Origin of the sequence: Adhaeribacter rhizoryzae, from assembly GCF_008629685.1 — a bacterium.
Taxonomy (GTDB): domain Bacteria; phylum Bacteroidota; class Bacteroidia; order Cytophagales; family Hymenobacteraceae; genus Adhaeribacter; species Adhaeribacter rhizoryzae.
In genome coordinates, this window is record NZ_VWSF01000018.1 from 57672 (window position 1) to 115342 (window position 57671).

The 57671-nt window shown below is 45.6% G+C and carries 39 protein-coding genes (2 of these 39 cut by a window edge); 27 read left to right on the top strand and 12 right to left on the bottom strand.

The window, feature by feature from the left end:
- The 7 genes from F0145_RS19185 to tnpA form a co-directional block, all read left to right on the top strand.
- Nucleotides 1-1068: the 3' portion of a RagB/SusD family nutrient uptake outer membrane protein gene (locus F0145_RS19185; RefSeq protein ID WP_150090962.1), read on the top strand. 447 nt of this gene lie to the left of the window's left edge; only the last 1068 of its 1515 coding nucleotides appear in the window; the start codon falls outside the window, past its left edge; the stop codon is at nt 1066-1068.
- Nucleotides 1069-1343: 275 nt separating this feature from the next.
- Nucleotides 1344-2411: an aldose 1-epimerase family protein gene (locus F0145_RS19190; protein WP_150090964.1), complete on the top strand. Its 1068-nt coding sequence runs from the start codon at nt 1344-1346 to the stop codon at nt 2409-2411.
- A gap of 14 nt (nt 2412-2425) precedes the next feature.
- Nucleotides 2426-3649: a cupin domain-containing protein gene (locus F0145_RS19195; protein WP_150090966.1), complete on the top strand. Its 1224-nt coding sequence runs from the start codon at nt 2426-2428 to the stop codon at nt 3647-3649.
- A gap of 189 nt (nt 3650-3838) precedes the next feature.
- Nucleotides 3839-4903 carry a sugar phosphate isomerase/epimerase family protein gene (locus F0145_RS19200; protein ID WP_150090968.1) on the top strand — a complete coding sequence of 355 codons (1065 nt, stop codon included), beginning with the start codon at nt 3839-3841 and terminating at the stop codon, nt 4901-4903.
- Nucleotides 4904-4909: 6 nt separating this feature from the next.
- A complete protein-coding gene (locus F0145_RS19205) occupies nt 4910-6106 on the top strand; it encodes a Gfo/Idh/MocA family protein (RefSeq protein ID WP_146901306.1) in 1197 nt (398 codons plus the stop codon).
- A 154-nt stretch (nt 6107-6260) separates the two neighbouring features.
- Nucleotides 6261-7403: an FG-GAP repeat domain-containing protein gene (locus F0145_RS19210; RefSeq protein ID WP_150090970.1), complete on the top strand. Its 1143-nt coding sequence runs from the start codon at nt 6261-6263 to the stop codon at nt 7401-7403.
- A gap of 273 nt (nt 7404-7676) precedes the next feature.
- Entirely contained in the window at nt 7677-8129 is a 453-nt protein-coding gene (gene tnpA / locus F0145_RS19215) for an IS200/IS605 family transposase (protein ID WP_150090972.1), read from the top strand.
- A gap of 193 nt (nt 8130-8322) precedes the next feature.
- Here the strand turns inward: tnpA and F0145_RS19220 are convergent, their stop codons facing one another.
- Nucleotides 8323-11106, bottom strand: coding sequence for a c-type cytochrome (locus F0145_RS19220; protein ID WP_150090974.1), 2784 nt, complete (start codon nt 11104-11106; stop codon nt 8323-8325).
- A gap of 502 nt (nt 11107-11608) precedes the next feature.
- On the opposite strand from F0145_RS19220, the gene F0145_RS19225 reads away from it, so the two are divergent.
- The 11 genes from F0145_RS19225 (at nt 11609) to F0145_RS19275 (ending at nt 33064) form a co-directional block, all read left to right on the top strand.
- A complete protein-coding gene (locus F0145_RS19225; protein ID WP_150090976.1) occupies nt 11609-13108 on the top strand; it encodes a sugar ABC transporter ATP-binding protein in 1500 nt (499 codons plus the stop codon).
- A 25-nt stretch (nt 13109-13133) separates the two neighbouring features.
- Nucleotides 13134-14108 carry an ABC transporter permease gene (locus F0145_RS19230; protein WP_150090978.1) on the top strand — a complete coding sequence of 325 codons (975 nt, stop codon included), beginning with the start codon at nt 13134-13136 and terminating at the stop codon, nt 14106-14108.
- A 341-nt stretch (nt 14109-14449) separates the two neighbouring features.
- Nucleotides 14450-15394: a sugar ABC transporter substrate-binding protein gene (locus F0145_RS19235; RefSeq protein ID WP_150090980.1), complete on the top strand. Its 945-nt coding sequence runs from the start codon at nt 14450-14452 to the stop codon at nt 15392-15394.
- A 552-nt stretch (nt 15395-15946) separates the two neighbouring features.
- Nucleotides 15947-18262, top strand: coding sequence for a PSD1 and planctomycete cytochrome C domain-containing protein (locus F0145_RS19240; RefSeq protein WP_150090982.1), 2316 nt, complete (start codon nt 15947-15949; stop codon nt 18260-18262).
- A 3-nt stretch (nt 18263-18265) separates the two neighbouring features.
- The gene (locus F0145_RS19245; RefSeq protein WP_150090984.1) at nt 18266-19720 is read left to right on the top strand and encodes a DUF1501 domain-containing protein; all 1455 of its coding nucleotides are present in this window, start codon (nt 18266-18268) and stop codon (nt 19718-19720) included.
- Nucleotides 19721-20026: 306 nt separating this feature from the next.
- Nucleotides 20027-22198, top strand: a complete 2172-nt coding sequence (locus F0145_RS19250) for a c-type cytochrome domain-containing protein (protein ID WP_150090986.1) — start codon at nt 20027-20029, stop codon at nt 22196-22198.
- A 451-nt stretch (nt 22199-22649) separates the two neighbouring features.
- A complete protein-coding gene (locus F0145_RS19255) occupies nt 22650-25742 on the top strand; it encodes a SusC/RagA family TonB-linked outer membrane protein (RefSeq protein ID WP_150090998.1) in 3093 nt (1030 codons plus the stop codon).
- A 12-nt stretch (nt 25743-25754) separates the two neighbouring features.
- Nucleotides 25755-27260 carry a RagB/SusD family nutrient uptake outer membrane protein gene (locus F0145_RS19260; protein WP_150091000.1) on the top strand — a complete coding sequence of 502 codons (1506 nt, stop codon included), beginning with the start codon at nt 25755-25757 and terminating at the stop codon, nt 27258-27260.
- Nucleotides 27261-27666: 406 nt separating this feature from the next.
- Nucleotides 27667-30174 carry a DUF1549 domain-containing protein gene (locus tag F0145_RS19265; protein WP_150091002.1) on the top strand — a complete coding sequence of 836 codons (2508 nt, stop codon included), beginning with the start codon at nt 27667-27669 and terminating at the stop codon, nt 30172-30174.
- 83 nt (nt 30175-30257) lie between these two features.
- Nucleotides 30258-31775 carry a DUF1501 domain-containing protein gene (locus tag F0145_RS19270; protein WP_150091004.1) on the top strand — a complete coding sequence of 506 codons (1518 nt, stop codon included), beginning with the start codon at nt 30258-30260 and terminating at the stop codon, nt 31773-31775.
- A gap of 218 nt (nt 31776-31993) precedes the next feature.
- Nucleotides 31994-33064 (top strand): NHL repeat-containing protein, encoded by a 1071-nt coding sequence (locus F0145_RS19275; protein WP_150091006.1) that lies wholly within the window; start codon nt 31994-31996, stop codon nt 33062-33064.
- Nucleotides 33065-33371: 307 nt separating this feature from the next.
- Here the strand turns inward: F0145_RS19275 and F0145_RS19280 are convergent, their stop codons facing one another.
- Nucleotides 33372-33920 carry a DUF4468 domain-containing protein gene (locus tag F0145_RS19280; protein ID WP_150091008.1) on the bottom strand — a complete coding sequence of 183 codons (549 nt, stop codon included), beginning with the start codon at nt 33918-33920 and terminating at the stop codon, nt 33372-33374.
- A 522-nt stretch (nt 33921-34442) separates the two neighbouring features.
- On the opposite strand from F0145_RS19280, the gene F0145_RS19285 reads away from it, so the two are divergent.
- The 5 genes from F0145_RS19285 to F0145_RS19305 all read left to right on the top strand — a co-directional run bounded on the left by F0145_RS19285 (nt 34443) and on the right by F0145_RS19305 (nt 44422).
- On the top strand, nt 34443-37532 hold the full coding sequence (locus tag F0145_RS19285) for a SusC/RagA family TonB-linked outer membrane protein (RefSeq protein WP_150091010.1): 3090 nt from the start codon (nt 34443-34445) through the stop codon (nt 37530-37532).
- A gap of 27 nt (nt 37533-37559) precedes the next feature.
- Nucleotides 37560-39065: a RagB/SusD family nutrient uptake outer membrane protein gene (locus F0145_RS19290; protein ID WP_150091012.1), complete on the top strand. Its 1506-nt coding sequence runs from the start codon at nt 37560-37562 to the stop codon at nt 39063-39065.
- Nucleotides 39066-39283: 218 nt separating this feature from the next.
- A complete protein-coding gene (locus tag F0145_RS19295; protein ID WP_150091014.1) occupies nt 39284-42454 on the top strand; it encodes a PVC-type heme-binding CxxCH protein in 3171 nt (1056 codons plus the stop codon).
- A 45-nt stretch (nt 42455-42499) separates the two neighbouring features.
- Complete coding sequence (locus F0145_RS19300; RefSeq protein WP_150091016.1) at nt 42500-43399, top strand: ThuA domain-containing protein; 900 nt, start codon at nt 42500-42502, stop codon at nt 43397-43399.
- Nucleotides 43400-43570: 171 nt separating this feature from the next.
- On the top strand, nt 43571-44422 hold the full coding sequence (locus F0145_RS19305) for a sugar phosphate isomerase/epimerase family protein (protein ID WP_150091018.1): 852 nt from the start codon (nt 43571-43573) through the stop codon (nt 44420-44422).
- Nucleotides 44423-44600: 178 nt separating this feature from the next.
- Here F0145_RS19305 and F0145_RS19310 read toward each other — a convergent pair whose 3' ends face one another.
- The 4 genes from F0145_RS19310 to F0145_RS19325 all read right to left on the bottom strand — a co-directional run bounded on the left by F0145_RS19310 (nt 44601) and on the right by F0145_RS19325 (nt 48877).
- Nucleotides 44601-44960: a hypothetical protein gene (locus F0145_RS19310; RefSeq protein ID WP_150091020.1), complete on the bottom strand. Its 360-nt coding sequence runs from the start codon at nt 44958-44960 to the stop codon at nt 44601-44603.
- Between the two features lie 248 nt (nt 44961-45208).
- A complete protein-coding gene (locus tag F0145_RS19315; RefSeq protein ID WP_150091022.1) occupies nt 45209-45439 on the bottom strand; it encodes a hypothetical protein in 231 nt (76 codons plus the stop codon).
- 137 nt (nt 45440-45576) lie between these two features.
- The gene (locus tag F0145_RS19320; RefSeq protein ID WP_150091024.1) at nt 45577-46386 is read right to left on the bottom strand and encodes a cyclase family protein; all 810 of its coding nucleotides are present in this window, start codon (nt 46384-46386) and stop codon (nt 45577-45579) included.
- Between the two features lie 178 nt (nt 46387-46564).
- On the bottom strand, nt 46565-48877 hold the full coding sequence (locus F0145_RS19325) for a glycosyl hydrolase family 28-related protein (protein WP_150091026.1): 2313 nt from the start codon (nt 48875-48877) through the stop codon (nt 46565-46567).
- 292 nt (nt 48878-49169) lie between these two features.
- Here F0145_RS19325 and F0145_RS19330 point away from each other — a divergent pair, with 292 nt between their 5' ends.
- Complete coding sequence (locus F0145_RS19330; RefSeq protein WP_150091028.1) at nt 49170-50084, top strand: isoaspartyl peptidase/L-asparaginase family protein; 915 nt, start codon at nt 49170-49172, stop codon at nt 50082-50084.
- On the opposite strand, the gene F0145_RS26945 is transcribed toward F0145_RS19330, so the two are convergent.
- On the bottom strand, nt 50062-51189 hold the full coding sequence (locus tag F0145_RS26945; protein WP_150091030.1) for a tetratricopeptide repeat protein: 1128 nt from the start codon (nt 51187-51189) through the stop codon (nt 50062-50064). The genes F0145_RS19330 and F0145_RS26945 overlap by 23 nt on opposite strands.
- Before the next feature lie 195 nt (nt 51190-51384).
- Between F0145_RS26945 and F0145_RS19340 the strand changes: the two genes are divergently transcribed.
- The 3 genes from F0145_RS19340 to F0145_RS19350 are packed head-to-tail and all read left to right on the top strand — an operon-like array spanning nt 51385 to nt 53097.
- Nucleotides 51385-51759: a phage holin family protein gene (locus F0145_RS19340; protein WP_223816155.1), complete on the top strand. Its 375-nt coding sequence runs from the start codon at nt 51385-51387 to the stop codon at nt 51757-51759.
- On the top strand, nt 51756-52343 hold the full coding sequence (locus tag F0145_RS19345; protein ID WP_150091032.1) for a hypothetical protein: 588 nt from the start codon (nt 51756-51758) through the stop codon (nt 52341-52343). Before F0145_RS19340 ends, F0145_RS19345 begins: the two co-directional genes overlap by 4 nt.
- A complete protein-coding gene (locus F0145_RS19350; protein ID WP_150091034.1) occupies nt 52333-53097 on the top strand; it encodes a geranylgeranylglyceryl/heptaprenylglyceryl phosphate synthase in 765 nt (254 codons plus the stop codon). Before F0145_RS19345 ends, F0145_RS19350 begins: the two co-directional genes overlap by 11 nt.
- A 241-nt stretch (nt 53098-53338) precedes the next feature.
- Here F0145_RS19350 and F0145_RS19355 read toward each other — a convergent pair whose 3' ends face one another.
- From F0145_RS19355 to F0145_RS19375, 5 genes are all read right to left on the bottom strand, one after another.
- Nucleotides 53339-54262 (bottom strand): AraC family transcriptional regulator, encoded by a 924-nt coding sequence (locus tag F0145_RS19355; protein ID WP_146895734.1) that lies wholly within the window; start codon nt 54260-54262, stop codon nt 53339-53341.
- Between the two features lie 160 nt (nt 54263-54422).
- The gene (locus tag F0145_RS19360) at nt 54423-55562 is read right to left on the bottom strand and encodes an acyl-CoA dehydrogenase (RefSeq protein WP_150091036.1); all 1140 of its coding nucleotides are present in this window, start codon (nt 55560-55562) and stop codon (nt 54423-54425) included.
- Between the two features lie 189 nt (nt 55563-55751).
- Nucleotides 55752-56417 (bottom strand): zinc metallopeptidase, encoded by a 666-nt coding sequence (locus tag F0145_RS19365; protein ID WP_150091038.1) that lies wholly within the window; start codon nt 56415-56417, stop codon nt 55752-55754.
- Between the two features lie 27 nt (nt 56418-56444).
- Nucleotides 56445-56933 (bottom strand): D-glycero-beta-D-manno-heptose 1-phosphate adenylyltransferase, encoded by a 489-nt coding sequence (gene rfaE2 / locus F0145_RS19370; RefSeq protein WP_150091040.1) that lies wholly within the window; start codon nt 56931-56933, stop codon nt 56445-56447.
- Nucleotides 56917-57671: the 3' portion of a lysylphosphatidylglycerol synthase transmembrane domain-containing protein gene (locus tag F0145_RS19375; protein ID WP_150091042.1), read on the bottom strand. Its footprint extends 298 nt past the window's final position; the window shows 755 of its 1053 coding nt (coding positions 299-1053); its start codon lies beyond the right edge, outside the window; the stop codon is at nt 56917-56919. Before F0145_RS19375 ends, rfaE2 begins: the two co-directional genes overlap by 17 nt.

A 57671-nucleotide genomic window follows, 5' to 3' on the forward strand; every position in this document is an offset into this window, starting at 1 on the left:
CAAGCTTTGTTTCTGCGGGCTTACGCTTATTTTGAGTTGGTTCGTTATTTTGGCAAAGTTCCGTTACACTTAACGCCGGTTACCAATCGTTCCGAAGCCGCTTTACCTTTATCTGAGGAAGCGGACATCTACAATCAAATAATAAAGGATGTATCAGAAGCGATTCCGTTGTTGCCGCTAAAATCTAAACAAGAAGCCGGCCGCGTTACTTCCGGAGCCGCCAGAATGTTACTGGCCAATGTGTATATTGTACAGAAAAAATGGGCCGAAGCCGAGAAACTGCTGAAAGAAATTGTAGCCAGCAACGAGTATAGTTTAATTCAGAACTATGAAAACGTTTTCTCTACTTCTACCGGCAACAAAAATAACCAAGAGTCAGTTTTCGAAGTGCAGTTCCTGGAAGGTTCAGCAGGCTTAAGTGGTAACTTCCTGTATCATTTTATTCCGCGCGATATTACAGCGGCCGAAATTGTAACCATTACGGGTACCACTAATCCGCAACCGCTTAGCGGCGAAGGTTATAATATTCCTACGCCAGATATTATTGCGGCCTACGAACCCGGCGACCTCCGGAAAGATGCTTCTATTGCTTATATTACCTTAAGCAACAGCTCCCGTCTAAATAAAACCTATCCGTACATTAAGAAATATGCCAAACCGCATGCGCTTAATAACAACCATGGCATGAACTGGCCGGTTTACCGTTATTCCGAAGTATTATTATTTTTAGCCGAAGCCCTGAACGAACAAGGTAAATCTGGTGAAGCAGCCACCTTCCTGAACCAAGTGCGTAAACGGGCTGGCTTGGGAGAGGCATCCGGCGACTTGCGCGAAGCTATTTACAAAGAAAGACGCGTAGAACTAGCCTTCGAAAACAAACGCTGGTTTGACTTAGTACGCACCGGCCGGGCCATAGACGTAATTACGGCTTACGGCAACCGCATAAAAGCTAACCCACAGGCTTATTATTACCCAGAAGGTAGAACGCCACGTCCTCACGCTTTTAGTAATATTAAGGTGTTTTATCCGCTGCCAGCCGATGAAGCTGCTTTAAGTCCACATTTCTAATATTTTAATCAGCCGTTTTCTGATAAAACAGAAGTGGTAAAGCACGCCAACAGAAAGGTAATAATCCTGTCTGTTGGTGTGCTTACTTAATGTTTAAACAGGTACCAAAGTATTTCATTACTGCTTCCAGGGTAAAAATTTTGTATTTATTAGCAAAAACAGGTTTTATTTATTTACTTACTTTGGCCTAAATAATAGCAGGCAGCAGGGCAGGTAACAGTTTTTTAGATTAATATTTATTTTCTTAAACATTTAATTAAGCACAAACAACAGTTTTGACACCACCAAACTGGCAACATAAAATATCAAACCCAGCCCAACTCGGCGGCATCGAAACCTCGGTGCTCGACAACGGCGCTGGCCGCGGCACCCGCATTGCTTGGATAAACACCGGCACCGGCTTACGCTACAAAGTAGTACTGGATAGAGCCATGGATATTGCCGATGCCTTTTATAACCAGCACAGTTTAGCCTGGCTCAGCCACGGCGGCGTAACCCCACCGCAACCTTTATCAGACAAAGGCATTGCCTGGCTCCGCACCTTTAGCGGCGGCCTAATTACCACCTGCGGGCTTTCGCACGTGGGCGGCCCCGAAACCGATGGATTTGGCGAACGCGGCCTGCACGGGCAAATCAGTAATATTCCGGCCGAAATAGAATCAATTATCCAACCCGACCCACTTACGGGCAATCTGGCCATGAGCATTACCGGGCGCATGCGCGAAACGCAGGTACTCGGCCCCAGCTTAGAACTAAAACGTACCATATCCGGCACCCTCGGCCAACCAATAATAAAAATTCAGGACGAAGTAATAAACCGCGGCAATACGCCTGCACCGCACATGCTGCTGTACCATTGCAATTTTGGCTGGCCCTTGGTTGATGAAAACACCCAAATAATCTGGCAAGGCAACTGGATTTCGCGCGACGCGCCCAACAACAAAATATTCCGCGAAGGCAATAATTTTAAGCAATGCCTCGCCCCCACCGACGAACACAACGGCTCCGGCGAAGAAGCCGCTTTTATAGATATTACCCCCGATGCCAATGGCAACTGCACCTGCGGTTTGTACAACGCCCAACTTGGTTTTGCCTTAGCCTTGCGGTTCCCGAAGTCGCAATTGCCCTGGCTTACCAACTGGCAGCACTTTGGTAAAAACGAATACGTAACCGGCCTGGAACCCGGCACCAACACGCCCATTGGTCAGGCCAAAGCCCGGGCGCAAAACCAGTTGATAATGCTGGCACCCGGCGAAACCCGAAAATATAACCTGGAGATAGAAATATTAACCGAAGAATTATCCATCAGCAATTTTTTAAATAACACCACAATAGAGAACTAAGAAGTATATTTTTTATGGAAACAATGGAAAAAGTAAGTTTAGCGGGGAAGGCTTTAGAGCAGGGAAAAGGCATTTTGCGTTTGGCACCAACCTGGGTACCCCGCTCTTTTTGTGTGCCTGGTCGCAGAATAAAATTACACCCGGATGATTATTATGTACTGGGCGGCGAGCGCGGCGGCATAGATGAGCGTTGGTTATCTTCTACCACCCCGGCTAAAAATGGCCCCTTAACCGGCGAAAACGAAGGTTTAAGCGCAGTGGTATTTAACGATGGCAACTCGGAGCAGCAATTCTTACTAAAAGATGCCATAGACGAATTAAAAGGCGAAATAATCGGCGACCGCTTGTGGAACGAATACGGCGCCTGGCCCATGTATTCCAAGTTCTTCGACAACATGGGGCCGCTGCCGCACCACATTCACCACAGCGATGAATACGCCGCCATGGTGGGCCAGTTAGGCAAACCCGAAGCTTATTATTTTCCGCCGCAATTAAATAACCACGGCGGCGACTTCCCTTATACTTTCTTCGGCATTGCGCCCGGTACCACCAAAGAGCAGATTAAAGAATGCTTGCAAAACTTTACCAAAGGCGATAATAAAATAACTAATTTTTCTTCGGCTTACCGCCTGGAGCCGGGCACCGGTTGGGATGTGCCCCCCGGAATATTGCATGCTCCCGGCAGCTTGTGTACTTACGAGCCCCAGAAAGCTTCCGATATATTTGCTATGTACCAATCGTTGGTAAACGAAGCCATTATTCCGGAAGAATTATTGTGGAACGGTACGCCCGAAGACCGCAAAGGCGATTACGACCTGTTGGTAGAAGTAATTGACTGGGAAGCGAACGTTGACCCGCATTTTATGCAAAATCATTTTATGCGGCCTAAACCGGTAAAGGCATTAGAAGAAATGCAAGCCGAAGGCTACATTGAAAACTGGATTTGCTACAAGAACGAGGCTTACAGCGCCAAAGAATTAACCGTACTGCCGGGCCAAACGGTAACCATAAAGGACGGTGGTGCTTACGGTTTAATTATGATGCAGGGTCACGGCAAAATGGGCGTTTGGGATATTGAAACCCCAGCCTTAATCCGTTACGGCCAATTAACCAACGACGAGTTTTTTGTAAGCGAGAAAGCGGCCATGGAAGGCGTTACCATTGTAAATTATTCCACTACCGACCCCATTGTAATGCTGAAACACTTTGGCCCGAACAACCCGGATTTGGTTCTGTAATCTAATAAACCTTTGCTTTGATAAAATGATTATTTTAGATTAAAGCAGCCCACACCTGTCATTCAGGAGGAACCTATTTAGCAGGTTGCCAAAAAGTTTTCTCCTGAATGACAGGTGTGGGTTCCAAAAACCTAATCTTGTCTTATAACTTTAAACTTATAACTTTTAACTCAATAAAATCCACCGCATATGACCAATAATAATTATCCAAAATTGCACAATGCCACCTGGCCGGGCCTGGTAGGCAAAGGCGATGGCTCTGAGCCCGTAATTCCGTTTGACACCATGCTGGAAATGACCGCTGCTGCCGAAGTAGACGGTATAAAGTTCGATGGCATTGATATTGGCCTGATGGACCCGCACATTAATATTGACAGCAGCGACGATGATATTAAGCGCCTGGCCGATAAAGTAGGCAACCTGAATCTGAATATTGGCAGCATGGTAGCGCCTATTTGGGGCGGTCCGGCTATGGGCAGCCAGGCAGAACGCGCTAGTTTCGTAGAAATGGTGCGTAAATCCTGCCATTTCGGTCAGAAATTACGCGACCTGGGCGTGCGGCCTTACGGTGTTATCCGCATCGATTCGGCCAGTTCGCCGCAAAGCTGGGCCGTTGACCCGGTTAATAACTCAAAACTCATTGTCCAAACTTTTCAGGAAGCCTGCGATGTAGCCGCCGATTTTGGCGAGAAATTAGCCGCCGAAGGCGAAATCTGCTGGGCCGGCATGCACAGTTGGCGGGCCATGATTCAAACCTTAGAAGCCGTAGACCGGCCTAACATGGGTTTCCAGGCCGATATGGCGCATACCCTGTTGTACCTGATGGGTTACAACAGCCCCGAAGACCGGATATTACCCGAAAACTACGACTGGAGCGACCGGGCACCTTTAACCGCCGGTCTGAAGCAACTTACCGCTGCCTTGCGCCCCTGGACTATCGACTTCCACGTAGCCCAGAACGATGGCACCGTATTCGGCTCCGGCTCACACGATAAAACTGGTCGCCATTGCCAAGCCCTCGACCCGAACGGTAAATTAAATATTGTAGAAGATGCCGGCCACTGGCTGCGCGACGAAAACGGCGAACTGACCAAAGCTTTCCAGCATATTTGCTGGGATGGCTGTATGTTCCCGAACCAGGTAATGAATAACCAGCAAACCTGGAACGATATTCTGGCTACCATGATAAAAGTACGGGAAGCGCACGGCTGGCAAGCACCGGTAAATGTAAATGCAGAATCTTTAATAAGATAATTAAGTATGACCGCAAAAAAAGAATTAAGAATAGGATTAATTGGCGGCGGTTTCATGGGCCGCACCCACTCTAATGGTTACAAGCGCGTAAGCGATTTTTTTCCGGAACTAGCTTATAAGCCCGTATTAAAAGCCGTTTGTACGCGCAACGCCGATAAAGTACGGGCTTTTGCCGAGCAATGGGGCTACGAGTCTTACGAAACCGACTGGCGCGCCGTTATTGCCCGCGACGATATTGATGCGATTGATATTTGTACACCCAACGATACCCACGCCGAGATTGCCATTGCGGCAGCCGCAGCCGGTAAAATGATTCTGTGCGAAAAGCCTTTGTCCAGGACTTTGGCCGAAGGTCAGCAAATGGTGGATGCCATTGAAAAAGCCGGCGTTCCTAATACCGTTTGGTATAACTATCGTCGTTTGCCGGCGGTTTCTTTAGCCAAGCAAATTATTGATTCGGGTAAACTGGGCCGGATTTTCCATTACCGGGCTAACTTTTTGCAGGACTGGACCATTAGCGCCGAAGTACCACAGGGTGGCGCCGGCACCTGGCGTTTGGACGTTGAAGCCGCTGGTTCAGGTGTTACCGGTGATTTATTGGCGCATTGCATCGATACGGCCATGTGGCTGAACGGCGGCATTACCGATGTCTCGGCGATGACCGAAACTTTTGTAAAAGAACGTACCCACGCGGTTACCGGTCAGAAACAAAAAGTAGGCATCGATGATGCCTGTATTTTCCATTGCCATTTCGAGAACGGCTCGTTGGGCCTTTTTGAATCTACCCGTTATGCCCGCGGCCACAAAGCACTGTATACTTTTGAAATTAACGGCGAACATGCTTCCATCCGTTGGGATTTGCACGACTTAAACCGCCTGGAATATTTCGATCACCGCGACGAATCGATTGTACGCGGCTGGCGCTCTATCCACGTTACCGACGGCGACCAACCTTACATGGATAAATGGTGGGTACCCGGTTTGGGTATTGGTTACGAACACAGCTTCGTGCACCAGGTAGCCGACTTCCTGAAGAGTTTAGAAACCGGCGAGCCTTGCTCGCCTACTTTCCAGGAATCTTTAGAAACCCAGAAAGTTTGCGAAGCCGTGTTGGAATCGGCTGCTACCAGAAGCTGGAAAGATACCGGCGTAACCAGCCAGGCTAACCTGCAAAATCAGGAAGTGGGCGCTGCCGCTGTGTAATCAGTTTAACTAAAAGTAAAAAATAGCAGCTTGGCTAAGCTGAACTGCTATTACCAATTAACGGGGCTGTTGAATACAGGAGGACCAAAAGGCTTTTCCTTTTTCAACAGCCCTTTTTACAAATATTGTTTATTCCTACTTATTCCACCACGCTATGCTATCCTTCTTACAACCGCTATTTCTATTACCGCTAGTTTTTTTATCGGCAAACCCACCGGAAGAAAAACCAGGAGCCGTTAAATTCCGGAAACAATTTATTTCGGCCGAAAGCTTTGAATCGGTGGGGGTATTTGATGTAAACGGCGATAAAGTACCGGATTTGGTTTCGGGTTGCTTTTGGTACGAAGGACCGGGCTACAGCAAACGCCATTTCATTACCGATGCAAAACGATTCGGTGAATATTACGACGATTTTGCGACCATACCCATGGATTTAAACGGCGACGGCAAGCTGGACTTTGTAACCGGCGGCTGGTTTGGCGAATCGCTTCGGTGGTACCAAAACTCCGGCAACGATAAACCCTGGCCCGAACAAATAATTGCCAAAACCGGCAATATTGAAACCGTACGGGCCTGGGATGTAGACGGCGATGGCAACTTAGAGCTAGTACCTAACACGCCCGGCAAACCGCTGGCCTTTTTTAAGGTTAAACCCGGCACCAACAGCGAACCTGTTTTTACCCGCACCGAAGTAGCTAAAACCCACGAACACGGTTTAGGCTTTGGCGACATTAATGACGATGGCCGCGGCGATTTTATTATCACTAATGGCTGGCTCGAAGGGCCTAAAAATCCGCTAACTGACTCCTGGATTATGCACTCGGAATTCTCCATCAGCCACGCCAGCGTGCCAATTATAGTAACTGATGTAAATAAAGACGGGCTCCCCGATCTGATTGCCGGCAAAGGCCACGATTACGGTTTATTTTGGTTTGAGCAACGCAAAGACCGTAAAGGCAAACGTACCTGGCACCAACACCCCATCGACCTGAACAACTCACAATTTCACGAAATGCAATGGGTAGATATTACCGGCGACGGCCAACCCGAACTTATTACCGGCAAGCGTTACCGCGCCCACAACGGCAAAGACCCCGGTGCCGATGATAATCTGGGCTTGTATTACTATACCTGGAACGGCGAAAGCTTCACCAAAAATGTAATCAGCTACGGCCCACTGGGTGAAGGTGTAGGCACCGGCATATTTTTCAGCATAGCCGATTTACGCGGTACCGGTCGCAAAGACATTATTGTAGCCGGCAAGCAGGGGTTGTATGTTTTTTATAATGAGGGGTAAATAGAATTCATAGGGCTACACCCTATGCTAAGATATTTCGCCCTTTCAGGGCTAGCATGGCAATCAACAAGAGCAATATTTAAAATATTTGTTATTTACAGTAATGAACATTCCTGCTATTGGCTACAGTAGCTTACCGCAATCTAGTATATTCCGCACAGCCCTGAAAGGGCGAAATATCCTAGCGTAGGGTGTAGCCCTATGACTACGACAAAAATTAAGCATTGTAAAAGCCCTGAATGGGCGAAATATTCTGGTTAGAACTAATCAAGTATGGGGCAATCACTGGTAAAGAACTACATTCATCTAGTATTCAGTACCAAGCACCGGGAACCGCTTATACACCCACCTGTAGAAGCAGAACTGCATCAATACTTAGGCGGCATCTGTAACAATTTAGAATGCCTACTCATTAAGGTAGGCGGTTATACCGACCATATTCATATTTTGTGCTTGCTCTCGAAGAAAATAGCTTTGGTTAAGTTGGTGGAAGAAGTAAAGTCGCATTCTTCTAAATGGATAAAAGCTAAAGGAGAGGATTATGCAAATTTTTACTGGCAGGATGGTTATGGTGCTTTCTCTATTAATCCCAGCGAAGTTGATGCGGTAGCGACATATATTTCTAACCAAAAAGAACATCACCAAAATAAAACTTTTCAGGAAGAGTATCGAGCATTCCTAAGGAAATACCAGGTTGCGTACGACGAGCGTTATGTGTGGGATTAAATATTTCGCCCTTTCCATAACACAGGGCTGCACCCTGTGCTGGTGTATACCGCCCATTCAGGGCTACAGAGGCACAAAGCCAATTGCTACTTACTTCAACAAGCCTAAACAAAAGAACGCTAACCGGGTAACCAGTTAGCGTTCTTTTGTTTAAATATTCTTAATCAGTTTTAATCTGATTGGTGGTACGAACTTACTTTTTAGTGGTGTTCGTCGTGTTGGTTGAACCAGTTGAATTTTGTGCCAGGAACACTTTATGCTCTTTGTTACCGCCAGCCATCAGGTAAGCCATTAAATCTTTCAGTTCTTCTTCGTTTAACCGGTTAATCATGCCCGGCATCATAATAGAAACGTTAGAGATTTTGGTATTTACTACGTCTTTTTTCGGAACCTCGCGAAGTTGTTCTGGGGCAAATGGGTTCTGCGATACCATATACTTATCGTTATCTTCATTAATGAGGCGACCTACTACCGAGCTGCCGTCTTTTAAAGTAAAGATAGTAGCAGCATACTGATCCGAAACAACTTTGCTTGGGTGAATAATGGATTCGAGCATGTCTTTGGCCGAGAAGCGGGTACCTAACTGGGTTAAATCCGGGCCAACATTGCTGCCTTCGCCGCGCATATTGTGGCAGGAAATACAACGAGTGGCCGCAAACATGGCTTTACCCTGCTCAAAATTACGGTTAGCTAATCCGGATTCTACCAAAGGTAAGGCAGCTTCCATGGTCCACTGGCGGCCGGGGCCTTTGGGGTTAGGGGCGTTATTAGCCAGGTCATTACCATTACTGCTCAGCATTCCTTCACCCGACAGGGTTTTATAATATTCCAGTTTATCCTGGGGTACATTGGCCAGCGCCATTTGCCGCGATTTGTTAATAAAGCCTACGTAGCTTAAGCCACCTTTGTAGTTAAAGGCATTCTTGATCCAGGCAAAATATTTCTCGTAAAGCTCGGGGGTCCAGCCGGTTTTAGCACCGCCTAAAACGGTGGCATAATACATTTGTTGGGCAGGTGGTGCTTTGGCCAGCATATTGGCAATATCAAGACCATACTGCGGGTTGCGCAAAATTAAATCCGAAGAAGCCGAGAAAGTTTTCTGGTAAGAAGCATCGTCTTTGGCAGTAGCCATTAAGGCCAGCGTTTTCTGCACGGCAGTTGGTGCGCCCAGGTAAACGAGTACTTTGCTTAAATCGCGGTTTAAATTATTTGTAGAAGCCGGAAATTTACTATCCAGGTAAGCAATTACTTGGTTCTTTACAGCCGCATCCGGCTGACCCATACGTGCAATTACCAACTCGAAAGCCCTAATCAGGTCGATCTGCTGCGATTCTGATAACTGATCGTACTTAATATTATTAACCATAGTGGTTAGCAGTTGGTCGCGAACGCCCTGGTCGCCGTGCCGGGCTAAAGCAATGCTGGCCTGGGTTAAAGTAATGGGATCTTTCTCCTGCAATACGCGGTTCTGCCATTGGCTTACGGGTTGGTGTTCTACGGCAATCCGGGCGGCATAACGCACAAACCGGTCTTCGTGGTTCAAATATGGCCAGGCAAAGTCTACGCCGCCCGCTTTGGCTGGTGTAGCATGATACTCTTCCAGTTGTTTCCGGATTTTCTGCGCCTTTTTTACATCTTTCGGAAATTTAACCGAAGCTAATTTACCGTTGCTCAGGTTATTGTTGCCGTAAGTTACCCGGTAAAGATCAGATTCCAGGCGACGACCACCAGTCAGGAAATAAAGCGCGCCATCCGGGCCAATAACCCCATCGGTTAAAGGTAACGGCGAACCCGAGATAAATTCTTCGGCATCGGCCGTGTAAGTAGACCCTTCTGGTTTCAGGTGTACCGCGTAAATAATACCAAAGCTCCAGTCGAAAGCGTATAATGCCCGGCGATATTTTTCGGGGAAACGGGCATTTTTGCCGTGAATCAGGTTAGTAGGTGAGCCCTGCCCAATATTTATAGCCGGCGGTAAATTATCCGGAAAATTCGGCGACCATTTGCTGTTACCGGTACGCCAGCCTAATTCGCTGCCGCTGGTTACGTGGTTAATGCGGGTAGGCCGGTACCAGGGCATGCCAAAGTCCCATTCCATATCGGCATCATAGGCAAAAAGTTCGCCATCTTCGTTAAAAGCCATGTCAAAAGCATTCCGGTAGCCGGCGCTTATCAGTTCCCAGTTAGTACCTGCCGGATCAATTTTGGCAATCCAGCCACCAGGTGCCATGCGGTCGTTGGCATGGCCGCGCGGGTCTTTAATTAACGGAAACAGGTTGTCTTCTTTCCAAACTTTAGGCAACCGGTAGGCATTCATTTCCGGTACGTCGGTATGGTTACCGGCTATTACATAAAGCGATTTTTGGTCGGGCGATAATAAAATACTGTGCGGACCGTGCTCGCCTTCGCCTTTTAATTGTTTTATTAAGGTTACTTTATCAAACTGATCGTCGGCGTTGGTATCTTCTAACCGGTAAAGGCCGCTAGTTTTGCTAAACTCTTCGTTGCCCCGGTGGTTTACCATTACATACAGGCTGTTAAAAGCGTACAAAAGCCCTTGGGCATAACCCATACCAACTTTCGGTCGGCCATCGGCCGTAGTAGATGTACCTTCTACCGGAATATTCAATTTTTCTATGGTTGGCTTTCCGCCACCGGAACCTACTGCCGGCAGTTGCACCCGGTACAAAGCGCCGTACTGGTCAGAGGTAATCATGCGGCCTTTATCGTCGAAGGTCATGGCTACCCAAGAGCCCTGCTTATTTTCCGATGGGCTGTAAAGGTGTTCGGCCCGGAAGCCGGCCGGTAATTTTAGTTTTGCTACTTTAGGGTCTAATGATTGCGCTGCCTGGGCATCAGCGGCTGTTTCCTGGACGTTGTTAATATTCCCCTCTTTTGCGTTACGACAGGAATTCGCAAAAAACAGCGATACTGACAACGACAGGACCACTATTAATGGTGATTTGTTCCGATTCATACTGATTTATAAGTTTGTTTATTTTAAATGTGGTGGATATTTAAATTTAGCTGTATCTGTGGTTTAGTTAGTTTACAAATTTTAAGTAGCACAGTTAAATAATCTCTTAAGATAAAAAAGATAATTAGCATCCCTATCCTGTTGTGTCCTGCCCACTTAAATTAGGTGCAGATTTACAGTTAAATAACGCTGAAAAATCATTCTGTTAATAAATATCTAAAACCAAAAACTTAAGGTTTTGCGGCTAGGGCTAACATTGTTTGGTAGTTGATAAAACCTTAAATGCTTTAAGTGCTTTGCTCCGATTAATTAAATATAACCTAAAACCCAACTAAACAGAACTATATTTCCTGAATTTTTATCTGGTTTAATTTTAGGTTAACACGAATAATTTAAACTGTTTTAGCAAAATATTTACTTTTTTTAGGTCCAGAATCCCGACTGTTTTTTTAGATTACCAGCTATTAAGGTTTACAGCATATATTTATTCTTAAAGTTTTTCATGAGTTTAAAGCAGCATTATATTCTGGAAGTACAAAACCTTTCCAAAAACTTTTCGGGGGTTAAAGCCTTGGATCAGGTGCAGCTTAAAATCCGGGAAGGCGAAGTACACGCCTTAATGGGCGAAAATGGCGCCGGAAAATCTACCTTAATGAAAATTCTGGCCGGTATGCTTACGCCGGATAGCGGTGAAATATTTTTTGAAGGCAACGCGCTGCACAGCCACCGGGATTTAAAAATATTAAGTGCCGGTATTGCCATGATTCACCAGGAAATGCTGCTGGTACCGGAGCTAACCGTGGCGCAAAATATATTTTTGGGTAAAGAAATCCGGAGAGGAAAAACCTGGTGGCTCGATGACCGAAGTTTAAACCAGAAGGCAACCGAACTGCTGGCCCAGGTAGGCATAGCGCTGGATGCCCGTACGCCCATGAAAAACCTGAGTGTGGCGGAGATGCAGATGGTAGAAATAGTAAAAGCTATTTCAAAAAATGCCAAAATCATTATTATGGATGAGCCCACCTCCGCCATATCGGACAAAGAAGTAAAATCGCTGTTTAATATTATCTCGGATTTAAAAGCCCGGGGCGTAGCTATTATTTATATCTCGCATAAAATGGACGAAATATTCCGGATAGCCGATACTATTACGGTTTTGCGCGATGGCAAATATATCCAGACCAAACCGGCCGCCGAGCTAAACCAGGATTCTTTAATCTCCCTGATGGTGGGCCGCGAGCTAGATACTATGTTTCCGGAGCACACCGAAGCGAAGGGGAATATATTGTTATCGGTGCAAGGGTTGGGCCGGCAAGGCAAATTTTCGGATATTAATTTTGAGGTGAGCGCCGGCGAAGTACTAGGCATTGCTGGCTTAATGGGTGCCGGTCGCACCGAAATTGCCCGCGCCATTAACGGTTTAGATGCGCCCGACACCGGCAATATTTATATTAAAGGCCAGAAGACAAAAATTAATTCGCCGCAGGATGCCATTAAAAACCGAATTGGGTACGTGAGCGAAGACCGCAAAGAAGTTGGGCTGGTGCTGGGCATGTCGGTGAAAGAAAATATTACCCTGGCCAGTATAAAAAAGCACAAACGCGGGCTTTTTGTAGATGATGCCAGCGAACGCACTGCTGTTGCCAACATGATAGAAGCGCTGCGTATTAAAACGCCGCACCCCGATCAGCCGGTTAAGAACTTAAGCGGCGGTAATCAGCAAAAAGTGGCAATTGCCAAGGTTTTACTATCCTCCCCCGAAATTATTATCCTAGACGAGCCTACCCGCGGCATAGACGTAGGGGCCAAATTCGAAATATATAAACTAGTAAAAGACCTGGCCGCCCAGGGCCTGGCTATTATTATGATTTCATCGGAGTTACCGGAAATATTAGGCATGAGCGACCGGATTCTGGTGATGGCCGAAGGCAAACAAACGGCTACCTTACAAAAAGCAGAAGCCACCCAGGAATTAATAATGCAGTACGCCATGCCGCAATAGCGCTTTATCTCAAAATATTCACCACATGAAAGACACTATTCCCAACCTTACGCAAAACGGACCGAAAATTAATTTAAATATTGGCAAATACGGCCTTCTGGTGGCGCTCCTGCTATTGTGCACCGCCTTAACCATTATTACTCCTAAGTTTTTAACCCTGCCCAATATTATGATTATTGTTACGCAGGTTACCATTAATGCGCTACTGGCTTTTGGCGTTACCTTTATAATTATTACGGGCGGCATTGATCTTTCAGTAGGTTCGGTAGTGGCAGTTACAAGCGTAGCAACGGCCACCTTTGCCCGCGCCGATAATTACCCGCTGGTAGTACCGCTGGCAATGGGTTTACTCGTGGGTCTGGGTTTTGGGGCACTAAACGGCCTAGCTATTACCAAAGGCAAAGTGCCACCCTTTATTGTTACCTTAGGCACCATGACTATTGGCCGGGGCCTCGCCCTGATTCTGAGCAAAGGCCGCCCTATTTCTAATTTATCGGATAGTTTTAATTACATTGGCAGTGGCAGTTTATTGGGTATTCCGCTGCCTATCTTAATATTAATTGTTGTTTTTATCGTCTGTACGCTACTCTTAAGAAAAACGGTTATGGGCCGGTACGTGTATGCCGTAGGCGGTAACGAACAGGCAGCCCGCGCGTCGGGCATCAATGTAAATAAAGTAAAGCTTTTTGTATATACCTTAGGCGGTGGACTGGCGGCTTTGGCCGGTATTATTTTAACCTCCCGTATTTCCACGGGTCAGCCTAATGTAGGTATTGGTTTTGAGTTAAGCGCTATTGCCGCCGCTATTATCGGGGGCACCAGTACTTCGGGCGGCGTGGGCACCATAACCGGTACTTTGCTGGGTGCTTTGCTCATTGGGGTTATCAGCAACAGCCTCGATTTACTCAATGTTAGCTCATATTACCAGCAGGTAGTCATGGGGCTCATTATTATTGGCGCTGTGCTGCTCGATAGTTTAAATAAGAATAAGGGGAATTAGGTGTCTGGACGTTGGATGCTGGATATTGGATGTTGGATGTTCGCGTACTAAATAGTTGTTAGATACTAAATATTCAAATGGCACAAAGTATTACTACTGTTATGCAAAATGGAACAGTTTACTTTTATTTGGACTTTAGCGCCCACCGGTGTCATTCAGGAGGAAACTATTTAGCAGGTAGCCAACAAGTTTCCTTCTGAATGACACCGGTGAATTACTTGAACCTTTCTGCTTTTAAGCAACGACAATAATCATTCAAAATGGTTCTATATTCAAGCGTAGATAACATTTATGACTTGGTACTGTATTTTTAAATTGATAGTTCTTTAAAATACCCACTTATGCACCACAAATTGTTAAAGAAAACCTCATTTGCTGCTTTATTTACCCTTATCCTGTTCTCCGGCTGTAACCGCGGAACAACCGAAGAAGCCGGCGGTGAAAAGCTGGTAATTGGCGCTACCATGCTGAGTATGCAGAACGAATTTATTGTAAACATTGCCGACGAGATGCAAAAGAAAGCCGACGAATTAGGTGTAGAACTAGTTTCGGTAGATGCGGAGCGCTCGGCTTTAAAGCAGGTAGAGCAGGTAGAAAGCTTTATTGCGCAGGGCGTTGATGCGATTATTCTAAACCCCTGCGAAGTAGAAGCCAGTTCGGCAGCCGTGCAAAAAGCGAAGGCGGCCAATATTCCCATCATCAATGTTAACTCCGCTACCAGCGCCACGCCTAATGCTTTTGTGGGCTCCGATGATGTAGAATCCGGCCGTATTGCCATGAAGCACATTGCCGAGAAGCTGGGCGGCAAAGGCAACGTATTTATTATTCACGGCTACATGGGTCAGGCGGCGCAGCTACAGCGCGATAAAGGTGCTAAAGAAGTTTTAAAAGAATACCCCAATATAAAGCTGGTAGCCGAACAAACCGGCGAGTGGGATCGTGCCAAAGCTATGTCGCTTACCGAAAACTGGATTCAATCGCACGGAAATAAAATAGACGCCATTTTTGCCCACAACGACGAGATGGGTATGGGTGCCGTAAAAGCCCTCGAAAATGCTAACCTAAACGATAAAGTTATTGTGGTAAGCATTGATGCCATAGCCGATGCCGTGCAAGCCGTGCAAAAAGGCCGCTTAGATGCTACCGTATTTCAGAATGCCCAGGAACAAGGCAGCAAAGCCATCGAAACCGCGGTAAAAATAGCCAAAGGCGAACAGTTCGACAAAGAGGTAATGGTGCCTTTTAAATTAATTACCCAAGCCAATGTGGCCGAGATTGCCAAGTAAGTTTTAAAGACATTAAAAATATACTTCTAACCTTGAGCAAGCCAAGAGTATATTTTGATTGATACTTATCAGACATTTATCGAACCTGTTTAGCATTTATTCCAAAGAGTTAGTTAGCCGCCATGGGTGGTGTTATCACCGCCCATTCTTGAAGATCAGTCCATTACTTGCCAGTGATAACACGCAGCAAGAGCTTCTCGGATTTAGATTTTTAAATAATAATTAGGTTCATTGTTTAAAACATATCAACGTACTTATTCAATAAGAAATAAAGCAGGCAAGTCTTGCCTATCCATATATGTTTCCTGCATAAGTCCTTTTAATCATTCTGCTAAATCACCCAGCCAATCTTTACTTCTTTAAAAATTTTAGAAAACTTTTAAATATTTAACTTTTAATTCATACATTAAGGATTATTATTTTACCGCTTACCCGTATTTCTGCATTTTTCGCAGGAATATTCTTTTTATTGAAATTTTCTTAATTATATAAAATCGCAGGAGTACGCTTATAGAAACTTTTATTTCATTTTAATTAAAAAGTGCTTTGCTGATGACCAGAAGGCTATATTTTTATCTGGGAATAATTGCAGTTACTGGTTTAGGACAAGCTTGTAATTCCGGCGTAGCCAACCAGGCTTCCGAAGAAAAGCTACCCGAAAAAGTTAGCTATAACTTTGATGTCCGGCCCATATTATCAGATAATTGTTTTGCCTGCCACGGTCCGGATGCAAACAAGCGCGAAGCCGGCTTACGCCTGGATATTGCCGAAGAAGCTTACAAAGCCTTAGAAGAGAACCCCACCGCCCACGCCTTAGTCCCTGGTAAACCCGAATTATCGGCCGTATTTCAGCGTATTTCGAGCGAGGACACCGCTATGGTAATGCCCCCAGCCGGTTCAAACCTTAAATTAACTCCTCGCGAAATAAAAATTATTCAGAAATGGATAAAACAAGGCGCTATATACGAATCGCACTGGGCTTTTGTACCGCCAAAAAAACCAGCTTTACCCCAGGTAAATCAGCAGGATTGGCCCCGCAACGCCATAGATTATTTTGTACTGGAAAAGCAAGAGCAGAAAGGCTTAAAACCTAACCCGGAAGCCGATAAAGAACGATTACTGAAGCGGGTTAGCCTGGATTTGATTGGCTTGCCACCCTCCATTGAGATGATGGACCGCTTTCTGGCCGATACCAGCGCCAAGGCTTACGAAAAAATAGTAGACGAACTGCTGCAGAACCCGGCTTACGGTGAAAAAATGGCCGTTAGCTGGCTCGATGTGGCCCGCTACGCCGATTCACACGGTTTTCAGGACGATGGCTACCGCACGCAATGGCCCTGGCGCGACTGGGTAATTCATGCCCTGAACCAGAACATGCCTTATAAAGATTTTATTACCTGGCAATTAGCCGGCGATTTAATGCCCAATGCTACCAAAGAACAAATATTAGCCACCGGTTTTAACCGCAACCACAAAATTACGGAAGAAGGTGGCGTAGTAGACGAAGAATACCGGGTAATGTACGTAACCGACCGCAGCGATACTTTTGGCAAATCCTTGATTGGCGTTACCATGGAGTGCGCCCGTTGCCACGACCATAAATACGATCCGTTTTCGCAGAAGGAATATTACCAGCTTTACTCCTTTTTTAACAACGTAAAAGAAGTAGGAATAGAATCGGTAATTGGCGGCCCCGAAACTTACGCCAAAAAACCCTTCATCGAAATCAGCAACGAAGAAGTAAAAAATATTCTGACCTTTATAAATAAACAGGACACCAGCCGGCTGATTGTTTCGGTGATGGGCGACCTGGACTCGTTACGCAAAACCCACATTCTGAACCGGGGCGCTTACGATGCGCCCGGCGAAGAAGTACAGCCCGCTACCCCCAAAGCTATATTACCTTTCAATAATTTATACCCTAAAAACCGGCTGGGCCTGGCGCAATGGTTATTCGATAAAAAGAATCCGTTAACCGCTCGCGTGTACGTTAACAGAGTTTGGCAAGAATTTTTCGGGAAAGGCTTGGTTAAAACGTCCGGCGATTTTGGCATGCAGGGCGAACTACCTTCCCACCCGGCCCTACTCGACTGGCTGGCCGTAGATTTCCGGGACAACGGCTGGAATATCAAGCGCCTCGTGAAACAACTGGTTACCTCTGCTACTTACCGCCAATCGGCAATAATACCGCCCGATATACTAAAAGCCGATCCGGATAATATTTTACTCGCGCGGGCACCCCGTTACCGGGTTGCCGCCGAATTTGTGCGCGATTTAGTATTAGCGAGCAGCGGCTTACTAAATAAAACCATTGGTGGCCCCAGTGTAAAACCTTACCAACCGCCGGGTTTATGGGAAGGCGCTACTTCGGGCCGGGGCTTGCTTTCGGTTTATAAACAAGACCATGGTTCCAGTCTATACCGCCGGGGCATGTACACGCTAATTAAAAGAACCGTGCCCCCGCCCAGCATGAGTATTTTCGATGCCAGCAACCGCGATCAGTGCGAAGTAAAAAGACTCAATACCAATACGCCGCTGCAAGCCTTAATTATGATGAACGACCCCACCGTTCTGGAAGCTTCGCGGGTACTGGCTGCTAAATTATTAATGGAAAAAAGTAGCACTACTGACAAAATCCGGAAGGCTTTTAGGGGTATTGTTTGCCGGCAACCAAACGAAAAAGAAATACAACTCCTGGGTAAATATTACCAGGATGAGCTAAAAACTTTGAAAAATTCGCTTGCGGAGAAAAGATTAGCTGTTGGCGAATACCCGTTACCGGAAAAAGCTGATAAAATGAAGCTGGCCGCCCTGATGCAGGTAGTAACCACTATTTATAATTTAGAAGAAACGCTTTCAAAATCCTGATTTATGGACAAAGAAATTCTTGAGCACGGCTTTAATTTTAACCGCCGCCACTTCTTATCCAAACTAAGTTTAGGATTGGGCAGCGTAGCTTTGGGCTCTTTGTTAATTCCGGATTTGTTTAAAGGCAGCGGCCTGGATGAATCTGGTTTAACGCCGGGCATTCCGCATTTTGCGCCCAAAGCCAAAAGGGTAATATATTTGTTTCAGAACGGCGCGCCCTCGCAACTCGAATCCTTCGACTACAAGCCCAAACTGCGCGAAATGAACGGGCAAGAAATTCCGGCTTCGGTGCGGGGCAACCAGCGCTTAACCGGCATGACCGCTAACCAAGCGTCTTTTCCACTAGCTGGTTCCTTTATCGATTTCAAGCAATACGGCGAGTCGCGGGCCTGGGTAAGCGATTTGTTTCCGCATACGGCTAAAATTGTAGATGATATCTGTATTGTAAAATCCATGTTTACCGAGGCCATTAATCACGATCCGGCGCTGACTTTTGTGCAAACCGGTTCGCAGCAAGGCAACCGGCCCAGTATGGGCGCCTGGCTGAGTTACGGATTGGGCAGCGAGAACAAAAACTTACCGGCTTTTACCGTGCTGCTTTCCCGCGGCATTGGAAACGGACAAGGGGTTTATTCTAAACTCTGGACCAACGGCTTCCTCGATTCTATTCACCAGGGCGTACAATTTAGCAAAGGCGATGACCCGGTGCTTTACATCAAGGATCCGGAAGGCATGGACCGCATGGCCCGCCGGAAAATGCTGGATAATTTATCGGAACTAAACCAACTGGCTTACAACGAATTCGGCGACCCCGAAATAACTACCAAAGTGCAGCAGTACGAGATGGCGTACCGTATGCAAACCGCCGTGCCCGAAGTAATGGATGTTTCTAAGGAACCCGATGATGTCATAAAATTATATGGTCCGGAGTGTTTGGTGCCGGGCACGTTTGCCGCTAATTGTCTGCTGGCCCGCAAGCTATCTGAAAATGGCGTCCGGTTTGTGCAGCTATACCACCAGGGCTGGGATCAGCACGGCAATTTGCCCTACGAGATTACCAGCCAGGCCAAAGACGTAGACCAGGCCTCGGCTGCTTTGGTTACTGATTTAAAACAGCGGGGCTTACTCGACGAAACCCTGGTAATCTGGGGAGGTGAGTTTGGCCGCACCAGTTACAGCCAGGGTAAACTTACCAAAGACAATTACGGCCGCGATCACCATCCGCGCTGCTTTAGCATCTGGATGGCCGGCGGCGGCGTGAAGCCCGGCATTGTGTACGGCGATACCGATGATTTTGGGTATAACGTGATAAAAGACCCGGTGCACGTGCACGATTTTCAAGCTACCGTTATGCACCAATTAGGCCTTGACCACGAAAAACTAATCTTTAAACACCTGGGCCGCCGCTACCGGCTTACCGACGTAGCCGGCAAAGTAGTGAAAGATATTCTGGTGTAAAGAAGTTTTAAGTTGTATGTAATAAGTAGTAAGTGAAAAAATGAAGCGAAATAAATTAACGGCTCATTTGCTACTAAAAAATGAGATAACTCGTTTGCTGGCGCAAGTGTTAAGCGGAGCGTCACTTGTGCCTTTACATAAAGTAAAGTCTCTGACTTTACTCAGGCCAGCGGCCTGAAGAAACCTTCACGAGCGAGGACGCTCGCGAAAGAAATTACGAAGGAAATATTATCCTCTTGTTGTTCAGGCTACCTGACAACAAAACCTATTTACCAGCAATAAATAAAAAAACACTTTTCATTAACCATGAACAGCAACCTGAAAGGTTATGCCGAAAACTTACTTTTTGCTTTCAATATTTTCATTCTATTCTTAGTAGTTTTTGAAAGCAAAATAACCGTACCAACCTGGCTGCAACCGGTGGGTCGGATGCATCCGTTGTTGCTGCACTTCCCAATTGTGCTGCTGCTGCTGGCCATGGTACTGGAGTTTTTTAGGTTTAAGACTAAATACCGCACCCAGGAATTTTACGAAACCTTTACGGCTAATTTATTTCTGGCTGGGCTGCTGTTTTCGGCAATTACCATTTTAATGGGCCTGTTTTTATCGAAAGAAGGCGGGTACGAAGGCGCGGCGCTGCAATGGCATAAGTGGCTGGGGGTAGGCTTGCTGTTTTTTACGTCATTTATATACTGGAGCCGCAATGCCCGCTGGTACAACGACCGGACGGCCAAAGCCGGAGCCTTGGTTACTACCTTTTCGCTCATTTTTGTGGGGCATTACGGGGCCGTACTCACCCACGGCGAAAATTTTATTCTGGAACCTGTAACAATTGCCGAAAAGCCCGTTGTCCCCCTGGAAGAAGCTGTTGTTTTTGACCATGTAATTCAGCCAATTTTCGAAAAGAAATGCGTTAGCTGCCACAACCCCGATAAAGTAAAAGGTAAATTAATGCTAACCAATGCCGAATCGGTACAGAAAGGGGGCAAAACCGGCAAATTATTTGAACCCGGCAAACCAGAACTGAGCTTGCTCTTAAAACGGATTCATTTGCCGGTAGAAGACAAAAAGCACATGCCCCCGAAAGGCAAGGCGCAACTCACCGCCGAAGAAACTACCATTTTAAATTTATGGGTTAAAGCCAACGCCGACTTTGAGAAGAAAGTTATTGATTTACCCGCCCAGGATTCGCTTAGGTTACTGGCGGCAAACTTCTTAAAACCCACGGCCAATGAAGTAGAATATTCGTTTGCCGCAGCTGATGACCGGGCTGTTCAGAAACTGAACACCAATTACCGGGTGGTTGCGCCGTTGGCCAAAGAGTCGCCGGCCTTAGCGGTAAATGTTTACAACAAGCAAGCTTACGCCCCCAATACTTTAGCCGAGTTAAAAGAGGTAAAAGAGCAAATAATATCGCTGGACTTAAATAAAATGCCGGTAAAAGATGCCGATGTAAAAAATATTAGCCAGTTCCAGAACCTTCGCCGCTTAAACCTGAACTTTACTGATATTACCGGCAGCGGATTAGCCGAACTAGCTACGTTACCACACCTTACCAGTTTGTCGCTGGCTGGTACTGGTATTCGCTATAAAGACCTGCAAAAACAACTACCGGCTTTTAAGAGCTTAAAAACCATTGTACTTTGGAATACCGCCTTAACTACTGCCGAAATAACCCAATTGCAAAAAGCGCATGCTAATATTAATTTTATTTCGGGCTTTAAAGACGATGGCACCAATTTAATTAAGCTAAATCCGCCGCAGCTTAAAAACAACTCTCCTATTTTCCGGCAAACCATGGACTTACAGCTACACCACCCCATAAAAGGTGTGGCTATCCGGTACACCACCGACGGCTCTGAACCCGACAGCGTTCATTCGCCAATTTTTAAGCCCGGTACCACTTTAGCCAACATGACCACAATGAAAGCCAAGGCTTACAAAACCGGTTGGCTGGGCAGCGATGTAGCAATATTTAACTTTTACCGGAGTGCCTACAAACCCGATAGTGTGCGTTTGGTTTATCCGCTAAACCGGGTACACCAGGCCAATGGTGCTAAAACCTTTTTCGACGGCGAACTAGGTACTTTTAATGCCAACAGCCCGGCTTGGGCCAATAATTGGGGTGGTTTTTATAAACACCAGATGGAGCTGATTTCAGAATTCAAGCAGCCCATTAACTTATCGGCCATTGCGTTGAATATTCTGGTAGAATCTGAAAACAATATTTTCCCGCCGGCGGTGGTGGAAGTTTGGGGCGGTACTACAAAAGATAAACTGCAATTATTAACTACCTTAAAACCAGAACAACCGCAGGAAGTAAAAAAGCCAATTATTAAATTGATAGAAGGGAAATTCAAGCCGCAGCAAGTTTCTTACTTAAAAATAATAGCCAAACCAGTGGCAGAATTACCAATCTGGCACCGCAGCAAAGGCAAACCAGCTTTACTTTTAATTGACGAAATATTTCTAAACTAGAAATAAAAATTTTAGCTTAATATTTTATAAAATATTCAAGAATAAAGTTAAACCAGAATATTTTTTTTACTTAAATATTTATTGCGTTAATAAATCTGCATAAATACCTAATAAACAGGACACAGCAGGATTGATTACTCGAAATTATTCTATACATTATAAAATTAATTAAGAAAGCTTATTCCAGCGGCTGATAAAGAATTAAAACCGCTCTTTTCTCAAAACCGGAATAAAATACGTGCTTTAAACATCAACTAGCTTCCCCGGGGAGCTTCTTAAAAAATTAAGATATAATCTTTACCGAATTGCCTTTTACCGGGCAGCCGGATTGGAGATTATTTGCCATAATCAGATACAATTTATTACCAGCGTACTATTTACCTGATTTTGTATTACCCAAGCTTATTTCCTAACATTCTTAATTTTTCTACCAAACTTTAAATAATGTTCTATGAAGGATTATTTACAACCCAAGCTGAAGTACTTGCTGCTACTTCAACTAATCTTAATTTCCTCTGCCAGCGTCTGGGCGCAGAGTCTCTCGGTTTCGGGCAAAGTAGCAGATGATAAAGGCGAAGGTTTACCGGGCGTAACGTTATTATTAAAAGGCACTACCAATGGTACCACCACCGATCCTAATGGTAATTATAGCATTAACCTGCCTAGTGGCGCCGGTGCTCTGGTTGTTTCGTTTGTAGGGTATCTTACGCAGGAAGTACCGGTTAATAACCGGAGTAACATTAATATTACCCTGGCTTCAGATGCCAAAGCCCTGGAAGAAGTAGTGGTAGTGGGTTATGGTACCCAGCGCAAACGCGACATTACCGCGGCGGTATCTAATATTAACATGGAAGATATTGGGGAAGTACCCGCCACTAACGTAACCCGGCTTATTCAAGGCCAAGCGCCCGGCGTTGCCGTGAAGCAGAAAAACGGCACACCCGGCGGCCAGTTTGAAGTGCGCGTGCGGGGCATTAGTTCTTTGGGGGCTGGCAGCGACCCATTGTATGTAATAGATGGTTTTGCGGTGGGTACCAGCGTAGGCCAGAACTTAAACCCGAACGACATTGAAAGTATTACCATCCTGAAAGATGCGGCCTCTACCGCTATTTACGGTGCCCGGGGTTCTAACGGGGTAGTACTCATTACCACTAAAAATGCCCAGGAAGGCAAAGTAAATTTATCGTTTACCGCCGATTACGGAGTACAGAATGTGCCGGACTCCCGCCGGGTAAAAGTGCTGAATGGGGTAGAATTTGCCCAGTTTAAAAAAGAAGTTTTCGAGGATAATTTCCGGTACTTCCAAGGTCGGGAACCAGCCCTGGAAGATGTTCCCATCGGGTACCGTTATCCGGAGCAAACCAAATATTCTACTGACTGGTTCGACGAAATTATGAACAATAATGCGCCCTACCAGGATTATAACTTAACCCTTTCGTCCGGTAAAGGTCCTATTAAATCTTTATTATCGGTTGGGTATTTTAAAGAACAAGGCTCAATTATTAAAACCAATTACGAGCGGATTTCGGCCCGTGCCAATATTGCCGGCGAAATAAATAAATTTATTTCAATGGGCTTCAATATTAACGGCAGCCACTCCAAGCAAAACGTTGCCAATACCGATGGCCGCAGCGCCTTGGTAGGTTCTACTTTAATCATGGACCCGCGCGAACCCGTGCGTAACGAAGACGGCACCTTACGCCCTTACATTGGTGGCACCGATGGTGTATTTGGTTTCCCTAATCCGGTATTTATGCTGCACAATATTATGCGGCGCCGGAATATTGCCGATGCTTTGGCCAACGGTTATTTAGAATTTACCCTGCTGAAAGGATTAAAATTCCGGTCGGCGGTTAATGCCAAAATTAACTTTAATACCTACAAAGAATATGTGCCATCTACCATTGGCTTGGCTGTAGCCTCCGGAACTTCGGGTGCGCCGCCGCGTATTGCCACCGCCCGTGAAATTAACGAACAGCTTTACAACCTCTCTACCGACCAGTTGCTGACTTACGCCCCCGAACTGGGTGCCAACCACCACCTGGATTTACTGGTTGGTTTTACCGGACAGAAAGAAACCGTGCGGGGCATTGATGGCTCGGGCAATACTTTCCCCGACGATTTAGTACCTTATTTAGGAGCGGCTTCTTTGCGTTCGTCTAACTCTTACGAAAACGGCTGGACTTTACTGGCTTACCTAAGCCGGGTAAATTATTCTTTTAAAGATAAATATTTATTCTCGGCTTCTATGCGGCGCGAAGGCAGTTCGCGGTTTGGGGCCGGCAATAAATACGGCAATTTCCCGGCCCTTTCGCTGGGCTGGCGCTTATCCGAAGAATCGTTTATGCCGCAGTATAGCTGGTTGAGCGACTTAAAACTACGCGGTAGCTGGGGTATGACCGGTAACAACAATATTGGTAACTACTCGCACCTGGCTTTCATGAACGCCAACAACTATATTTTAGGCAATGCTTTTGCGCCGGGCAAAGTAGTAAGCCAATTTGCCAACGAAGAACTGGGTTGGGAAAAATCGAACCAGCTAGACTTAGGCTTAGACTTAGCGTTGCTCGATAATAAAATTGTTTTCACCGCCGAGTATTACAAAAAAATTACCGACGACATGCTGCTGCCTATCTCCATCCCATCCGTATCGGGCTTTACCAGCAGCTTAGCCAATATTGGTAAGGTAGAAAACAAAGGTTTCGAATTTGGCCTGGATTTCAGAACCAATATTGGTCCGGTAAATATTCGCACCAGCCCCAATATTGCCTTTAACCGCAACAAAATATTAGCCATTAAAGGCGAAAACGACATGCTTTGGTACGGTGGTTTCTACGGCGGCTACAACGTGCAAAAAGTAGGCCGGCCCATTGGTATGATTTACGGCTACCGCAAACTGGGTATTTTTAACACCCAGGCCGAAATTGATGCCGCCCCCAAACAAGACGGCGTAATTCCGGGCGGTATGAAATTCTGGGATGCTGATGGGAATGGCGAAATCACGTATGATACCAAAGATATGGTAGAAATCGGCAACCCTAACCCATCCTTTACCTGGGGCTGGAACTTTGCCGCCGATTACAAACGCTTCGATTTTAGTATTTTGTTTATGGGCGCTCATAACTACGATGTATACCGCAATATTGAGGCCTCAACCATGAACATGGACGGCGTATTTAACGTGCTGGACAAAGCCAAAGATCGCTGGCGGTCGCCCGAAAATCCGGGTTCTAACCCTAATCACAAAAACTCGCAGGGCGGTACCAATTACTTTAAATGGTCTAGAGAAAGCAGCGAACGCTACGTGTACGATGCCAGCCACCTATGGGTAAAAAATATTACCCTGGGCTACACATTGCCTAAAATGAAATCTTTCCTGACCGATGCCCGCATTTTTGTGAATGCTGCCAACATGTTCCTGATTACCGACTACCCTGGCAATAACCCGGATGCCGGCGTAAGAGGCGGAACCGAGCTGAACAACGACGATGAGTCTTACCCTGTTCCAAGAACATTCTCTGTAGGTGCCAGAATTAACTTCTAAATTTTGATTAAGATGAAAAAAATAACTGCTATAGGTATTATTTGTCTCAGCCTGATTGGGTATTCGTGCGACGATGACTTTTTGGTTACCACCGACCCCACCCGTATTGGCTCCGACCTTTTCTATAAAAATCAGACTCAGGTAGAACAAGCCCTGAACGGTGTTTACGGCCAATTGCAAGGCATTACCAACACGGCCTACCTTTTCAAAGAATTTACCTCCGATAATACCACCCTCGATTTTAACCCCTTAGACCGGGGCGGGGCCAGCGGCTGGGAAGCTTTTGAGTTCTCAACGGTAAATTCGGGTAACGGCGAAATTTCTAATATGTGGAACGGGTATTACTCGGCCATCTACAACGTAAACTTTACCCTCGAAAAACTAGCGGCCAGCACTACCATCGATCAAGCGGCCAAAGGCCCCTTAGAAGGACAATTAAAATTTATTCGGGCTTTTTATTATTTCGATTTGGTGCAATATTTCGGCGATGTGGTTTTAACAACGGCTACCTTAAAAAAGCCCGAAGAAGCTTTTGCTTTGCTGCGCACCCCGCAAGCCGATGTTTATGCCCAGATTGAAAAAGACTTAAAAGAAGCCGCTGCGGCCCTGCCCGATAAATACAACGCCGCCAATGCCGGCCGGGTAACCAAGGGGGCCGCTTTAACCCTGCTGGGCAAAATGTATTTAACCAAAAAACAATACGCCGAAGCCGTAACTACCCTGCAGCAAGTTTTGCCTTTGGGTTATGCCTTAAATACTAACTATGCCGATAATTTCGACCCAACCAAAAAGAACGGTGTAGAATCTATTTTTGAAGTGCAGTACCAGGGTGGCAACGATTTGGGCGAATGGAGCAGCTTTATGTATACCTTTGCGCCCCGGCTATCGGCGGCGGCTGTCACGGGTTTTGGCAACGTGGTACCGGGCGGGCGCAATATTCCAACCAACGATATGATAGCGGCTTACGAACCCAACGATATCCGGAAAGATATTTCTTTAAAAACTGGCTACACCAATGCCAAAGGCGAATTTGTACCCGTGCCGTTTATTAATAAATATCGCCACCAGCATACCATTGCCGGCCGCACCGATAATAACTGGCCCGTGTTAAGATATGCCGATGTATTGCTGATGCTGGCCGAAGCCATGAACGAAGTATCGGGACCTACGACCGAAGCTTACGGCTACCTGAATCAGGTGCGCAAACGGGCAAAACTAGACGAACTGGCAAACCTCGACAAAACTACTTTCCGGGAAAAAGTGCTGCACGAAAGACGCGTAGAACTGGCCTTTGAAAACCACCGGTGGTTCGATTTAAAACGCACCAAATCCCCGGCCGAACTAGCGCAGTTTATGAATGCGTACGCAACCAAAGAAAAAGCAAACCCCACCGTGCCCCGCGGCGGCGTAGCGTTTAATGCCCTCGATTATGTTTATGTCGAAAACGAACATGTGTTTCCCATACCAGCTCCGCAAATTTTAATTAATGATAAACTAAGCCAGAACGTGGGCTATTAAATTATCTTAGTTTTAAAAGCAGACAACCCGGCCGGATTCCGGTTCAGGGTTGTCTGCTTTTATTTAGTATAAGTCTTCCCTTTTTCCAGGTCCTGCTTTCCCAAAAATATTCCGGCTCCCGACAAGTAAAATAATAGAGAAAATATTGATTCCGGTATAGCTTCCTTAGAAGTCCTTCGAAGCTTTATGATTGATTATCAATCTGGTAAATAAATATTAATTAGCACTATTGCTTGCATTAGTCAGAAAAATTACGGATACTTAAGGTTAAGCCGCTCTTTTGCGTTCTCGTACCCGCTAAGCAGGATAGTACAGGATAGTTATTTTGCTGTAGTTAATTATATTAGAAATTGATTTAAGCCGAAACGACCCGAATAATTTCTCCAGGATTTATAACACCACCTAAATGAATCTGAAAAGTATTAATTCTTATAAATTCTTTGCCCTCTTTGTTGTTTTAGTGGCTATTACCTTTTGCCCTTTATTTTTAGCAGAAGGTCTCGCCGACCCGGTTGTTGCGGCGGCTTCGGGCACCGAAAATAATACCTTTTGGTTCTTTAAATTATTAGGCCGCTTGCACCCGCTGGCGGTGCATTTTCCGGTAACTTTATTGTGTCTGGCTGCTTTGTTAGAAGTAGTTACGCTAAAAGATTTTAATTCCCGGCTCCGGCCCGGTATCGATTTGCTGGTAATATTAGGTGCGGCAGGAGCGGTGCTTTCGGCCATTCTGGGCTGGATGCTGGCTGGCCAGGAAGATTACGGCGGCGATACCCTCGCCATTCACCGCTGGACCGGTGTAGCTACGGCCGTGCTGGGTATTATTTCGGCTTACTTTCTTTATATTATCGAGAAAAAAGATCGCTGGAATTTAATTAAATATTACCGGGCGATTATTTTGTTTACGGCAGTAGGCGTTACAGCGGCTGGTCATTACGGCGCTTCCTTAACCCACGGCGATGTGTACCTCACCAGCGTTATTCCCTGGAGCCAAGATTACGAAGGCGAACCAAAAGGCAAAAGCAGTTTCAGTCTGGTTTCGCTTAAAGGTAATAAATTAAGCCACGAGCAGGAAATAGAATTAAATACCCAGGTAAGGGCAATATTTGCCCACAACTGCTATAAATGCCACAGCTCCGATAAAATTAAAGGCGAACTGCGCCTCGACGAGCGGGATTTGGTATTTAAAGGCGGCAAACACGGGCCAATAATAGAACCCGGTAAGCCGCACCAAAGCGAAATAATCCGACGGATAAACCTGCCCCGCAGCCACAAAGAAGCCATGCCGGGCAAAGGCAAACCCCTGAGCAAAGAAGATATTCAGCTAATTACTTATTGGGTAGAAAAAGGGGCTCCGTGGCCGGACAAAGGGCAGAAAAGTATTTTTAGGGTAGCCGAGCTAAAACCCCGGAACCCCGCCTTACCCGAAGCCACGCAAAGCTTACAAAACCCTGTAGATTTATGGGTAAACGAATATTTTAAGAAGACCCAGGTAACCTGGCCCGCCGTGGTCAGCGACCGGATTTATTTAAGAAGAATATACCTCGATATTATTGGGATGGTACCCACACCGGAAGAGCTAAATGCCTTTGCCCAGGATACCCGCCCCGATAAACGCAATATTTGGGTACGGCAATTATTAAACCGCAACGACGATTACGCCCTGCACTGGCTTACTTTCTGGAACGATGCCCTTCGCAACGATTATTCCGGCACCGGCTATATTACCAACGGCCGCTCTAATATTTCGGATTGGTTGTACAAATCACTGCAATCAAACAAGCCCTATAACCAGTTTGTAAAAGAACTGTTGAACCCGAGTAAAGGATCAGAAGGGTTTATTAATGGCATTAAATGGCGCGGGGCGGTAAATGCCAGCCAGCGCACCGAAATGCAGGCGGCCCAAAACGTATCGCAGGTATTATTGGGACTTAACTTAAAATGTACTTCCTGCCACGATAGCTTTATTAGCGACTGGAAACTGAAAGATGCTTACGCTTTTGCGAATATTTTTGCTGACAGCACCCTGGAAATAAACCGCTGCGATGTGCCCACCGGTAAAATGGCCGAAACCAAAATATTATGGGAAGAACTGGGTACCATAGACGAAGCGGCCCCGGTGAAAGAAAAACTACGGCAACTGGCCGAAAACCTGACTAAACCGGCCAACGGGCGCCTGTACCGCACTATTGTAAACCGCATCTGGGCCCAGTTTTTAGGCAGAGGCATTGTAGCGCCCGTAGATGCCATGGATAACGAGCCCTGGAGCCAGGATCTGTTGGATTGGCTGGCCTCAGATTTTGTAGCCCGCAATTATGATTTGAAAGAACTGATTTACCTGATCACCACCTCCAAAACTTACCAGTTACCATCAGTAAAAATTCAGGACGAACAAAAAATAAATGCCCAGGATTTCCGGTTCACGGGCATGTTGCGGAAGCGAATGTCGGCGGAACAATTTGCCGATGCCGTGAGCCGCGCTATTCAACCGGTTTACGCCGATTCGGCGGTACAGTACAAACATTTTCCTGAATTAAAGCCCGAAGAAGCCAATGCACCTTTTGTACGGGCCTCTTTGGTGAAAAACGATGGTTTCCTGACTGCTTTAGGCCGGCCAAACCGCGAAACCGTAATTACGGGCCGCGATTCACAGGCTAACCTGCTGCAAGCCCTGGAACTAACCAATGGCAAAGCTTTTAACGCCGTGCTAAAAAGAGGTGCCGAAAGCTGGGTTTCCCGCTACAAAGACAGCGATACCATTGTGCGGCAAGTTTACCGCAAAGCACTGGGCCGAACACCTTTACCTAAAGAATTGCAGGTAGCGAAACAAGTGCTGGGCGAAACCCCGGACACCGCCGCGGTGCAGGATTTCCTATGGGCCGTGGTGCTGCTACCCGAGTTTCAGTTGATATATTAACCTAAGCAGCATCCTTGGTAAAGGACAGTTGGGAAATATTTCAGATTTGTAAATTTTAGAAATTATTTAAATTAATTATTGCCATGCAATCCAAATGGAACCGAAGAGAATTTTTAAAAACGGCTAGTACGGCAACCCTGGGCGCGTTGGCGGCTGGTGCTCCGGTAGCCGGTTTGTTATCCTCGTGCAGCAGCAGTAGCGATAAAAATAAAAAACTACTGGAATCAGATACGGTTAAACAGCGCTTAGCCAATTCAACCGCCGATACCGTAATTTTGCTTTGGATGGCCGGCGGCATGGCCCATACCGATACCTTCGACCCAAAACAATATACTCCCTTCGAAAAAGGCCTGGACTCTAACCGGGTGCTGAGTACGTTTAAAGCAGTGCCTACGGTGCTCGATGGTGTAAATTTTTCGGAAGGCCTGGAATCAATTGGTAAAGTAATGGATAAAGGCACTTTAATCCGGTCTTACGTAGCCGCCGATTTAGGTCATATTTTGCATTCGCGACACCAATACCACTGGCACACTTGTTACGAACCGCCGCAATCGGTAGCCGCGCCCCATATGGGTGCCTGGATTGCCAAAGAGTTAGGTGCTAAAAACCCGGTAATTCCGGCTTTTATTGATATTGGGCAACGCTTAACTTTAGGCGAAGGCGAAGAATTAAAAGCTTTTCATACCTCCGGCTTTTTGGGCAATGAATTTGGGCCGTTTATGATTCCGGACCCAACTACGGGCCTCGACAGCGTAAAACCACCGGTAGGTATGTCGTACAAACGTTTCGAAAAGCGCAACGAATTATACAACAAACTGATTAGCGAAAGTGCCTTCGGCGAATTTGGCAGCGATTACCAAAAAGAATCCCTGCGTCGGGCTATGGAGCAATCGTATATGTTGCTCAACTCACCCGAAGCCAAAGCTTTTGATTTAAGCACCGAACCAAAAGAAAGCTACGATATTTACAATACCGGCAAGTTTGGTTTAGGCTGTTTACTGGCCCGTCGCCTCACTGAAAAAGGTGCCCGCTTTATAAGTGTAACCACCGAGTATGTACCTTTTATGGGTTGGGATACGCACGAAAACGGCCATACCCGCCTGAAGGACATGAAAAAAGAAATAGATGCCCCGGTGGCCCAGTTAATCAAAGACCTGGAACGTACCGGCCATTTGGATCGTACCTTGGTAATATTAGCCAGTGAGTTCAGCCGCGACATGATGCTGGAAGGCCGTCCGGGCGCCGAAGTAAAACATCAGGTAGATCAGCCTACCATTATTAACGATATTAAGAATTATGGTATGCACCGCCACTTTACCGATGGCTGCTCTATTCTAATGTTTGGTGGCGGCATTCAAAAAGGTCATGTGTACGGCAAAACTGCCGACGAACGCCCCTGCAAAACCATTGAAAAACCAATAAAAATTGACCAGGTTCACCAATCTATTTACCATGCGTTGGGCATACCCGAAGATGCACACGCCATTGTGGAAGAGCGGCCTTTTTACACCACCCCCGATGGCGTGGCTAAACCGGTAATGGAATTATTTGGTAAGAAAGAAGTAAAAGCAGACGCCGGAGAAGAGGTTAAAGAAGCCTAAATTAATTTGATTATTTAGCTGTAAAAAGCTAAGTTTAAGGAACCCACTCTTGTCATTCAGGAGGAAACTTTTTAGCAGGCAGCCAAATAGGTTCCTCCTGGAATCCTCGGATTCCCAGAATGACAAGAGTGGATTACTAAGAAAATTGATTCTTTTGCCTAACCTACCTAGATAAATATTCAGCTCCCAAAAGATAAAATATTAACCAGTAACAAATAATGGAAAACACCACCACTAACAAAAGACGTGAATTTCTAAAAAAAACCGGTACTGCTTTGGCCGTCAGTGCTTTCTTCCCGACTATTTGGGTAAAAAAAAGTTTTGGTCAAAAAATGGGAGCCACGCTGGGGCATAATTCGCATCGTTACCGGGTAGTAGAAGGCTGGGGCGTTTTGGATGCCGGTAAAAATCCGGTAAACGACTGCCACGAAATGGTAGAAGATGCCAAAGGCCGCTTAATTATGCTGACGAACGAAACCCGCAATAATATTTTAATTTACGACAAATCGGGCAAACTGCTGGAGACCTGGGGCAACAGCTACCCTGGTGGGCATGGCTTAACGTTAAGTAACGAAGGCGGCGAACAATTTCTGCTGATTACCGATACCGACCGCAACCAGGTAATTAAAACTGACCTAAAAGGGAAAGAAATATTTAAAATTGATTATCCCCGCCAAATTAAAGAATATAACCATCCCGGCGAATTTAAACCCACCGAAACTGCCGTAAACCCGGCCAACGGCGATATTTACGTAGCCGACGGTTACGGCCGGAACTTTGTAACCCAGTATAACAGCAAAGGCGAATATATCCGGCATTTTGGTGGCAAAGGCGCCACCGACGGTACTTTTGAATGTTGCCACGGCGTACTAGTAGATACCCGCGACGCGAAAAACCCCACGTTGCTGATAACTGACCGCTCGCACACCAGCCTGAAACGATTTACTTTAGACGGAAAATATTTGGCTACTATTCCGGTGCCGGGGTCGTTTATTTGCCGGCCCGTATTAAAAGGCAAAAACCTGTACGCGGCCGTTTACCGCAGCACTTCCCAGGATTATAAAGACTCGGGCTACATTACCATTTTCAATGAGAAAGACCAGGTAATTTCTACACCGGGCGGCACCGAGCCGAAGTACGTAAAGAATGTGTTACAAGAGCAGCGCAAAGATCGCTCCTTTATGGGATTTCTGCATCCGCACGATGTTTGCGTAGATTCCGACGAGAGTATTTACGTACCGCAGTGGGCTTCCGGCAAAACTTATCCGGTTAAATTAGAAAGGATTTAAGGCAAGAGACCGACTCCTGATGAAATATTAACTTTAAAATTCTAAAGTAAGAAAAGTATATTTCACCATTGTCATTCAGGAGGAACCTATTTGGCTGATTCAGTTTTGATTGCCAAGAATTATTCTGCCTTGGTAAATGGATAGATTTTGTAAAACAAACTATTGTTAGACTTGGATTTACCAGTAGCTAAAGCCATTGAATCAGCTAAATAGGTTCCTCCTGAATGACACGAGAGGATGCATTTACATTGCCTTTGGTTTAATCACCATAAGTTTTTCTTTATTTTTATAGCCATTCCTGCTCCTTCTAAAGCATACTCTTTTTAAAATCTTTAATTAAAGCTACTATGCTATCATAAGCCGAACTTTCCAACGATTTATGAAATATTACCTTCTCTCCTTTTAACGCTACTTCGTTTTTAGCTAATACCAATTCTTCTAAAGGCACTTTAGCTGCCTTAAGTTCTTTTGTTCCTGCTTCTTTTGTTGATTGTATTTCCTGCAACTGGAAATCTGTAATGCTATACCAGTAGTGGTCATCTTCCATTTCTATCTTAACGGTGAACCATAGCCGGAATTTCTGGGCTTGGTGCCCCTCGCGTACCAAAAGCACCCGATAACTAGCCCCGATTATTAACCCATTTGCTAAATCATCAACTTGTAAAGCTTTTTTGTTTTGAACAGAGGAAGAAAACCAGGCTTTGGCCCGGTTATACAAATCAAACTGCGGGCCGTCCTTTACCAGCACTTCTTCGGCGTAATATATTTTACCCGAAAGCGCATCTACCGGAAAAACCTGCGCGGAAGCATGAAAGGGCATTAGCAGAAAAAAAAGCGAAAGAATTTTTACAAGCATAAAATACGAAGATACACTTTCAGCGACCTAATTTAGAATGAGCGCTAAATATTTGTAACAGTAAGAACGCTGGCCAGTCCTGTTCTGGCTAAGCAATTAATAATTCTTGGCGATAATTATAAAATATAAGCTACTACTTACGCCCATAAAACTTTTAAAATCAATATTCTGATGCTTTTCCTGCTTTCAGATTGCCTTCTTACCTATAAATATTAAATAAACTTAGCCTGCCGGGCTATTCAACTTAAAATTAGAAATATTCTATACAAAAAATATAATTGTTTATTATTCAACAGAAAACGTTGCCGCTTTAAAATTATTCAACCAACCCCCTTTAATTAGATAAGTTTTAATAAATATTCTCAAAAGGCAGGATAGCACAGGATAGTTAACGAACACACACCTTATAAATTAGAAAATATCTAACGAAACTCTTAACCTGAAAGTGGTACCCGGAAGTTCGGGACTAGCTACTCAGAGATTAAACCGGCAATATTCACCTTCACCTAAACCACAAGATTTATGAAAGACAATTTACTTAAAAGAGCGGGGTATTGGTTGATACTTCCACTTGTCCTGTTGGCTACAGCAGGTGCCTGGGCCCAAAGCGCTGGCATAAAAGGCAAAGTAACCGATGAGCAAGGCGGCGGATTACCCGGCGTTACGGTTTTACTAAAAGGCACTACCAATGGCACGACCACCGATGCAAGCGGCACTTATGCCTTAAATATACCCAATGGCGGCGGTACCCTGGTAGTTTCCTTTATTGGTTACCAAACCAAAGAAGTAGCCATTAACAACCAGACTACCATAAATATTACCTTGTCTCCGGATGCCAAAGCCCTGGAGGAAGTAGTGGTAGTAGGCTACGGTACCCAGCGTAAATCCGACATGACCGGCGCGGTAAGTTCGGTAAAAGCCGAAGCTTTGCAGGAACGGCCGGCGGCGTCGCTGAATCAGGCTTTAGCCGGTCGGGTAACGGGTGCCAACGTTTCGGTTAACTCCGGCCGGCCCGGCGGTCGTGCCAATATTCGTATTCGCGGCAATACTTCGGTAAGCGTTACCAACAACCCACTTTATGTAATAGACGGGGTAATCCTGAACGTAACCAACCTGGCCAACGGCAGCACCCCCATCGATTATATTAATCCCAACGACATTGCTTCTATTGAGGTGTTAAAAGATGCTTCGGCCACGGCTATTTACGGGGCACGGGGCGCTAACGGGGTAATATTGGTAACTACCAAACGGGGCAGCCAGGACGGCGGCCGCGTAAACTACGACACCGACTGGAGCATGGGTGTACTAGCCCGCAAAATGGATCTCCTGAACTCCAAAGAATTTTTAATGGTAGAAGATATTGCTTACCAGAACGCCCAAAAGTTTGACCCGGTAGGCTGGGCCGGCGGCAAGTACAAAGACCCTAAACTCAAAAGAACCGATCCCCGGCTTTTCGACGCGAACGGCAACCCATTATATGATACTGATTGGCAGGAAGAAGCTACCCAGAAAGCAATCAGCCAAAACCATCAGTTATCTTTTACCGGCGGCAGAGACAAAGACAGCTACGGCGTGTACATGGGTTACCGCAACGAAAACGGTTTAATGCGCGGCTCCTGGCTGAAGCGTTATTCCGGTCGCTTTGTGTTCGACAGCCAGGTGAAAAACTGGCTGAAAGTAGGCGGTACGCTCAGCTACAACGACCAAAACGAAAACCAGATTGACCCATTGGGTGCCGGCGGTATTATTGCCATGCGCCAGGTTTTGGAAGCATTACCCATAATTCCGGTAAAATACCCCGATGGCAAATGGGCCGGCAACGAAGACTACCCCGGAATGGAAGGCGGCGGTAACCCCTTAGATATTATTGCAAACCGCAAATACGAACTCAAGACCCAAACCATGCTGGGTAACGTGTTTACCAATATTACTTTGGCCGAAGGTTTGGAACTGCGAACTACGCTGGGCACCAATATTATTAACCAACGCATTGATTATTACGGTGGCCGCACGCTTAACTACATTTCCCGGAACCAGGGCGGCGATGCCTCGGTAAGCAACGCCCGGCACAACTCCTGGCAGTTCGAAAACTACCTGACTTACAACAAACGGTTCCGCGAAATGCATTCTTTTACCGGTATGTTAGGTTTGTCGTGGCAGCACGTAGATGCGTTTACCGCAACCGCGCAGTCGCAGCGTTTCCAGGACGATTACTTTGGGGTTAATAATTTAGGCGCCGGTGCCAACCCGGTAGCCCCAAGTTCCGGCACCAGTGCCTACGGGCTAAACTCTTACTTCGGTCGTTTTAACTATGGCTTAAAAGACAAGTATTTGGTTACTTTCACGGGCCGCGCCGATGGTTCGTCTAAATTTGGTTCGGCTAACCGCTACGCGTTCTTCCCTTCTGCAGCGGTAGCCTGGCGGGTTTCCGAAGAAGAATTTCTTAAAAGTATTCCGGCTATCTCTAACTTAAAATTGCGGGCCAGCTACGGCGTAACGGGTAACTCCGAAATTACCGCTTACCAGGCGCTGGCCGGTTTGGGTAACTACTCCGTAATATTTAACGGTTCCCGTACCATTGGTATTGGTATCAGCCGGTTGGCTAACCCCGATTTGCGCTGGGAAAAAACCCACCAGGTTGATGCCGGTTTAGAACTGGGCTTATTCGACAACCGCGTTTCCTTGGAATTTGACGTGTACCGCAAGTTGACCACCGATATGCTGTTGAGCGCACCGGTACCATCCAGCAGCGGCTATACCACCGTTACCCGCAATGTGGGCAGCATGGAGAACCGGGGCGTGGAGTTTGGCATTAATACGGTAAATATTAATGCCGGCGACTTTGGCTGGAATACTACTTTCAATATTTCGGCTAATAGAAACAAAGTAATTGCCTTAACTGGTGGGGCCGATATTTTCCAAGGGCCGACTATTATCCGGGAAGGTGAGCCGGTAGGTTCTTTCTTTGGCTACGTGCACCAGGGCACCTGGGGTACCACCGAAGCCGATATGGCCGCTAAATATTTAAAGAAGCCCGGCGATATTAAATACCAGGATGTAAACGAAGATGGCCAGATTAACCAGCTCGATCGGGTAATTATTGGTAAAGGTATTCCGGATGGTTTCGGCTCCATGATTAACACCTTCCGCTTCAAAAACTTCGACCTGACTTTGGATTTGCAGTACATGTTCGGCAACGATGTTTTGTTCCGGACGAAGCACTCCACCGAAGACCGCCAGGGTATTGCCAACAGCTTAGGCACCGTGCTTAACGCCTGGACACCCGAAAACCAGAATACCAATATTGCCCAGTTACGGCCGGTATCAGCCGGGTACAACACCAACGAAGATTCTGACCGGATCATGGATGCTTCCTTTATCCGGGGCCGCAACCTGCTGCTGGCTTACCGCTTCGCGCCTGAGTTAACCCAAAAGTTAAAGTTAAACCGCCTGCGGATTTACGCCTCGGCCCAGAACTTCTTCCTGAGCACCAAATACACCGGTTACGACCCGGAAGCTTCTACCTCGGGCGGTACTTTCGAGCAAGGCGTGGTATTGTACGACTATCCGAAGCCCCGGGTATTTATGATGGGTCTGAACATTGGTCTTTAGTAACATTCTTAAAAGCGTAAAATCAACATGAAAAATATACTTAAAACCACCAGCCAAATATTCCTTTGCGGGGCCCTGCTGCTCAGCGCCAGCGGGTGCGAAAAATTCCTGGAAGAGCCCGACAAATCGAATTTTACGATGGAGAACTATTTTACCAAGCCGGAGCATGCCGAAAGCGTGGTGAACTCTATTTACGAAAGCTTAAGAGCCACCACCGGCGGCGGCTTTAACGGCGCTCCCTGGATGATGCTGGAATTCTCTACCGGTTTAGCCAACACCGAACTGGGCCAGGCCCAAAGCAGCATTAACGTACGCAACCTGGTAAATAATGCCGACAACGAATATGGCAATACCTGGTGGGTAAGCAGCTACCGGGCCATTGGCAACGCCAACCTGGCGATTGCTAAAATTCCGGAAATCTCGATGGATGAAGCCCAGAAAAAGAAATATTTAGGTGAAGCGCGGTTCCTGCGGGCTTTTAATTACTATAACCTGGTACGCATCTTCGGAAAGGTGCCGCTCATTGATAAACCCGTGGATCTGACCTCGCCGGAACTCTACCCCGATCCGGCCACCGAAGAAGCGGTATACGGGTTAATTGTAGCGGATTTGATTGAGGCTGAAGCATCTGGTTTACCAATGTCTGATGTAAGTGGCCGGGCTACTTTAGGAGCGGTTAAATCTTTACTGGCGAGCGTGTATCTGACCATGGCGGGCCATCCGCTGCAAAAAGGAGCTGAATATTACCAGAAAGCGGCCGAAAAAGCCAAAGAAGTGATTGATTCGGGTAAATTCAAATTGTTTGGTTCTTACGACGATCTGCACAGCTACGCCACCAAAAACCGGGACGAGAATATTTTTATGGTACAATTCGTGCCCAACGTGCTGGCCTCTAACTGGCAAACTTCTATTATTCCTTACAACCAGGGTATCTCGGCTTATTCCGACGAAACCGGGGCTATTTTTGCCAATAAAGAATTTGTAGAATCGTATGAGCCGAATGATAAGCGCGCCAAAGAAAAGCAGTTTTACTACCGTACCTATACCTTAAGCAGCGACCGTAGCAAAACCGTAGACCTGGGTGGGTATTACATTTTCAAGCATTTCGATACCGAAGCGCACCTAACTACCACCAGCAGCGGACTGAATTGGCCACTAATCCGCTACGCCGAAGTACTGCTGACCTATGCCGAAGCAGCCAACGAAGCGAGCGGCCCGACAGAAGCTGCCTACCAGGCCGTGAACGCCATTCGTAGCCGGGCCGAATTGCAACCTTTACAAGGCCTGACCAAAGACCAGTTCCGGGAAGCTGTTTGGAAAGAACGCTGGCATGAGTTGAGCTTCGAAAACAAAACCTGGTTTGATATGGTACGGCTGCGGAAAGCGTTTAACGTAAAAACCAAAACCTTCGATAATTACGTGGGCCATACGTTTTCTTACGGGCCAACCCTAAAAGAGCGGGAACTGTTATTTCCTATTCCTACAGCCGAAATCCGCAACAACAACAAACTGGTGCAGAATAAAGGTTATTAGATGCTAAAGATTAATGCGTTACGAAGTTAATTTTTAATTCTATGCTAAGTTCATTAACTTAAACAGATCAAATAACAGCAGAAACTACCCTGGCCCTGCCCGGATAGTTTTTGCTGTTAATATTGAACCAGCTAAAAAACTATCAAGGTACCTTATTTAAGGTACAGCGCTTTACAATAATATTTTTATTAAAATTATAATTCTAATTTATTAAGCCCATGCGGTATATAGTTAAAATCTTTGTAGGTGTTTTGATCCTGGTGGGCTGTAAAGCCGCCGTGACTAGCCTCACTGAGAGCAACCAAAATGCTCTTAAATTCAGGAAAGGGTCGCATATTGTTTTAATTGGCAATAACCTGGGTTCCCGAATGATGAACTACGGCCATTTCGAAACCGAAATGCACCTGCGCTACCCCGATAGCTTGCTGTTTATCCGTAACATGTGCGATCCGGGTAACACGCCTGGCTTTCGGCCGCATTCCAGCCGCAATTCGCCGTGGGCATTTCCGGGAGCCGAAAAATTCCAGACCGAGCTGGCACAGAACTCCGGCAGCGAAGGCCATTTTGATACCGAAGACCAGTGGCTTACCCGCCTGAAAGCCGATGTAATTATTGCCTTCTTTGGCTACAACGAGTCTTTTCAGGGTGAAGAAGGTTTGCAAAATTATAAAGCCGAGCTAGACGCTTTTGTGCAGTATAATTTAAACCAAAAATACAACGGCACGGCGGCTCCGCAACTGGCGCTGGTATCGCCTATTGCTTTCGAAGATTTATCGAAACAGTACGATTTACCCAACGGCAAAAAGGAAAACGCCAATCTGGCCATGTATGCCGAAGCCATGAAAGAAATTGCCGCCCGGCACAAAATACACTTTATAGATGCTTTTACCCCTACCAAAGAATGGTTCGCCAGCACCGATAAACCGCTTACGATTGATGGTTCGCAACTGTCTGATGCTGGTTACGCCAGATTCTCGAAATTACTCGCCGACGAAACTTTCGGCAAAACTGCTCCTAAAGCCGAAAAGAACCGGGCTTTGGTGCATGCGGCTGTAATGGAGAAAAACTGGATGTGGCACAACGATATTAAAATACCCAATGGCGTGCATGCTTACGGCCGTCGTTACAACCCGTTTGGCCCCGACAATTACCCCGACGAGATAAAGAAAACCCGCGAACTAACTGCCATCCGGGACGAAGCCATCTGGCAGGCGACTAAAGGCAAAAAAATGGATATTGCCGCTGCCGATAAAAATACTACCCAGTTACAATCGGTAAAAACCAATTACAATCCCGAAAAAAATGGCAGCCTGGAATATTTGTACGGCCAGGATGCGCTTAATAAATTAAAAGTAGCACCCGGGTACAAAATAGAGCTTTTTGCCTCCGAAAAAGAATTTCACGATCTGGCTAATCCGGTGCAGATTACTTTCGATAATAAAGGCCGCTTGTGGGTAGCCACCATGCCTACTTACCCGCATTACCGGCCTGGCGATGCCAAACCAAACGATAAAATTATTATTCTGGAAGATACCAACAACGATGGCAAAGCCGATAAACAAACCGTTTTTGCCGAAAACTTACACTTACCGGTTGGTTTTGAATTGGCGCCCGAAGGTGTTTACTTGTCGCAAGGCACCAACATGGTACTCTTAAAAGACACCAACGGCGACGACAAAGCCGACTCTAAGGAAATATTATTAAGCGGCTTCGACGACCACGACACGCACCATGCGCACCACGTGTATACGCTCGACCCATCCGGCGCCATTTACATGGGCGAAGGTGTTTTCCTGCATACCAACGTCGAAACTTCTTATGGTCCGGTACGGGGCACTAACGGTGGCTTTTACCGCTACAATCCGCAGCGCAAAATGCTTGAGCGCACTGCCCAGCTTTCTATTCCTAACCCCTGGGGTATTATGTTTGACGAATGGGGGCAGAACTTTTTTGCCGAAACCTCCAGCCCCGATGTACGCTGGATGATGCCGGGTTCTGTGAAGTCTCGCTATGGCGTTGCCACGCATAAATCAGTACAATTAATAGAAGACAAACACCGGGTACGGCCTACTTCCGGTATCGAAATTATTTCCAGCCGCCACTTCCCGGACGAGGCCCAAGGCGATTTTCTGATTAATAACACCATTGGTTTTTTAGGCACGAAACAACACAGTTTGGTAGACGATGGTACCGGTTACAAAAGCCAGCACCGCCAGGATTTGTTGCAGTCCGAAGACCGTAATTTCCGGCCGGTTGATATGGAGTTTGCCCCCGATGGCTCACTTTATATTGCCGACTGGCACAACGTATTAATTGGCCATATGCAGCACAATGCCCGCGACCCGCTCCGCGACCACGTACACGGCCGGATTTACCGCATTACTTATCCATCGCGGCCATTAATTAAGCCGGCTAAAGTAGCCGGTGCCAGCATCAACGAGTTACTGGATTACCTGAAACTGCCCGAATACCGGACCCGCTACCGCACCAAACGCGAACTCCGTGGTCGTCCTACTGCCGAAGTATTGGCCAGCGTGAAAACCTGGGTAGCCAACCTGGATAAAAACGATCCAAGATACGAGCACCATTTATTAGAAGCGCTCTGGGTAACCTGGGGCCACAATAAAATAGACGAAACTTTGCTGCGCCAATTATTACAGGCCAAAGATTACCGGGCCCGTACCGCCGCCGTACGCGTGGTGCGCTACACCGGCCATCAGGTTAATGACCAAGCCGATTTATTGATGCAGGCTGCCCGCGATGAAAACAGCCGGGTGCGGCTGGAAGCCATTGTGGCTGCTTCGTGGCTCGACAAAGAAAAAGGCCTGGCTATTGTAAACGAAGCCGCCAAAAAACCTTTGGATGACTGGATGATACACGCCCACGAAACCGCTGTAGCCCACCTGAATGGCCGCGCCGTGGAAGCGAAAAAGCCCGAAGCCATAACCACCAATTTAAAAGGAGCCGAACGCGATTTGTTTGTTAAAGGCAAAGCCATTTACGCCCAGGAAGGTTTCTGCGGCACTTGCCACCAGCCCGATGGCAAAGGCTTAACGGCGTCTGGCTTCCCGCCGCTTTCTGGCACGCCTTGGGTAACCGGTAACGATGAGCGCCTGATTAAGATTGTGCTAAAAGGACTGCATGGCCCGATTGAAGTAGCTGGTCAGAAGTACGCCGGGCAAGTACCCATGACGCCGTTTGGCGGTATGCTGAAAGACGAGGATGTTGCCGCCGTACTTACCTATGTGCGCAACTCCTTTGGTAACAAAGCCGCTGCTATCTCGCCGGATAAAGTTAAAGAAGTGCGGGCCGCTACTAAAAACAAAACAGGCTTTTATTCGCCTACCGAATTGCTTAAACTACACCCCATGGAAACTGGTGTTCAGTAACCTTACTTAAGATTCTGATTTGCTTATTTATTCTTTTAATACACTATGAAAAAATTAAAAAATTTAAAGTACCTGTTCTTATTATCGTATTTCTTTATTGCGGTTTCCTGCGCTAATGCGCAGCCTAAAGCAAAAGCCAACGCTAAAAAGCCCCTCATCGTATTCGTGGCCGGCGACCATGAATACAGCGGGGAAGGCACCTTGCCACTTTTAGCAGCAGAATTAGAGAAGAACTACGGCTTTAGAACCAAAGTACTCAATGCTTACCCAGACCAAAATGCGGAAGAAAATATTCCGGGTTTAGAAGCTTTGAAAGAAGCTGATTTAGCCGTGTTTTTCCTGCGCTGGCGGCGTTTACCCGCCGATCAGGTGAAACATATTGAGGATTATTTAAAAACCGGTAAACCCGTTGTTGGTTTCCGGACCACTACCCACGCCTTTAATTACCCCAAAGGCCACGAACTGGAAAAATGGAACGCTTTCGGCGAAATGGCTTTTAACTCGCCTCCCGGCTGGGGCGGTGCTGCCAAACATACGCACTACGGCCACAACTCCAGCACTGATGTTACCATTATACCAGAAGCTGCTAAAAACCCAATCCTGACCGGGGTAGATAATAAATTTCATGTCCGCTCCTGGTTATACCGGGTGCTGCCCGATTACCCGACCAAAGGCTCTACCTGGTTATTAATGGGCCACGCCGTAAACCCCGATAAAGCAGCTATAGACAACCCGGTTGCCTGGACTGGCAAGAACTCGTTTGGCGGTAATTTTTTCATGACCACGCTAGGGCACCCGGAGGATTTTGATTTAGAGCCTTTTCAGCGGCTGGTAGTTAATAGCATTCATTGGGCGGCCGGCAAACCGGTACCTAAAAAATGGGCCGGTAAAATTCAGATGAATGTACCTTATCACGGTATTCAAACGAGTAAATCGAGTAAGTAATATTAAGTTTACGGCATTAACCGGCTTGTTTACCCAGAATATTGTTGATTACTTACAAAAATTTAACGCAAGTGCGTTGCCTACAGCAAATATTATGTTCGCTGCAGGCAACGCATATTTATTACAATTTATTTACCCCAATAATTTATTAAATAACTGCTTCTACAAACTATGAATAAAATTGGCTTTAATGTTTTGGCTTGGTCGGCTGTAATTTCTGATGATTTAATGCCTATTCTGGATAGGCTAAAAGCAATTGGCTACGATGGTGTGGAGTTTTTTGTTGGATCGCCGGATGAAGCGGCTTATAAAAGAATAGGTAATTACGCCAAGAATATTGGCTTAGAAACTACTGCTGTTTTTGTAGTAGGCCAGGACGATAACCCCATTAGCGACGATGCCGCCACCCGGGGAAAAGCGCTGGATAGAATTAAATGGGCCATCGACCGGGCACATGATTTAAATGCCAGCGTCATTTGCGGTCCTTTCCACTCGGGGCACGGTATTTTTGCTAAGCGGGCGCCCCTGGATCAGGAATATATTTATGGTGCCGAAGTTTTGCGCGTTGCCGGCGATTATGCCGCTAAAGCCAATATTGTAATGGGTTTAGAAGCCCTTAACCGGTTTGAGTGTTATCTGTGTAATACCATGGAACAACTAACCCGACTGCTAAAAACCGCCGATCATCCTAACGTAAGAGCCATGTTCGATACGCACCACGCCAACATCGAAGAAAAAACTTTTACCCAGGCAATTCAAACCATTGCCCCGTATCTGGCCCACGTACACATCAGCGAAAACGACCGCGGCACCCCCGGCGAAGGCCACATAAATTTCGACGAGGCTTTTGCAGCTTTAGCCGGCATTAATTACAAAGGCTGGCTTACCATAGAAGCCTTTTCCCGGAACGATCCGGATTTTGCGAATTCGATCGGCGTTTGGCGGGAATATTCCAAGCCCTGGGATATTGCGGAAAAAGGCCTGAAATTTATTCAGGAGATGGGCCAGAAGCACGGGCTATAAATATTGATACCGGCGTTTGCCCAACAACTTTATAATAAATACAACAGGTTACCCAATAATTATACTCTGACCGATAAAAAGTAGCCTTCGTGTTTCAAAACAAAATCAGGCAGGTAATTAAATAATTTACCTGCCTGATTTTATTTTTGATATTGTTTCATCAGAAAATGCGGCTATTCTAGCGTTCTCTTTCTTCTAACGAAACATTTTCCATCAGGAAAAACCAGTACCATTTGCGCTGTACTACATTGTAACCGTTATTCGGAATAAAATAAATATTTTTACTATCGAACCGCGATAATATAGCCGAACGGGTTTTACCGGTTAGTTTCCAGATTTGAATAATATCGCCGGAACGAAAGTACCGGATGGCTTTATTGTAACGCCTTCTGGCTATCCAGTAAAGCAATACCAACGCTAAGAACGCCGCCGCTACAGTAAGTTTATTTTGGTAAATAATATTTAAAAGATAATCCCAATTACTTTTTTCAGTTACAAATTCTAAATAATAATCCCAACTTTTAAGCTCCAGATTCATTAGTTAACTTATTGGTTTGCTGCTATAACGCTAAAATACTAAGAACAAGTATTTACGAAATTCCGGACGAATTGGATAACGTACCCAAATTGAACCTGCATAACACCTGCACCCGGTAAGCCAGATACTTAGATGTAACTGCAGCAGAATATTTAAAACCGGAGGAATTTATTGCCCCAGAGCGGTTATGTAAAAAGCCTCCAAAACGAGGTAGCATCTTTAAACAAGTTCGGGCGGGAACAGGCGGCTTACTTTGTTCGTTGGTTGAAGGAAATATTCGTGATCAGGTAAAACCAATACCATTTGCGTTGCACCAAATCAAAACCATTATCCGGGATATACGAAATCCGGTCTTCATCGAATTTTGATAAAGTGCCCGACCGCATTTTGCCAAATAACTTGCGCTCCTGAATAATATCGCCGGAACGGAAAAGGATTATTTTGCGCTTGTAATGCCACCTGGCTAAAGCAAAAACCACAATTAAAAAAACTAAAAAAATAAGCAAATAAATAAACATACTTTTAAAATACGCTAATTACACCTAAAGGCTTTCCGAACAAATATTGCTTGCTTTTAACAGCAATTATGGCCTATAGCCAAAATTCAAACACAAATTTATTTTGCTTCTGCTACATCCGGTACAAAAGCTATTATTCTTAAGGGACCGCCGCTGCCGCCTTTAATTTTCAGGGGTAGGGCGATAACCTGCGCTCCGGTTATGGGCACACGATTCAGGTTAGCTACATTCTCGAAAGCCGGTATATTTTGCTCCAGTAGCGCTACGTGGCTATCATAAGTCTGCGACTGCCCAAAATCGATGCTGGCAGTATCTATGCCAACGGCTTTAACCTTGCGATTTTTAACTAACCAAATAGCTGCGACTGGCGCTAAACCCGGAAAATGCAGCGCGGCTACGCCGGCTTCTCCGCGGGTAGCGGTACCCAAGTACTTTGCCGGATCGGGCCAATATTTTCCGAAACCGGTATACAACAAAACAATACTGCTATCGGGAATTTGGCCGTGCTCGGCTTCCCAAGCCAGAAAATCTTCTACGGTAATCTGGTAATCGCGGTTGGTAGCAGCCTGGTGCGATACATCTATTTTTACAGTCGGGCCAATTAATTGTGTTAAAGGAATCTGGTCAACGGTTTTCCGGTTTTCGGCAAAATGAATGGGCGCATCTATGTGGGTGCCGCCATGTTCCGATGCGCAAAAATCAAATGCCGTGTAATAATAGCCTTTATCGGTCCGGCCCGCGGCTACGGTATCTAGTTGAAAGGGCTTCGAAGTGGGCCAGGTAATGGTTTGGGCCGAAAGGTCGTACGATAAATCAAGCCATTGCCCGGCCGGGAAGGTGGCAGACTGGTTGCAGCTAGCGCCTACGGAGCAAAGCAGCAACAGCAGCGCAATTCTTTTGGTTAACATATACCACGTAATTAAATTTTATATGCTTCCGGTTAATGCACCATTATTTAACTGTTTAACCATTTGCCGGAATTATTTTTGCCGAAACGCGCCTTTCTTTAATTTACTTTAAAAAGCTTATAAAACCAACTTATTTACCAAACCCGTACGCTTATGGCAATCTGCTCGCCAATGCTGATTAATTTTTGTTTTTATAAAATAGCTGCTCGCCCAGGCCGGCCAGTTCCTGTTTGTCTTCTTTAAACTGGTTATGTTCATATATAATCATGTTTAGCAAAGGTAATCCGCTTTTGGGCACTTCGTTTACCACATCGGTTAGTACAGAACCCTGCGCCGCATTATTGCGGTAAATTACGCCAAACATAAAAGGCCCCTGGGTAGCTACTTGTTTACCATGGTTCGGGAAAGCCCAGTTTTTAATGGCCCACCGGCAGTTAATAAATTTGTTATTCAGGTACAAATGAAAAAAGTTGGGGTCGTGGCCGGTATTATGCTGAATGGCAAAATTAGCAATGCCGGCCCGTAAACTTTGCAGGGTATTTTCAGCAGCAATAAAATTGAGCACTCCGCCAAATGGCTCAATGCCGGCGGTTGCGGTATGCTCTTCTGAGGTAACTGCCCGGGTTTTGCCATCCAGGAAATTCTGGTAAACCACAATGCGGTCGTGAAAATCGCCGATTACCACATGGCTGCTGCTATCGGGTATAACCCGCCAGGGCTGATGCAGCGTTATAGTGCCGTTGTGATTGCGAATAATGCGCCGGGACTGGCCAAAACCTTTGCCTTTGGTAATTACGGCATAGTGTATATCGGGCGTTTTCTGGTCGTAACCCGAAATGGTAATAGTATCTTCGTTGGCGGCTTTAACATATCCGGCCCATTTGCCTTCGCCGCCTTCCCACATAAACTGCTCACCCGAATTTTGGTCCGGATCTTCGCCATGCCGGATGGGGTTGTGCGCGGGCCTTACGGTTAAGTCGGTGGTCGTATTCTGGCCCAAGTAGGTATTGCGGCAACTTCCCCAAATGCCATTACCCGTAAAAAAACGACCTTTGCCCCAGCCGGCGCCACTATCTAAGTCACGGTTATCTAAATCCTGGCAGGTATTGCGCGTTAAACTAATCCCTACGCCGCCCCAGCTATGCAAAGCCATATCGGTATCGTTGGTTAGTTTAAAGCTATTTTCATCGAAAAATAATTGGGAGCCTTTACCTAAAAACGACGCCTTGCCAATAAATTCGCACTGGTTAAAAAAAATATAGCGGCAATCGTGTAAGTCCAGTAAATCGTAGCCCTGAAAAGAAAAACCAACGTTGGTAAATCTTACTTGTGTGCTATGCCGCAGAAAAACGGGTTTATCTATGGCACCTCTAAAGTTTTTGTTTGTATCGAATGTTAAACTACTTACCCCAAAGTTTTTTACGGCACCAGAAACTAAGCCCTGGGCCGATTTAGAAAAAGTAGCCGCGCATTTTATATAAGTTTTGTCTTTACCGGCACCACGCCACCGGGTATTAGGTGTAGCCGGTAAATAATCGTTTACGAAATAAACACCCGCCGGAAAAACTACGGTACCGCCCGCTGCATTTTTAGCCGCCTCTATGGCCTTCCGGATGGCCGTTGTATTTGCTTCTGGTGTAGCCGTGGATGAAGCACCAAAATCTTTAATATTAAATTCCTTGCCCGCAAACTTTACGGCCGGCTTAACGGTAAGCGGCAGCGGGGCCGCCCAACCAAAATTACTACCTACCCCATTATACGCCCAAATCTCATATTCTCCAGCCGGTAATACGGCGGGCACAATAAAATCTATTTTATAAGGATTTACCTCTTTTACGTTGGCCCAATAGCCTTTACCGTGCGCCGAGGTTAGATACACGTAAGCGGCCAAACTTCCCCGGCCATTATTCTGCGCCAGGTTACACCCATACACCGACATAGTTTGCCCCGGACTCGCATTATCTGGCCCCAGCCACCAAGCATCCGTTTTGTTTATAGCTACCGGCAACCCGTAGCCAGCCTTATTAACTGGCCATACCAAGTACATCTGCCATTTAGGTAAATCTTTGGGCAGGGTAATAATGGCCCTATCGGGTAATATGCGTTGGATAACCGCATCTTTAATCTGGTCTGAAGCATAAACCACAAAACGCGTATCGGGGGTAAAGTTTATCCCGGTTAGTACCACCGATTCATCGGGGCCGGCCGTGCGGGTCCATTCGGCAATTTCAGGCGTGTTAATGCCGGTAGTTTGGGGTGCCGGCGGGGTAAAAGCTTTACCAGGCGTAACAGGCGTTGGTTTGGGCTGATTTACTTTTAAGCTAGCCGGAAATGTTCTGGTTTTCTGCAAGGTAAGCTGGTTTGTACCAGAATTATTCTGGTAATCTGCCGCCCAGTAGCTGGCAGCATTATTTACGGTATGTTCTGGCCCGGCAGCACGTTCTAGCCCAAATATTGGTAATGGTGGCGTATTCGCTCCTTTATCTATCATCTACTATTTAAAACCTGAAAAACACACAATATATTGCCTTTACAATATATAATATTCTTTCACCTAAAAACAAACGGCGCTTATAAATATCACGCAATTAAATCTAAACACCTACTGCCCTAGCCAACTAACCTGTGGTTTTAAATTTATGGAGGATATTTAAAGGTAAATATTACCGCGGTTTTACGGATAGCAGTTTCCGTATTTATTCCGGAACGCCTTTAACTAGTCAGCGTACAATCTTCGCAGGGATTTAAACCCAGTTTCGGTAATAATTTAAATTAAATATATCATGACCAATAATTTTGTTATTGTTATTCATGGCGGCGCCGAAGATAAAACCCGGGAAGATATAGGTCCGGAAAAAGAAGCGGGTTACCGGAAAGGCCTGGCCGAAGCCCTGGAAGCAGGCTGGAATATTTTAAATAATGGCGGCTCGGCCGTAGAAGCGGTAGAAGCCGCTGTTCGCAGCCTAGAAGATAATTCTTTGTTTAATGCGGGCCGCGGCGGGGCTCTTACCATTGATGGGGAGCATGAATTTGATGCGGCTATTATGGATGGTAAAACCTTAAAGGCTGGCTCGGTAGCTGGTGTTAAAAGCGTAAAGAACCCCATTACCCTGGCCCGGACCATTATGGAACGCAGCGAGCATGTAATTATTAGCGGCGAAGGGGCCAAAGCTTTTGCCGAGAAAGAAAATCTGGAGCTAATTGCAAACGATAATTATTTTACCACCGCTGAAAAAGTAGAAGAGCTGGAAAAAGAAAAGCAGCATAAACAAGAGGAAGTTACAAAAGATACCGTTGGGGCGGTTGCCTTAGACAAAAACGGCAATTTGGCGGCAGCTACTTCTACGGGCGGACTTACGGGGCAACACAAGGGCCGGATTGGCGATAGCCCCCTGATTGGCTGCGGTACTTACGCAAATAACGAAGTTTGTGCCGTTTCGTGTACCGGCGATGGCGAGAGCATAATCCGGGCGGTGATTGCCCACGAAGTATATGCCTTGATGAAGTACAAAGGTTTACCTGTTGCCGAAGCCGCCCGGCAGGCCCGCGAAATGTACCACGATAAGATTGAGAAAGATCGCAACCTGATAGCTATTGATCCGGCAGGAAATATTGCCCTGGAATACGAAACCAAGTTAATGTTCAGGGGCTACCGCAAAGGCAACAACGCGCCTTTTATTGCGATTTGGGAAGACTAAACGTTTGACTATTTTCGCGGCAATACCGCTGAATATCGCCCATAGCTGCCAGATAACCTAAATTAAAAGCTTTTTCGAAGTTTTGGCAGGCCGCAGTTGTGCTGTCCATTTCTACCTGGGCTTTGCCTATCAGAAAAAATACCCGGGCATTTTTATTATCTTGTTTTAACAACTGCCGGTAATCCTGCAAAGCGGCGGTATTTTGTAAGGTAAGATAATAACTAAAACCCCGGTAATACAAGGCATCTTTCTGCTTTGCAATATCAGGTATACCAACAGCCAGGAACTGGGTAAAATCTTTAATTGCTTCCGGAAATTTGTTTAGAAACCTGGCTCTGAGCATACCCCGGTCGTAATAAGCTTCGGCAAAGTTGGTATTCAGGCGAATACTACTGGTTAAATCGGCTTCGGCACCATTGTAATTGCGCAACTGTTGGTAACATTGGCTACGGAGGTAATACATTTGAGCCGTTGTCTGCTCGGCGTTGGTTATGGTAGCATCTAAATCGGCCAAGGCCGCCGAGTAATCTTGCCGCACCTCCATGGCAATTTTAGCCCGTTTCATATACGCGGCGGCGTAAGAAGGCTTAAAATAAATAGCTTCGGTTAAATGGCTATGCGCCGAACTCCATCTTTCTTCTTCTATTTCGGTAAGCGCTTTTTCGTAATTATCCAGGGCAGTAATATGGTCCATTATTAATTTCAGAATAAGAGAGAAAATAATAATGCCTCCAAATATAGCCCCCACAATATACCAGTCTTTTTTAATAAACTGCGATTTTGGAATAGGGCGATAATGGCGCTCAGAAACGGAAGAAGGACGACGCACCGGCCCCTGGTAGCGGTAATGCGGCTGGTGCGTAGCTTGCTGCCGGAGTTTTAATTGCAGTAAATATTGCAGCTTTAAATCGTAAGCGGCACGTTTTTGCGAATTAGATAAAACCTGGTAAGCCTCATTTACCTGCTTAAACTTTTCCTCAAAATACGTGTTTCCCTGGTGCTTATCCGGATGATATTGAATAGCCAGCTTTTTATAAGCCAGTTTAATCTCCCGAACAGTTGCCGAGGCCGGAACACCAAGAATATGATAGTAATTCAAATGCAAGTAAGTATAACCTGAAACTTTTAATTCTTATTAATTACGTAAAAATTCAGACCATCTGTTTTCTTTTTCGTAATACAATTTTTGAATATTATAGTATTTATCTAATATATTCAGTTACCCATAAACTTGTTTGTTTACGAACCTGTAAAATATATTATAATGTTCCCGAATTTGTAAATAAAAGAAAATAAAACTATGATGAACGAAGAAAAAAACTCACGAACGGATAGCATGATTGGCAACCTAATGGGTTATATAGATACGCGCATCGACCTGATAAAGCTCGAACTGCAAATGAAAATAAAAAGCAGCTTTATTGGGTTGCTGCATGCTGTTTTATTAGGCGTTGCCGGATTAATGGCGCTCCTCTTTTTTAACATTTTCCTGGGCTTGTTATTGAACCATCTGCTCGACAGTAGTTTCTGGGGTTTTGGTATACTAACGCTGTTTTACATTATTTTATTTGTAATATTGATTTTAGGTGTAGATAAAAAAGTTTTCCAGGGCATTGCCGATAAAACCTTTGACAATACAATTTATAAACACGATAAACGAAACGAGCCACTATGAGCGAACTGAACAACCCCTTGTTTGAAGATCAGAGAGAATTTTTAGAGAGACAAAAACAAGAATATAAGAATGCTTTACTAAGCGATGTAACCGACCTGAAGCAGCAATCGCAGAAAATAGGTAAAACGGTGCTAATTGCCGGCGGCGCCTTGGCGGGTGTTTGGCTGGTAAGTACCATGTTTAGAGGTAAAAAAAAAAGCAGTAAACGCCTGAAAGCACGCCCGGCTCCGTTGTTGCTAAACGCACCCGAAAACCGCACCTCCGATGATGTAGTGCAACCGGACGGCAGCCTGAACTATACTGATGCCCTAAACCAGGCGCATGATTATACGGCAGGGCCGCAGGCAAACGCACAATCAACAACGGCTCGCGAACCATCGGCCGTTGAAAGTATTGCTACCGCCTTTTTCCAATCCGATATGGCGAAGGCGCTTTCGCAGCAGCTAACGGCGTTTTTACTGGTTTACCTTACTAAAAAAGCCGAAGAATTCCTGCATGCGGATAAAAATACCGATATTGCGGTTTCGAATGAACCCGAAATCAGAGATATTGATTTTTCCTACCACGAAGAGGATGCCGTTTAGTCTTTTAGAACAGAAACATACGCTTAAAAATACAACCGGACGAAAAGCTTTTGCCGTCCTTTTAGATCCAGACAACCTTGACGAAAATGGTTGTCTGGATATAATTCAGCATTGCAATGCCCATGCTGTCGATTACATTTTGGTGGGGGGCAGCCTGGTAACGCAAACCAATCAAACTTCCTTAATCCGGCTCATAAAAAAGAATACGGCTATTCCGGTAATATTATTTCCGAGCAGCAGCCTGCACATTGATACCCACGCCGATGGCATTCTGTTTCTCTCACTTATTTCGGGCCGCAATCCCGAATTTTTAATTGGGCAACACGTTATTGCCGCGCCACTACTTAAAGCCAGTCAGCTTAAAATTATTCCTACGGGCTATATGATCGTAGATTCGGGCCGGCAAACTACTGCTTCTTACATGAGCGGTACTACTCCCCTGCCTTACAATAAGCCCGCTATTGCCGCCAGTACCGCTTTAGCCGGCGAGCTATTGGGTTTACAAGTAATTTACCTCGATGCCGGTAGCGGTGCGCAATACCCGGTTACCCCCGAAATGATTGCCACTGTTAGGCAAACCATAAATATACCTTTAATAGTGGGCGGTGGCATAAATAACGTTCAAAAAGCGGCGGCTGCTTTAGCTGCCGGCGCCGACATTATTGTAGTAGGTAACCATATAGAAAGCGACCCGGTATTTATACGTAAAGTAGCCCAGCTAGTGCAGGAATATAATAATCAAATAGCAGTATAATTAGCTATTCTAATTCTTACACGTACGTATTAATACAATATTAAAATTTCTATATATTTACTTTTTTTCACTGGCTAAATAAACCTGCTATTATAATAAAGTCCTAAATATATTTTTTTACTATTCTTTATTTTATTATATTTTTAGGCTGCAAAAAATAATTTTTATTTTTTTTAACGGCATAAAAGCAAAAAGCCCTGGCCAAATGGTCAGGGCTTTTTATTAAAAAATTACGTCTTTTCTATTCGTTCATTGCTGATTCCCGGCGTCTCATTTTACCGGCTGGTATCCCAAACATCATCTTAAACCGGCGGCAGAAGTAAGCGGTATCTTTGTAACCAACTTCTTTCCCAATTTCGCGGATGCTCTTTTTGGTGGTACGCAGCAGGAATACGGCCCGCTCCATGCGCTGATATTCGATATAATCCTGGGGATTAATACCGGTAAGCATTTTAAAATATTGCCCTACGTAGTCTTCTGAAACATTGGCAACATTAGATAATACTTTGTTTGATAAATCGCCGCCAATATTCTCTTTAATGTAATTAAACAGGTCTATGAGGCGAGGATCTTTAAAGTACGTGCTGTTGGTGGCTAACTGCTCCACAAACATTTTGTTACGTAAGATGTAGCGTACAATTTCTACTACAATATTTTCGGTGTAAATATTTATCAGGCGCTCTTTACCGGGCAAATCCTGCATGCTTTCCTCAATAACCTTAATAATTAGGTTAGCGAGTTTAGAATTTCCCGAAATTAAAAAGGCTGGAACATCCAGCGAGGCAAAGAAATTTACCGAATCAAACACTTTGGCTTCAAAGCTTACCAAACTATGGCTGTCATCGGCATCGCCAATTAAGTCTAGTTCGTTGTTGCTTTTAAAGAATTTATCACGGTTGGTAATTAAATCGTCGTTCGAAATCGTTCGTCCATCTAGTTCGCCGTAATAAACTTTTGTGCTGCGCCCGCCTGGTATAAAGAGCATTTCTCCTTCTTCAACTACTTGTTGTTCATCGCCGAAGGCAATCATGCCTTTATGCAGTAATATAAGATTGTTCCCTACATCATAAAAGTTACGCACCATAAATGGCTGTTGCAGAACTTGGTTCTTAGATTTGATATATCGTACGCCAAGCGACTCAATCACCTTATTGTAATCTTCCATGATGTTTTAAATTTAGTTTTTTTCCCTTAAAGTTATATTTTTCGATATAAAGGTACTAGTATTCTTTTAATAATTCAAATTATATTGAATAATTTTCACAATAACCGGCTCAACCCCATATTTATTGCATACCAAAATACTCCAACATCCCAAATTATTCTTATTTTAATAATTCTCTCGAAATTACTATTTTCTGAATTTCAGAAGTTCCCTCGTAAATTTGGGTTATTTTGGCATCGCGCATCAACCTTTCTACATGGTATTCTTTTACAAAACCGTAGCCGCCGTGTATCTGTACAGCTTCAATAGTAGTTTCCATAGCTACCCGCGAGGCAAAAAGCTTGGCCATAGCGCCAGACTTAGCATAATCGCGGCCAGCATCTTTATCCGAAGCAGCCTGTAAGCACAGCAACCGGGCTGCATCAATATTGGTTGCCATATCGGCCAGTTTAAACTGAATTGCCTGATGCTTAGCTATTTCCACGCCAAAAGACTTGCGTTGCCTGGCATAGTTAAGCGCCAATTCATAAGCTCCGGAAGCAATGCCTAAAGCCTGAGAAGCAATACCAATCCGGCCGCCGTTTAAAACACTCATGGCAAATCTAAAACCAAAACCATCTTCACCTATCCGGTTTTCCTTGGGTACTTTTACATCTGTAAACAATAACGAGTGGGTATCTGATCCGCGTATACCTAACTTGTTTTCTTTCGCGCCAACTTCAAAGCCCGGCATGGTGCGCTCTACAATTAACGCATTAATACCTTTATGCCTAAGCTCCGGGTGCGTTTGGGCCATCACCAGGTAAACCGAAGCGGTGCTGCCGTTGGTAATCCAGTTTTTTGTGCCATTTAGTAAATAATAATCACCTTTGTCTTCGGCGGTGGTGCGCTGCATCGTCGCATCTGAGCCGGCTTCGGGTTCCGATAAGCAAAAAGCACCTAATATTTCGCCGCTTGCCAACCGGGTTAAATATTTCTGTTTTTGTTCTTCGGTACCGTACTTTTCTAAACCCCAACACACCAACGAATTATTAACCGACATAACCACCGAAGCAGAAGCATCCACCTTAGATATTTCTTCCATAGCCAGTACATAAGAAACCGTATCCATGCCGCCGCCATTGTATTGCGGGTCTACCATCATGCCTAAAAACCCCAGCTCACCCATTTTTTTTACTTGTTCTGCCGGAAATTTCTGGTGCTCGTCGCGTTCAATTACACCGGGTAGCAGTTCGGTCTGGGCAAAGTCGCGGGCGGCTTCCTGCACCGCCAGATGTTCTTCGGTTAGTTCAAAATTCATATAGGGCTGTTATTTTGGTGGATATATAGTTATAACTTGAAATTTATTAAAGTAAAAATTAGTATGCAAGCATACCATTATTAACGCTTTAGATTCTTTTAAAGTACGATATATTCTTAAAAAAAACGCTGCACCCGATTTTATTCAGATGCAGCGTTTATTAAGCTTTTATTTTTCTGATACTGTTACTTAGTCGCGACGGCCGCCGCCCAGCAATAATGATGCATAATAGAGTAAAGAAGCCAATGAACCAAGCGCGGCTACTACATACGTCATGGCAGCCCATTTAAGCGAATCTTTCGCCATGGCGTGTTCCTGCGTAGTTACAATACCGCGGGTATCCATCCAAACTAGAGCCCGACGGCTGGCATCAAACTCAACCGGCAAAGTAATAAAACTAAACAAGGTAGTTAAGGCAAATAATGCCACACCTACGGCCAACGGTATTAGCGTAGTTTGAATCATTAAAATACCGATTAACAGAATCCACTGCATGTACCGCGACGTTACACTCAGGGCTGGCACCATGGCCGACCGGAATTTAAGCATACTGTAAGCCGTAGCGTGCTGCACGGCGTGTCCGCACTCGTGGGCCGCTACCGCGGCTGCGGCAGCACTCCGTGAGGCATACACGCCTTCGCTCAGGTTTACCGTTTTGTTAGTCGGGTCGTAGTGGTCAGTCAGCATACCTTCGGTAGAAATAACCCGCACGTCGGTAATATTATTATCGGCCAGCATCATTTCGGCCACTTCTCTTCCGCTTAAACCAGAGCGCAAGCCTATTTCTGAATATTTTTTAAATTTACTTTTTAGCGTCCAACTCACCGCCATGCTCGCCAGCATGAAGAGGATCATTATTATATATATACCAGCCATTTTCTTTTATCCTTTTAATTGTTGTTTTATTTTATCTACTATCCCTGATGTTGAATACCCTTTTACGAGCGCAATGGTTTTAACTTCGCCGCTATTATTTAAAACGATGTCGTGCCCTACAATATTTTCGATGGCGTAATCGTCGCCTTTAACTAAAATATTGGGCATTACTGCTTTAATCAGTTCGTAAGGTGTTTCTTCATCAAATAGTACTACGGCATCAATAAACAATAAGGATGCCATAATGCGGGCCCGTGACATTTCGTCTTGTAAAGGCCGGCTTGGCCCCTTTAAACGACTTACCGAAGCATCGGTATTAACCCCAACTAACAATTTGTCACCTAAGGCTTTTGCTTTCTCCAGGTAATCTACGTGACCCAGGTGCAATAAATCGAAGCAACCGTTTGTGAAAACGATGCGCAAGCCTTGGGCTTTCCAATCGGCTACCTGTTGTAGCAGTTCAGAGCGGGTAAATATTTTATCCGTGGATATCATGGGACGGGGTAGCCATATTTATAACCGGACCAGGCGTATTTTTCTTCGACAAACTTATAATAAAACTGATACCGCCGAGTAAAACCACCATTAAGGTTTGAGAGGTATGATTAATCAGCGCAAAGGCCATTCCGGCTTCCTTGGCTACGCCGTACAAAAGCAACGTATTGGTAACCATCATGTGAAATACGCCAATACCACCCTGCACCGGCACACTCATGCCTAAGCTACCAATTACCAATACGGCAAAAGCTGCCATGGGGCTTAACCCAGCCGTAGCCGGCAAAGCAAAAAACGACAAGTACCCCATCAGGTAATAAGTAAGCCAAACAAATAAAGTGTGGGCGATAAAAACCGGTTTGTTATCTAACTTGGCAATGCTAAATATTCCGTTCAGAAAACCTCTTACCAGCGCTTCTACTTTCAGGTAAAATTTGTTTTGCCGCAGGCTGTTCAGGAAAAATACCAGTGTAATTATTAGAGCTAATCCTCCTACCACAAACAATCCTATTACCACATAAATTAGCGTACTATTTTGCTGCACAGAGTTATAGCGGTCGGTAAGTAAACCCAGAAAATACGTGTGTAAGCGGTCGAACTCCACCAGAAAGGCAATCCCCATGAGCGATAAAAGCATTACCATATCTATTAACCGCTCGGTAATTACCGTACCAAAGGAAGCCTGAATCGGAATATTGCTGCTTTTTTTAAGAATCGAACACCGGAATACTTCGCCCA

Excerpts from the sequence above, each read along its gene's own strand:
- F0145_RS19195 (WP_150090966.1), top strand. The coding sequence starts at position 2,426 with ATGGAAACAATGGAAAAAGTAAGTTTAGCGGGGAAGGCTTTAGAGCAG.
- F0145_RS19200 (WP_150090968.1), top strand. The coding sequence starts at position 3,839 with ATGACCAATAATAATTATCCAAAATTGCACAATGCCACCTGGCCGGGC.
- F0145_RS19205 (WP_146901306.1), top strand. The coding sequence starts at position 4,910 with ATGACCGCAAAAAAAGAATTAAGAATAGGATTAATTGGCGGCGGTTTC.
- F0145_RS19210 (WP_150090970.1), top strand. The coding sequence starts at position 6,261 with ATGCTATCCTTCTTACAACCGCTATTTCTATTACCGCTAGTTTTTTTA.
- tnpA (WP_150090972.1), top strand. The coding sequence starts at position 7,677 with ATGGGGCAATCACTGGTAAAGAACTACATTCATCTAGTATTCAGTACC.
- F0145_RS19220 (WP_150090974.1), bottom strand. The coding sequence starts at position 11,106 with ATGAATCGGAACAAATCACCATTAATAGTGGTCCTGTCGTTGTCAGTA.
- F0145_RS19225 (WP_150090976.1), top strand. The coding sequence starts at position 11,609 with ATGAGTTTAAAGCAGCATTATATTCTGGAAGTACAAAACCTTTCCAAA.
- F0145_RS19230 (WP_150090978.1), top strand. The coding sequence starts at position 13,134 with ATGAAAGACACTATTCCCAACCTTACGCAAAACGGACCGAAAATTAAT.
- F0145_RS19235 (WP_150090980.1), top strand. The coding sequence starts at position 14,450 with ATGCACCACAAATTGTTAAAGAAAACCTCATTTGCTGCTTTATTTACC.
- F0145_RS19240 (WP_150090982.1), top strand. The coding sequence starts at position 15,947 with ATGACCAGAAGGCTATATTTTTATCTGGGAATAATTGCAGTTACTGGT.
- F0145_RS19245 (WP_150090984.1), top strand. The coding sequence starts at position 18,266 with ATGGACAAAGAAATTCTTGAGCACGGCTTTAATTTTAACCGCCGCCAC.
- F0145_RS19250 (WP_150090986.1), top strand. The coding sequence starts at position 20,027 with ATGAACAGCAACCTGAAAGGTTATGCCGAAAACTTACTTTTTGCTTTC.
- F0145_RS19255 (WP_150090998.1), top strand. The coding sequence starts at position 22,650 with ATGAAGGATTATTTACAACCCAAGCTGAAGTACTTGCTGCTACTTCAA.
- F0145_RS19260 (WP_150091000.1), top strand. The coding sequence starts at position 25,755 with ATGAAAAAAATAACTGCTATAGGTATTATTTGTCTCAGCCTGATTGGG.
- F0145_RS19265 (WP_150091002.1), top strand. The coding sequence starts at position 27,667 with ATGAATCTGAAAAGTATTAATTCTTATAAATTCTTTGCCCTCTTTGTT.
- F0145_RS19270 (WP_150091004.1), top strand. The coding sequence starts at position 30,258 with ATGCAATCCAAATGGAACCGAAGAGAATTTTTAAAAACGGCTAGTACG.
- F0145_RS19275 (WP_150091006.1), top strand. The coding sequence starts at position 31,994 with ATGGAAAACACCACCACTAACAAAAGACGTGAATTTCTAAAAAAAACC.
- F0145_RS19280 (WP_150091008.1), bottom strand. The coding sequence starts at position 33,920 with ATGCTTGTAAAAATTCTTTCGCTTTTTTTTCTGCTAATGCCCTTTCAT.
- F0145_RS19285 (WP_150091010.1), top strand. The coding sequence starts at position 34,443 with ATGAAAGACAATTTACTTAAAAGAGCGGGGTATTGGTTGATACTTCCA.
- F0145_RS19290 (WP_150091012.1), top strand. The coding sequence starts at position 37,560 with ATGAAAAATATACTTAAAACCACCAGCCAAATATTCCTTTGCGGGGCC.
- F0145_RS19295 (WP_150091014.1), top strand. The coding sequence starts at position 39,284 with ATGCGGTATATAGTTAAAATCTTTGTAGGTGTTTTGATCCTGGTGGGC.
- F0145_RS19300 (WP_150091016.1), top strand. The coding sequence starts at position 42,500 with ATGAAAAAATTAAAAAATTTAAAGTACCTGTTCTTATTATCGTATTTC.
- F0145_RS19305 (WP_150091018.1), top strand. The coding sequence starts at position 43,571 with ATGAATAAAATTGGCTTTAATGTTTTGGCTTGGTCGGCTGTAATTTCT.
- F0145_RS19310 (WP_150091020.1), bottom strand. The coding sequence starts at position 44,960 with ATGAATCTGGAGCTTAAAAGTTGGGATTATTATTTAGAATTTGTAACT.
- F0145_RS19320 (WP_150091024.1), bottom strand. The coding sequence starts at position 46,386 with ATGTTAACCAAAAGAATTGCGCTGCTGTTGCTGCTTTGCTCCGTAGGC.
- F0145_RS19325 (WP_150091026.1), bottom strand. The coding sequence starts at position 48,877 with ATGATAGATAAAGGAGCGAATACGCCACCATTACCAATATTTGGGCTA.
- F0145_RS19330 (WP_150091028.1), top strand. The coding sequence starts at position 49,170 with ATGACCAATAATTTTGTTATTGTTATTCATGGCGGCGCCGAAGATAAA.
- F0145_RS19340 (WP_223816155.1), top strand. The coding sequence starts at position 51,385 with ATGATGAACGAAGAAAAAAACTCACGAACGGATAGCATGATTGGCAAC.
- F0145_RS19345 (WP_150091032.1), top strand. The coding sequence starts at position 51,756 with ATGAGCGAACTGAACAACCCCTTGTTTGAAGATCAGAGAGAATTTTTA.
- F0145_RS19350 (WP_150091034.1), top strand. The coding sequence starts at position 52,333 with ATGCCGTTTAGTCTTTTAGAACAGAAACATACGCTTAAAAATACAACC.
- F0145_RS19355 (WP_146895734.1), bottom strand. The coding sequence starts at position 54,262 with ATGGAAGATTACAATAAGGTGATTGAGTCGCTTGGCGTACGATATATC.
- F0145_RS19360 (WP_150091036.1), bottom strand. The coding sequence starts at position 55,562 with ATGAATTTTGAACTAACCGAAGAACATCTGGCGGTGCAGGAAGCCGCC.
- F0145_RS19365 (WP_150091038.1), bottom strand. The coding sequence starts at position 56,417 with ATGATCCTCTTCATGCTGGCGAGCATGGCGGTGAGTTGGACGCTAAAA.
- rfaE2 (WP_150091040.1), bottom strand. The coding sequence starts at position 56,933 with ATGATATCCACGGATAAAATATTTACCCGCTCTGAACTGCTACAACAG.